This window comes from Algoriphagus sp. SE2, assembly GCF_039563885.1.
In the GTDB taxonomy this organism is placed as follows: domain Bacteria; phylum Bacteroidota; class Bacteroidia; order Cytophagales; family Cyclobacteriaceae; genus Algoriphagus.
Genome location: NZ_JBCLWJ010000015.1, coordinates 57,672 through 115,342 on the forward strand (window position 1 = coordinate 57,672; position 57,671 = coordinate 115,342).

Here is a 57,671-nt window from a genome sequence, read left to right on the forward strand (position 1 = left end):
CTTCCTCAAGGGCTAATCGAATGGCTTCATCAACACCTTCTGGATCAGTTTTGGTCAGGATTTCTCGGGCTTGTTGCTCATCATTTCTAATACCGATGAGCCATCTTGGACTTTCAGGAATTCTAAATATCAAAATTGAGTAAATCAAAGCCGGTAAGGCTTCTGCAGCTAACATCCATCTCCAGTCTTGTGCCAACTCAGCAGTTCCTATTAAATAATTGGAAACGTATGCCATCACTATTCCAAATACAATATTGAATTGGTAAAGGGCGACCAAAAGGCCTCTGTTTTTAGCGGGTGCTATTTCCGAAATATACATCGGTGCCACAACAGAGGATGCACCTACTCCAAGACCTCCCAAAAATCTAAATACTGTAAAGGATGTCACATCCCAAGCTAATCCTGAGCCTACAGCAGAGATCAAATAAAATAGTCCAATCCAAAGCAAACTTTTTTGTCTTCCAAATTTGTCAGCGGGAACACCACCAAATAATGCACCGATAACAGTTCCGTATAATGCTGAAGCAATTGCTAGCCCATGCATCCAGTCACTTAATTTCCAAACTTCTTGTATCGCTCTTTCCGCACCTGAAATAACGGCTGTATCAAATCCAAAAAGAAATCCGCCTAAAGCAGCGGTAATAGATACGAAGAATGCATAGTTTTTTGAAGACATCGAGATTTTGGGTTTAAACAATAGCTAAACTAAACAGAAGGACAATATATTAAAATAGATTAATCAGTTTCTATTTTGCTTTATCTGAATGGGTAGATATAACTACCAAACCTTTCTCTGATGGCCCGATCAAGATCCTCATGGTGATCTGGATGTGCTATTCTTTTCAACTCGTAGGCTCTTTGTCTCAGGTTTTTTCCAAAAAGGTAGGCAATTCCATATTCTGTAACTACATAGTGCATGTGAGCTCTAGTGGTCACAACTCCTGCACCTTCTTTTAAAAATGGGACAATTTTAGATGCTCCTTTTTTTGTTTGCGAGGGTAATGCCATAATAGGTTTTCCCCCAACAGACAAGGCTGCACCTCTCATAAAGTCCATTTGTCCGCCCACGCCTGAATAGTGGTAGCTTCCAATAGAATCGGCACAAACTTGACCTGTGAGATCTAACTCTAAACAGCTATTGATTGAAATAACCTTTGGATTTTTACGAATAATCGCTGTGTCATTTACATAGGCTGCCTCATGAAAGGAAAATTCAGGATTATCATTGATTGTATCATACAGTTCTTTAGTACCAACCGTAAAAGAGGACACGACTTTCCCGGGATGCTTTTTCTTATAAGCATTAGTTACTGCTCCTGATTTCATTAAATTCAAAATCCCATTTGAAAACATTTCCGTGTGAATCCCTAAATCTTTGTGATTTTCCAGTGAATTTAAAACAGCATCTGGAATAGCACCAATACCCATTTGTAGAGTAGAACGGTCTTCAATGAGTGAAGAAATATGATATCCTATTTGTTTTTCTATTTTAGAGATTTTTTCGGCATAGTTAATCTCAGGAAGAGGGTCATCTACGTGAATGGCAGCAGAAAATTTTGAAAAATGGATATGACCATCTCCATGAGTTCTAGGCATCCGCTTATTTACTTGTGCGACAATTATTTTTGCTGTTTCAACGGCTGGTTTTGCAACATCTACGGAAGTTCCGAGAGTACAAAAACCGTGTGCGTCTGGCTCGGAAACTTGGATTAGTGCCACATCAACTCCAAGAATATTGTTCCTAAACAATTGACCAATTTCACTCAAAAAAATTGGAACATATCCACCATGATCAGAATTCACAGCTTTTCTGATGTTAGCTGATACAAAAAGTGAATTCATGAAAAAAGATTTCTGACATTCCTCACTTACCAAAGGCATATCCCCTAGTGTAGTAATGGATACCAGCTCCACATTTTGAACCTCGTCTCTTCTTTCTGCTAAAGCATATAATAATCGAGTAGGAGTGGCAGCACTTCCATGGATAAATACTCTTTGATGACTCTTTATGAAAGAGACCGCTTTTTCAGGGCTTGTGTAAGAAATAGGCATTATTTATTGAATTAAGTAATTTAAAAATAAACCAATTGATCTAAATATATACTAATTAGAACCATCTCCTGCTTAGTACTTCTATTATTCACCAAATAATATTTTGTCTCTAATACTTATTTTCAAGGTCATCTCGGTCGTTTTTCTGTATATTCGCGTCTTGTAATAAGTGTTGATTTGATCTTATTAGAAGTAAAAATAATCAGGTTAAAAAAAGAAATAATCCAGATTTCATGACTTTACCAACAGAAATTTATAAACCCAAAAATCACATTCGAATAGTTACTGCCGCTTCTCTTTTTGACGGACATGACGCCGCAATAAATATCATGCGGAGAATTATCCAATCGACTGGTTGCGAAGTAATTCATTTAGGCCATAACCGTTCAGTTCAAGAAATAGTGGACTGTGCGATTCAAGAAGATGTTCAGGCAATTGCTATTACTTCATATCAAGGAGGACATGTAGAGTTTTTTAAGTATATGTATGATTTGCTGCATGAAAAAGGAGCGGGTCATATCAAGATATTTGGTGGAGGTGGTGGTACGATCCTCAAAGAAGAGATCGAAGAATTACATGAGTATGGGATTTCGAGGATTTATGCTCCTGACGATGGTAGAGAAATGGGTTTACAAGGCATGATTAATGATCTGGTTAAGCAAGCTGATTTTCCAATTGGAGATCAGCTGCAGGAGGGATTTAATCTCGATAAATCAAATAAAGCTTTTGTTGGGAGAGCAATATCAGCTTTTGAAAACTTTCCGGAAAAGAATCAGGAATTATTAAGTAAAGTAAGAAAGGCTAGCAAAGAAGCTGTTACTCCAGTTTTAGGAATAACGGGTACTGGTGGAGCTGGTAAATCATCCCTCGTGGATGAATTGGTACGAAGATTTTTAATGGATTTTGAGGATAAAACACTTGCTATTATTTCGGTTGATCCCTCAAAACGAAAAACAGGTGGAGCACTCTTGGGGGATAGAATAAGAATGAATGCTATTCATCATCCAAGAGTATTCATGCGTTCTTTGGCAACTAGACAGTCTAATCTGGCGCTTTCAAAATATGTTCAGGATGCTGTGGATACAGTAAAAGCTGCCGGTTATGATTTGGTAATACTAGAAACTTCAGGAATTGGACAATCGGATACGGAGATTATTGAGCACTCTGATCTTTCTTTATATGTCATGACTCCGGAATATGGAGCAGCATCGCAATTGGAAAAAATTGATATGTTGGATTTTGCAGATGTGATTGCGCTGAACAAATTCGATAAAAGGGGTGCATTGGATGCAATTCGGGATGTAAAAAAGCAGTACAAAAGAAATCATAATTTATGGGAGATAAATGATGAAGATATTCCTGTTTTTGGAACTATTGCTTCTCAATTTAATGACCCTGGAATGAATCAGTTGTACAAGGCTTTGATTTCAAGGATAAACAAAGAACATCCTGGCTTGGAAAGTACCTTTGAACTTACTGCCGGTACCTCTGAAAAGATTTATATTATCCCACCGGCCAGAACCAGGTACCTTTCAGAGATAGCAGAAACGAATAGGAATTATGATGTCTGGGTGGAGGAGCAAAAAGAAATTGCCCAGAAATTATTCAGTATAAAAAAATCTATGGAAACCATCCAATCTCTAAAGGTTGAAGATTCTGATAGGTTGCTGAAAGAATTGGAAGAAGTTTATGCAAAGGTTGAATTGGAGTTTGACCCAAAGAATAAAAAGTGGATTGAGGATTGGCCAAATGAAGCAAGTAGATACTCGGAAGACTATTATGTTTTTAAGGTTAGGGATAAAGAAATAAAAGTAAAAACCTATTACAAATCTCTTTCTGATACAAAGATCCCCAAGATTTCTTTGCCGAAATATGAAGCTTGGGGAGATTTATTAAAGTGGGGACTTCGGGAGAATGTACCAGGAAAATTCCCCTTTACTGCAGGTGTTTTCCCTTTCAAAAGAGAAGGTGAGGATCCAACAAGAATGTTTGCTGGAGAAGGTAGTCCAGAAAGAACAAACAAAAGATTTCATTATGTTTCCAAGGATATGCCTGCAAAAAGGCTATCCACAGCTTTTGATTCAGTAACTCTTTACGGAGAAGATCCAGATAACAGACCAGATATTTATGGGAAAATAGGTAACTCCGGTGTAAACATTTGCTGTTTGGATGATGCAAAGAAACTCTATTCGGGTTTTAATCTGGTGGACCCAATGACCTCTGTTTCTATGACAATTAATGGTCCGGCTGCGACCATGACTGCTTTTTTCATGAATGCGGCAATAGATCAGCAATGTGAGGTTTATATAAAAGAGAATGGGCTTGAAGAAGAGGTTGAAAATAAAATCAAAGCGATTTACCAGAAAAATGGACTGGTAAGACCAAGTTACGCAGGAAAAATCCCGGAAGGGAATAATGGACTTGGTTTGATGCTTTTGGGGGTGACAGGAGATCAGGTTTTACCAAAAGAAGTGTATGAGAAAATAAAAGCTGACACAGTTGCCAGAGTTAGAGGCACGGTTCAAGCAGATATTTTGAAAGAAGATCAGGCTCAAAACACCTGTATTTTCTCTACTGAGTTCTCCCTACGATTGATGGGGGATGTGCAGCAATACTTTATAGATAATGGTATCCGTAATTTTTATTCTGTTTCTATTTCAGGTTACCATATTGCAGAGGCTGGTGCTAATCCTATTACGCAGCTTGCTTTGACTTTATCAAATGGATTTACTTATGTGGAGTATTATGTGAGTAGGGGAATGGATATTAACAAGTTTGCACCCAATCTTTCGTTTTTCTTTTCAAATGGAATCGATCCGGAATATGCTGTAATTGGAAGAGTTGCCAGAAGAATTTGGGCAAAAGCAATGAAACTAAAATATGGTGCCAACGAGAGATCTCAAATGCTCAAGTATCATATTCAAACTTCGGGAAGATCACTTCATGCACAAGAAATTGATTTCAATGATATCCGAACTACGTTGCAGGCATTGTATGCTATTTATGATAACTGTAACTCATTGCACACGAATGCATATGATGAGGCAATAACAACTCCAACAGAGGCCTCTGTAAGAAGAGCAATGGCAATCCAGTTGATTATTAACAAAGAATTGGGATTGGCAAAAAATGAAAATCCTTTACAAGGCGCTTTCATTATTGAGGAATTAACTGATTTAGTAGAGGAAGCGATTTATCTAGAATTCGATCGGATAACCGAAAGGGGTGGGGTTTTAGGTGCGATGGAAACCATGTATCAACGAGGTAAAATCCAAGAAGAAAGTTTGCATTATGAAATGCTAAAACATACGGGAGAGTATCCTATTATTGGGGTTAATACCTTTTTGTCAGCGGATGGATCGCCTACTGTCACACCAGGAGAAGTGATCCGAGCAACCAAGGAAGAAAAAGAGGCGCAGATTAATACATTAAATAATTTGAATCAATCTCAACCTGAACTCGTAGATCAACATCTACAAGCATTGAAGATTGCGGCAGTTAAAAATGAAAACATTTTTACTGAATTAATGGAAGCTGCAAAATATTGTTCTTTGGGTCAAATCACACGTGCCTTATACGAGGTAGGCGGTCAGTATAGAAGAAATATGTAAATAGAATTTAGAAGTGGAATTAAAAAATGGCTTTGCCGGTTTTGGCAGAGCAAAAGTTTAACTGAGATCCCCATGTCAAAAAGAAATGTAACTGTCCGTATGAAAGCGGACTATGAATATGAAGCTGTCAATCCTCAGAGGAACCTAGTTCATATCGATATGTATGATGCACCTGAGAAACAAGCCCAATCTCCAATGGAACTGCTACTTTCAGCATTAGGGAGTTGTGCATCAGTCGACGCGGTTTTAATGATGAAGAAAAAGAGGAGAACAATAGAATCTTTTACAGTTGATGTAGAAGGAATCAGAAATGATGGCATTCCTTCTTTTTACACTGACATTCATTTATCATTCACTTTAGTTTCTCCTGACGCAAATGAGGTTGAATTTGGTAAGGTTGTAGCCCTGTCAGTAGATAAATATTGTTCAGTTGCATCCTCCCTTAAATCGAAAATCACCTATTCCTATTTAGTAAAAAAGCCCTAATGAGAGTAGTTAAAGAGTTTAACCAGGAGGAAATACGAGTAAGTATTTTTTCCTGGAATAATAAGTATATAATTAAGTTTGAATTTGGCCCTTTGGAGCAAACTTTCAAAGTCAGTGAATTGGATGTCTTAGAAGAGAGTGACTTGGAAATGTTTTGGAAGGGGGATTTTTTCGAAAAAGTGAAGCAAAGATTTCAAGAAATGGGTAAAACTTTTCGTGCTCACATGGAAAATTTTTAATTTCCATACATAGCAATGGCTTCATTATGAAAAAAACTACATTTTTATTTTTCATTTTATTATCAATTTTTTCTTGTAATAGAAACTTGACTTTGGATGACCTTCCCGAAAATGATCATCTTCAAGAAATGGTGGATGACATGGAAGCAGAATTTCTCGTTTTAGAAGATGAGATAGTTCAGTTAGAAGGTTTCTATCAACAAATCTTAAAAAATAAAGACTCACTTTTATCTGCAGCTGACAGATCCAAGTATAAAATAGTAGGTTCATTTTCTGATAATAGTATTAAAGAAAATGGAGACCTCAGTAAATTGATACTTTCTACCAAATCGCCAGATCCCCAGAAATCTCTTGAGGAGATCTACTTTACTAACAATCTAGATTCGGCTTTTAAGGCGATTTGTCAAAAACATAATATTATAGCTCAGGTTTATTCTAATTCTGCGATGCAGGTATCAAGGGTATATCCCCCTTATGATGCTGTAAATTTAATGGACCCAAATATTGATTTATATAATTTCAATTTTTATTATGAAGCAGATAAAGAACATAATCCAAATAAAGGTTTAGTTTGGATTCCTGAAGTCTATGTTGATCCAGCCGGAAAAGGTTGGATACTATCCTTAATCCAACCAGTTTATGAAGGAGATAATTTGTTTGCTGTTTTAGGAATTGATATTACCGTCGACGAAATTTTAAACAGGTTTCTCCAATCGGAAGATGGTAATTTTTTAATTGTGAATGGGAAAGGCGATATTGTATCTGGTAAATCTTCTGCTATTGAAGCGTTAAGTTTGCCCCCTTTAAAAAACCATATTTACAGAGAGACGATTCAATCTGATAATTTTCGGATTTCAGACTTTAACCTTTTTAATAGCAAAAGTCTTCAAGTAAGACAAATGGCACAGTCATTTTTACTGAAAAAGGATGTCAAATTTTTGTTTGAAAATGAAATTAATTTAAGTGCTGCCATTGCAACTCCATTCCATTTTACGGATTGGTATTTAATAGAAATAAATCCTCCTGAAAATGGGAACTAAAAAAGAAAACAATCTAAGCTTTTTACTGACAACAGCGCTTGGGGTTTTCCTGGTTTTCCTTGTGATAGCGCTAGGAGTAAGTTTTTATTTTGCTATTTCTGGTGCCCAACTGGATTCCAGAAAAGTATTTTTGAACAAACAAACCGAGCTTGCAGGAAGGGAATTAGAAGTAGAAATTGAGCGATTCGAAGAAGATGTTGAAAGCTTAATGGGTTTTTTGGAAGATGAGGATTTGGATGAAGAGGATTACAGAAAGGACCTTACTACTGTTGCTCGCAAAGTAGTCAATAATTATCCAGGATTGATTGATACAATATGGGTCAGTTTTCCTGACTCTTCGATATTTTTTACGATGACAGATCGAAACGATTTCCTGAGGCAGCCCTTTTACGGTGATGTCAAAAGTAAATATTTGGAAAATGCAGGAGTTTATGAGAAGAATTCACATGGGATGGAAGTTGTTTTTGGGTTAAATCTTGGAGGATTCACAAAACAATTTGTTGAAAATTATTACTTGAATTCAGAAGGGGGAAAGTTTCTTTTAATTGGAAATCAACTTACCAATTTGACTCCGTCTATTTCAAACGAGGAAATTAGATTTGATGAAAGTACTCTAAGTGCCATAAAAAATGATGTTGCTTTAGGTCTTAAAGGAATGTATGAATTAAACTGGACTACTGAAAGTGGTTTAGTAGATGGAGTCTTGGTTCAATACCCTTTTGATTTTGGGGAGATTTTAGAAAATGCCTCCCTTCTTTTTTTTATTGAGACTGAGCAACTTTCATCGGGAGTTTATAATACTTATTTATGGCTGTTTTTTGTGCTCACATTATTGCTATTAGGGACAATAGTATTTTTTATCTTTTCGTTAAGGAATAATTTAAATGCCCAGAAACAATTAGAAAGAAATTCAAAAGAAATTTCAGAATTATTTGATCAGCAAAACCTTCTATTAAAGGAACTTAAGGGATTTGTTTATTTTCATAATCATAAAGGCGAAATCACAAGAGTAAGTGATGAAGTGGTTGATATTTTAGGTTCGCCAAAAGATGTTTTTCTTAAAGCTTTCTCTCCAGATAGTACCCATAAAGATGTAATAAATCTAAAGAAAAGAGTCTATCAAGCTTTGAGCACCAAAACTTCTTTTTTGGATTTTGAATATGATTATGTCAGGCCAGATGGAAAAAAAATAAGGGTAAAAATATTCGAAAAATTAGTCTTTGATGAATTGGGAAGATTCAATGGAGGATTAGGGATTTGTACAGATATCACGGTTCAGTTTCAAGCCAGTCAGCAATTAATTGTCAGCGAGAACAGATTGAGAACTGTACTGGAAAATATTCCAGATGTAATATTTATTTATGATAACCTAGGGAATGTAATAGGCTTTCATGTCAAAGAGAAAATACCAGGTTGGGACGAATCTTCTTTAGGGAAGAATATTTCTATTTTATTACCTCCAGATCAAAAAGAGGAAACCATTCAGGCATTTGATTTAGCAAGAAAGACTGGGAAAATACAAACGGTTAATAGAAAGCTCGACCTGCCAACTGGTACAAGATATTTTGAAATCAGGTATTTTCCATTAGATGAAAATCGCATGATGTCTTTGGCGAAAGATATCACCAGTCAGAAAATATGGGAAAAAGGTTTGATGGAAGCAATGGATGCTGCTGATGAGGCTAGTCGAGCCAAATCTGAGTTTTTGGCTAACATGAGTCATGAGATCCGAACTCCAATGAACGGATTGTTAGGTATTATAGACCTATTGGAATTGACAGATCTTGATCCAGATCAAAAACAATATTTAGAAATAATCAAGAACTCTGGAAATTCTCTTTTGGGAATTATAAAAGACATTCTTGACTATTCTAAAATTGAGGCTGGTAAAATGGAAATAAATAATGCCTCTGGTAAACCTGCTGAGGAGTTAGAAAAACAAATTCAGTTATTTTATGGATTAGCTCAAAAGAAGCATCTAAAAATAAACACAGAAATAGATCCTCAAGCATTTGAGGTTTTCGAGACTGATTTTGATAAGATTAATCAAGTGATTTTGAATCTTGTAGGCAATGCAGTCAAGTTCACCCCAATGGGAGGAACTGTTGATATTTCAATGGAAGTTGAAAAGATAGAAGATGACTTATACTATTTAAAAACCAGCGTTAAGGATAGTGGAATAGGAATCCCTGAAGAATTGATTCCATCATTGACAGATCCATTTTTTCAGGTAGAAAGTTCAAGTACTCGAAGTTTTCAAGGTACTGGATTAGGTTTAGCTATTGCAAAAAGGATCGTTGAATTAATGGGTGGAGAATTGGTGATTTCCAGTGTTTTAGGGGAAGGGTCAATGTTTTCATTTTCAGTTTTATTAAAGAAAGTAAAAGTAGATGCACTTTCAGGAGTTTTGAAATCAGCTGATGAACGAGTTAACTGGTTTGGTATGGCCAAAGAATATCCACTTAAATTACTCTTGGCTGAAGACAATGACTTGAACCTTCAATTGATGAAGTTAATGCTGGATCAGTTAGGTTATTCTTTCGATGAGGCAAGAAATGGTCTTGAGGCTTTGGAAATGGTAATTAAGAATGACTATGATCTGGTTTTAATGGATGTTCAAATGCCTGTTATGAACGGATTAGAAGCAACCAAAAAAATCAGGGAAAAGCCGAGTAAAAAGAAATTATTCATTATCGGTTTGTCCGCAAATGTTTTTGATGAAGATCAGAAAAAGGCCCTAGAAAGTGGGATGGATGACTATCTGACCAAACCTATTCGCTTAATTTCTTTGGCTAAAAAAATAGAGCTTTTCTACCACAGAAAGCATCAAAACCAGTATAGTGAAAAACCAAGCTGAAAGCTTGGTTTTTGATTATAAGGATGTATTTAGATCGAAAGACTCTAAATAATCGGCAACCCTTTTAACAAACATTCCTCCGAGTGAGCCATCTACTACCCGGTGATCATAAGAGTGGGAGAGGAACATTTTATGTCTAATTGCTATAACATCCCCGGTAGGAGTTTCTACTACAGCAGGTTTCTTAACAATAGCACCAACAGCCATAATTGCCACTTGAGGTTGCATGATAATAGGCGTTCCAAGTACATTTCCAAAAGAACCAACATTGGATACAGTATATGTACCACCGCTAAGATCATCTGCAGAAAGCTTATTATTTCTGGCTCTACTAGCAAGGTCATTAACTTGTTTTGAAATCCCCACCAAGTTTAATTGATCTGCTTTTTTGATCACAGGGACGATTAAATTCCCACTTGGCAATGCCACTGCCATCCCAATGTTTATGTCTTTTTTCTTGATTATTTTATCCCCATCAATGGTGATGTTGATCATTGGAAAATCTCGGATTGCCTTTGAAATAGCCTCAATAAAGAAGGGGGTATAAGTAATAGATTCCCCAAACTTTGATTTATAGGCAGCCTTATTTTTTTCTCTCCAAAGTACAATATTTGTCATGTCGGCCTCCACGAAAGAGGTAACATGAGCCGATATCCTTTTGGACTCAACCATTCTCTGTGCAATCATTTTCCGCATTCGATCCATCTCAATAATTTCATCAGAAGCAGAAATGCTTACTTGAACCTTTGGCTCAGAGATGGACTTTACAGATTTAATATGATTATTTCCAGCTGTTCGGTTTTCTAAATAGCTTAACATGTCGTTTTTCGTGACACGTCCATCTTTACCTGTCCCTGGGATTTTAGAAAGCTCAATTTTCGAAATCCCTTCTTCTTTAGCTATGCTTTGTACCAAAGGGGAATAAAAACGATCATCAGAAACTTCTTCTTTAGGAGAGGAGATAGGAGAAATTAATGAGGCTGTTTTTTCTGGTGCAGCTGCTAACAATTCTTCTTTAGGATTCGATTCCTTTACATCAATTGAAGTTGGTAAAGAATCTATTTCTCCTTCAGTTTCAATAATTGCAACTGGTGCACCTACTGCTACCACTTCCCCTTCCTTGACCAATATTTTTTTTAGTACTCCGGCATGCGTGGAGGGAACCTCAGTGTCGACTTTATCAGTAGCCACTTCCAAAACCGATTCATCTTGTTCGATGGATTCTCCTTCTTTCTTTAACCAATTCAGAATTGTTCCCTCTATGATACTTTCGCCCATTTTGGGCATTAGCATTTCTACACTTGCCATAATCTTCTAAATAATTAAATTGGGTATATTTTCAACTTTTAAAATTAAATTTTATTAGGGATCATCCCAAACCTTTTTGTAAAATTTAATTTGCTATTTTTTAGAAAAACAAATTCTAAGCAAATTCAAAACAGCTACCGCTGTCAATTGAATGTTTAGCATTCTATCCTGGGTTAGTTGCAATTTTTTTGTTTCGACAAAATCATTTCCAGCACAAGCTATCCAAACTGTTCCAACTGGTTTACTTTCCGTTCCCCCATCTGGACCTGCAATTCCGCTACTTGCTAAACCAAAGTCAGCGTTGAAAAGCTTTCTAACACCTGAAGACATTTCTTTAACGGTTTGCTTACTGACAGCTCCAAATTCCTCTAGAGTTTCATTTTTTACTCCTAATATCTCATGTTTAAATTGGTTATGATAAGGAATAATGGCCCCCTGAAAGTAAGCACTGCTGCCAGCTACACTGGTAATTAAATGAGAAACATATCCCCCAGAGCAGCTTTCAGCCAAAGCTAGGGTTTTATTACTTTTCTTCAAAAGCTTGCCTATTGCAGATTCGAGCGTTTCTTCATTATAACCATAGATATATTCTTCTATTTGAGGAAAAACAAGATCGATTTGTTCTTGAATCTCTTTTTCTAATGTTGCCTTATCTTCACCAAAAGCAGTTAATCTAAGCTTTACATGCCCTAAAGAAGGTAGATAAGCAAGTCTAATATGATCAGGTAAAGCATTTTCCCAATCTCTAATAAGATCAGAAAGCCAACTTTCTCCAATCCCTACAGTTTTGATTACTTGATGAACAATGACGGGCAGATCAAATAATTCAAAAAGTTTAGGAATTACAAAATCTTTCATGAGCTTCTTCATTTCATGAGGAACCCCGGGCATGGACATCCAATAGGTGTTGTTTTGTTCAAACCACATTCCGGGTGCCGTTCCAACCTCATTTGGGACATAGGTACAGCAAGAGGGTAAATGACCCTGTAAGATATTTAGGGGTGTGATTTCCCGTCCTCTTCGCTTAAAAAAACTTGTAACTGCCTCCACAGCCTCAGGAAATTCAACAATAGGGCAATTAAAATATTCTGCCATGAGAGGCTTTGTTAAATCATCTTGAGTAGGGCCTAGACCACCCGTAATTAAAACGATATCGGCTCTATTTTCTGCTTTTGAAAATGCTTCAAGAATATCTTCTCTATTATCTCCCACGGTGGTTCTTCTAACAACCCGTACACCGATTAAATCAAGCTCTTGACTAATCCAATGGCTATTAGTATCTATGATTTGTCCATAGAGTAATTCGTCCCCAATGGCAATAATTTCTGCTTTTACAGTTTTCATGAAGGTTATTAACTAGGTGTTATCTGACTTTAGCTTTCAATAGGATTTTAGAAAAGATTCCTGGGACAAATCGCTTTAAATATATTGCCATTACTTCTTTGCCTCCGATATAAATTTCCTCCTTTTTCTTTTTTAGTCCCTTAAAGATTTGATTTGCACATTCTTCAGCACTCATTCCATTGGCTTGAGCATCATCCATTTGGTTGAGGGGTTTCCCATCTGCAGTCATTGCATTCACAGAGACATTAGTTTTTATAAAACCGGGACAAATCATCGTCACTGAAATATTATCAACAAAATGCTCAGCTCTTAAAGAATCGAAATACCCGTGAAGCGCATGTTTAGAAGCAGAATAGGAAGAGCGGTAGGGGGAACCAATTATTCCCACAAGAGAACTTGTCACTCCAAACTGTCCTGATTTTTTAGCTTTGAAGTGTGGTATAATTGCTTTGGTTAATGCAATAGTTCCAAAGAAATTAATCTCCATGATTTTTCTATCCACTTCTAGTTTCGTTTCTAAAGCAAGCGAGCGTTGGCTAATCCCACCATTGTGAAACATAATGTCAACCTGTCCAAATATCTTAATCGCCTCACTAGCTTTGTCTTGTAACTCATCTGTTTTTGCAAGGTCTAAGGGTAAAACCGCACAATCCTCAGGAAATTCACAGGATTCCATCACTTTATGTAGGTCTTCCTGCTTGCGGGAGGATAGGATTACCGAATAGCCCTCTTTTGAGAATTTTCTAGCTGCCGCAGCTCCAATCCCGGATGATGCCCCAGTAATCCAAATAACAGGTTTAGCCATAATTATTGTTTTATTCTTTCGTAATCAACAAAGGAAAAAGGAAATTGATTTTTTTCATCTGCGGGATGATCCTCTCTACTTACTACTTTCCAAATGGAGGGATCTATTCTTGGAAAAAAAGTATCTCCCTCCGGCTCGGCATCCACTTCTGTTATAACAAGTTCATCGGCCAATGAAATTGTTTGTTTATAAATTTCCCCGCCTCCGATAACATAGAGTTTTTCAATCCCTAGTTTTTTACAAAAGATGAAAGCATCTTCTACACTTTCAAAAACATGATGTCCTTCAGGTACCTGATAATTTGGATTTCTTGTGATTACCAAATGCGTTCGATTGGGCAAAGGTTTTCCTAAAGATTCAAAGGTTTTCCTTCCCATTAAAATGTAATGATTGGAGGTTAAGGCTTTGAACCGTTTAAAATCAGTTGGGATTTTCCAAACTAAATCATTTTCCTTCCCTATTACCCCATTTTTGGCTACAGCCGCAATCAATAATATTCTCATAATTTTAATACTTCAATACCTTGAAGATACTAGGGTTTGAGAAGGTAAAAAATTAAATTATTGATTGACTTAATTTTTTGCCATTTGAGTCATCATGCTAGGATAATCTTCCAAAACAAATGATTTTGATTCTGAGTCATTTACCTCAATAATCTTTAATTTGATATTGGTTCCATCATCTGAGGATGTAAAATCCATTTCCATAAAATTACCCTGTGGAAAATCTTTGAAATGCTCTGCATATTTACTCTGATTCTCATCCGTTGCGAATGGACTATTAGTTCCCCAAAAGGATGAATATCCACCAATGGGCTCTTCGGTAATCCAATAAGTGCCTTCTCCATCTTTGCTTTTGACATGATATTCATCACATGAATAGCCTAAGATCTCTTTTGTATTCCCTGTTTTTTCAATAAACAATTCAGGGTCTTCCATAGGATTGGGATTTTCTTCTTGAGCATCAGCCACTACCTCATTGATATCCAGTTTATATGCAAAACTCATTTTTTCTCCTTCATTATCCATAAGAAGGATGGAAGCAGAATTTGGAATATCATAAACCATAACCATTACTGATTCAGGTTTTTTGGGATCTATTATCTCCATTCCCGTGTAATCAGTGGTTTTTGACAGGTAGGATTTTAATAAAGTTGGTTCTTGTTCTTTCCCTTTCTTATCGGTGGCAGTCATTTCCATTACGACATTTCCAAAGAAATCATATTGATCTGCGGTTTCAACTTCCTCACCCATTCCAGCCAAGATTTTATTCATGTCCAAAGTCACAGGACCATTAGACTCACCATCTTCACCAAACAAGCCTTCAAACTGTTTTTCCAGCTGTCTTTGAACCATTTTGGTGGTTTCTTCCTCTACTTTCTTTTCAATTGCCCGTTCGGCACCTCTACTTGCCGCTTTTTTTATTTTTTTAATGAACTGCGCATCAGAACTAGTTGAAATGAAAAATAGAAGGATTAAAAGGATTAAGTTTTTAATTAGATTTTTCATAATTGATAATTTAAAAATTGTAATTCATTTCAATATCTTTGAATTTCCTAAAAATCAGACAGATGTAAAAGTTTTTAAGGATAAAATCCTTTAAATCTTATTGCCTCTCAAGAAGTCTTCTGTCTTCATCCTTTTCTTTCCCTCCAATTGTAATTCTAATATTTCTAAGACACCATCTCCTGTTTGGAATTTTAAAAATGACTTGCCATCAGTAATAAACTCCCCCGGTTTTAGTGAAGGATTGGTTTCATTTATAAACCTAGTTTTGAATATTTTACAATTCTTGCCATCAATTTCAGTCCATGCCGCAGGGTAAGGTGAAAGCCCCCGGACCAAGTTATGAATTGATTCAGCTGGTCGATCCCAATTTATTTGGCAGGTTTCTTTGAAGATTTTAGGTGCATGATGAAGCGCTTTGGATTCATCCTGTATTTTAGGGTGTACCTCATCTTTTGAAATGGCTTTAACCGTTTTTAAAACCAACCTTGAACCTTCATGCATAAGTTTTTCATAAACAGTGCCTAAATCATCCTCCTCTAGAATAGGAACTTTTTCCTGGAAAATAATACTTCCTGTATCAATTTCATGTTTTAAAAAGAAGGTAGTAACTCCTGTTTCCTTTTCGCCATTTATAATAGCCCAATTTATTGGAGCGGCACCTCTATAATCAGGTAATAGTGAAGCATGGAGGTTGAATGTTCCGATAGGAGGCATATTCCAAACGGATTCTGGGAGCATTCTAAAAGCAACAACTATTTGGAGATCAGCCTTTAAGTCTTTCAACTCCTGTTGAAAAGCTGGATCCTTTAAGTTTGTAGGCTGAAGAACTGGAATATTTAGTTTTACCGCAGCTTCTTTAACAGGAGAGGGGATCAGTTTTTGACCTCTTCCTTTTGGTTTATCGGGTGCTGTGATTACTGCAATCACATTCCATCCATTGGCCACTAATAATTCTAAAGAAGGAACAGCGAACTCTGGCGTTCCCATATATATGATTCTTAGATCTTTATTCATTTTATTTTTTACCTTCTTGGTTGAAAGTTCTGAGTATTTTCTTCCTAATCTTCGTAAATCAAATACTTGGTTCGCTTCTTTTTGTAAGCCTCCAGATCTGCTGACCAACTTCTTTTTATCTCCGCTTCTGATTTACCTTCTAATAATTGCTTTTTTAATTCATCAGTTCCTGCTAGGGTGTTGAAATACCCCTTAAAAAACGCCTCTCCTTTTCCCGACTTCTTTAAAGCATCAATTACATAGGAAAGTGTAAACCGATGAGTTAATGGCTCATTTCTTAAATCTACCCCATAGCAGAGCTGACCTTTTAATGGTGGATTTGTGGACATTCCCGGTATACTTACAGGTGTAAAAGTAAATTCCCCAAAGTTTTTGTCCGGGTATCCATAAACTTGAAATGGAAATAGCGTTCCCCTTCCTAAAGAGATGATACTTCCTTCGAAAAAGCAGGTGCTTGGATACAATCGAATAGCAATATCATTTGGTAAATTTGGAGAAGGCTTTACTGGTAAATTATAGGTTGTCTTATGAGTCCAGTTAGCAATAGGGATAACTTCCAGGCTGCAAGTAAGACCTCCTTTCAACCACTTTTCGCCATTGATCATTTTTGCAAGTTCACCAACTGTAAGACCATGAACTACTGGAATTGGATGCATACCCACAAAGCTTTCAAATCCTCTTTTTAAAACAGGACCATCTATATAATCTCCATTTGGATTGGGTCGATCAAAAATTATTACCTTTTTATTGTTCTCTGCGGCTGCCTCCATAACATAATGCATGGTACTGATATAGGTGTAAAATCGAACTCCTACATCTTGAAGATCAAAAATTATGATATCCAAATCAGCAATTTGAGCAGCAGAAGGCTTTTTGTTATTACCGTAAAGTGAAACTATTGGCAGCCCGGTTTTAGAGTCAATAGAACTGTCCACTTTTTTACCTGCATCCACATCACCTCTAAACCCATGCTCGGGTACAAAAACTTTTTTAAGATTTATGCCTTGTTCCAGAAGAAAATCTACAACGTGTTTATTTTGACTATGAGTCAAGATACTTGTTTGATTTGCTACTATCCCAACAGCTTTTCCTTTTAACATGTCGAGATAAAGTTCTGGCCTTTCTGATCCGGGAGTGACTTCAATTTGTCGTGCCGTTAGATTTGCGATTCCAAAGAAAAAAAGGATCATTATCCTCAAAATATTGCCAAAGGATAAGAGATTCGTTTGCTTCATGCTATTTTGCGTTCTTTGTAGAACAAATTATCTAATAGAACAAATTAAAGAAGTCCATTGAACCTTTCCTATTTCATTGCTAAAAGAATCAGCTTTAAAAAAGCGGGAGGATTTTCCGCCACTATTCATAAAATCGCTGTAGGTAGTTTGGCTATTGGTTTGGCAATATCTATTCTTTCTTTCATGGTTTTGGGAGGGTTTCAGCAAACTGTTTCAGATAAGGTGTATGGGTTTACCGGACATTATCAGGTTCAGCGATTCACTATGAGCAATGCATTCGAGGAGGCTCCTTTTTCTCTCAATAGTGAATTTGCTGTGGAATACAAACAATTACCTTTTATAGATAGAATTCAATCATTTGCTCATAAAGCAGCACTAATAAAAGGTGAAAATGAGGTGGAAGGGATTCTTGTTAAGGGAATCGGTAATGACTTTGATACGCTGAATTTTAAAAAATACCTGAAAGAAGGTAGAATGCTTCGAATTCCAGAGGAAGGAACAAGTAATGAGATTTTATTAAGTAAAGTCATTGCAAATAAACTTTTCCTTGAGGTCGGAGATCGAGTGATCATGTATTTTGTACAAGATCCACCTCGATATAGAAGGGTAGAAGTAGTAGGAATATTTGAAACCTATCTGGAAAATTTCGATGAAAAAATTGTCATTGGAGAGTTGCAGACAATTCGTAACCTCAATGGCTGGACTGAGGATCAGGTAGGTGGATTAGAAGTTTTCGTAGAGAACCCAAAGAAAGTTGATACCTATGCTCCAGAACTGGAGAATATCATGGATTTTGATTTGAAGTTGATCGCAAGTAAAGATAAGTTTTTGGAGATTTTTGACTGGCTCAAATTGCTTGATACAAATGTTTACGTATTTGTTGGTTTAATTGCTTTTGTAGCGATCTTTAATATGGGCGCTATTCTTTTTATTCTGATCATGGAAAGGACCCAAATGATTGGTTTACTGAAAGCGATGGGAGCTGCGAATAAGCAAATTCGAAGGATTTTCTTCTGGAACGGAGTGAATATTCTATTTAGGGGACTTTTAATCGGTAACGCAATTGGTTTAGGGTTTGGGATCTTACAAGATCAGTTTAAAATTATCCCTTTAGATCCAGCGAGTTATTATATGGCTTATGTTCCTATAGAATGGAACTTGCCAGTATTTTTCCTGATTAATTTAGGGATTACTTTACTTACGGCTTTAGTACTTTTCATCCCTGTGATGGTAATATCAAGAGTTGACCCGATTAAGTCAATCCGCTTTGATTAAGTTTGTATGGAGAAAAAATACTTTTGATTTTCATCCAAATCACTCCTAATACAGCTTCTTTAAATATCCCGGAACTCATCTTTGAAATTCCTTTTGTTCGGTCGGTAAAAATAATGGGAACTTCGGTAAGCTTAAAACCTAATTTCCATGCTGTGAATTTCATTTCAATTTGGAATGCATATCCGATGAATCTCACCTCTTTCAAATTTATTCCTTCAAGTACACTTTTATGGTAACACTTGAATCCTGCAGTAGCATCCTTGATAGGAAGGCCGGTAATAAATTTTACATAAACACTGGCAAAATAAGACATCAGAACTCTTCCTATTGGCCAATTCACTACATTCACACCGGTAATATACCGGGAGCCAATTGCCATATCAAACTCACGGCTTTCACAGGCTTGATATAGTCGTATTAAATCTTTGGGATCATGAGAAAAATCACAATCCATCTCAAAGATAAAATCATATTTATTTTTTAAAGCCCATTTAAATCCTGTCAAATAAGCTGTACCAAGCCCTAATTTGCCTTTTCTTTCAATTAGATGAAGCCTATCTGGAAATTCGGTTATATTATCAATTACAACTTTAGCAGTACCATCAGGAGAGCCATCATCAATCACCAGTAATTCAAAATCTCCTTCAAGACCCATAATTGAATGGATCATTTCCTGGATATTTTCAATCTCATTATATGTGGGAATTATGACTAGTTTGCGGTATCTCATGGGGCAATAAAGCCCAAAAGTAAGGCTTCGGGTTGATTTTAGAAGAATCGAACTTAATAATTTTAAGAAAAGCTTAATTTCGCAGCAAAATTAAAAATATGATCGCTATAGTTAGTTATGTTTCAATTGGCTCTTATGATGCCCAAACGGTAAATGAAGATGAAATTCTATCTTCGATTTTAACTGAATTAGAATTAGATCATGAAATAGTACCTTGGTCGGATACAACTATAAATTGGAATAAATACAAGACTCTTTTGATAAAATCCACCTGGGATTATTTTGATTATTATCCAGAGTTTTTGCAATGGATGGGAAAAATCAAAAGCTTAAATATTCAAGTCTTAAATGGATTGGATACACTTTTTTGGAATTCTTCTAAAAGTTACCTTTCAGAAATAAAAGAAAAGGGGTATCCCGTAATATCAGGCAAGAAATTGAATAAGGGTACTAAAGTTGAATTCGATTTGATTAAAGATGCCGTCAAATCTGAAACCTGGGTTATTAAGCCTCTGATAAGTGGCGGAGCAAAGAATACCTTAAAAATCGAAAGCGAAAAGTGGTTAGATTTCTCTGATACTATTCAAGATCTCGTGAACCATGAAGACTTCCTCGTTCAGCCATTTATTAAGGAAGTTCAGGAGATAGGAGAGTACTCATTAATATTTTTTAATGCAGAATTTTCACATGCCGTTCTTAAAACTCCTGCTAAAGGAGATTTTAGGGTTCAACACTATTTTGGCGGAGAAATAAAAGTGATCGAACCAAATTCCAAAATGATGAATGCTGCAGAATCGATTGTTAAAGATTTTGCTTCAGATAGTCTTTATACAAGAGTAGACGGAGTGGAAATTGAAGGAGAATTCCATTTGATGGAATTAGAACTCATTGAACCATATCTGTTTTTATCTTCTCACCAACAAGCCATTTCAAATTATAAGAATGCTTTAAAGAAGAGATTGAATTAAACACATATTTCTCGCTGATTTTGAGCGTATTCACTGCCTTTATTGGCTGCTTCTTGTAATATCATACAACCTTGGGGATCACCTAATTTAGCTAGCAATATCCTTTTTTTGCCATGGCTTCCACATGATTTGGGTTAGCTTGAAGTATTGCTTCAAAATCTTCTAATGCATAGGAAACATATCCTGCTCTCATTAATGCAAACCCCCTATTATATCTTCCTACAAGTTGGTCTGGCTCAAACTGTACATACTTGTTGAATGATACTGCGCAGCCTAAAACATCTCCACGCATAGCTTTTGCCATGCCTTCATAAAAATGAACTTTTGCAAATTCTGGATTTAATTCCCTTGCTTTGACCAAGAAATTCTCTGATGAGGAATACTTTTTTGTCATCAATTGGGTTCTTCCCAGGAGATATAAAATATCAAAATCAGCAGGCTCTAAAGAAGCGGCTCTTAATAAGTAAGATTCTGCTTTGTTATAATTCTTTTCTTCAAATAAGAGTTTTCCCAATCCTGCATAGGCTTGTGCATATTCATCATCTAAGGCAATAATCCGTTCGTAATCTTTTTTAGCATTTAATGTATCCCCTAATTCCTCATGACTTCTTGCCCTCATATGCAAAGCTTTCAGATCTGTGACATGAAAAAACAAATAACTATCGAGTTCTTCCAATGCAGCTTGATAGTCCTGATCATTGTAAAGTCTTTCTATTCTTTGGAAATCATTGGAACAAGAAACAAGAATAAATACTACTAAGTATATAGGTAAAATATGTAAGAATCGTTTCATAACTAAATGAAACAAAAAAAAAGGATTGGGAAAAATAATCTTTGTGAATTTTTCCTAATCCTTTAATAATTTATTATTAGTTAAGAGATTGATCCTTAAAGAACTCCTTTGGTGCTCGGTAATTGATTGATATTTCTTGGATCTCTCATAACAGCCATTTTTATAGCTCTTGCTAAAGCCTTAAATATCGCTTCAATTTTATGATGCTCATTTGTTCCCTCTGCCTTGATATTTAAGTTACACTTGGAGGTATCTGAAAAGGATTTAAAGAAGTGATAAACCATTTCGGTTGGCATATCTCCAACTTTTTCCCTTTTGAATTCAACATCCCATACAATCCAAGGTCTTCCTCCAAAATCAATCGCAACTTGGGCTAGTACATCATCCATTGGAAGAAGAAATCCATACCTGAAAATCCCTTTCTTATCACCTAGAGCTTTTAAATAGGCCTCACCCAAGGCCAGTGCTGTATCTTCAATTGTATGATGCTCATCAATATGTAGATCACCTTTAACTTTGATTTCTAAATCTGTACTTCCATGCTTTCCTAACTGTTCCAGCATATGATCGAAAAAATGTAAACCAGTTGAAATGTCGCATATACCGGACCCATCCAGGTTTAGCTTGATAAAAATATCAGTTTCCGAGGTTTTTCTTTTTATTTCAGCTGCTCTTGGAGGCAGTTTCAAAAATTCATAAATCTCATCCCAATCTTTCGTACTGAATTCTGCCTTTGCATTTTCATCACCAAAGTAAATTGATTTTGCACCTATATTCTCAGCTAATTGAACATCCGTAATTCGATCTCCGATTACGAAACTGTTAGATAAATCGTATTCTTCCGAAAAATAAGCTGTCAAAAGGCCTGTTCTTGGTTTTCTTGTTGGGGCATTTTCATGTTCGAAGGTCTTGTCTACAAGAATTTCTTTGAATAAAATATTCTCTTGTTCTAAGGTCTTAAGCATCTTGTACTGAGCAGGCCAGAAAGTATTTTCAGGGAAAGAAGGTGTGCCCAACCCATCTTGGTTCGTTACCATTACCAACTCATAATCCAGCTCCTCCGCAATTTTTCTAAGGTTTGAAATTGCTTTTGGTACAAACTCCAACTTTTCCAAGCTATCTACCTGAAAATCTGTTGGAGGCTCTTTAATGATCGTACCATCACGGTCTATGAATAATACTTTCTTTCTCATAAATCTAATAAATAGGTTTAAACTTTTTTAGGGGCAATTTTCACCAAAGCTTTCAGGAATTCTTCATTTTCTTTTCTTGTACCAACTGAAATCCTAAGGCAATCTTCACATAACAATACTTTTGATCTGTTTCTCACAATTACTTTCTGCTCAATCAATTCATTGTAAACCTCTGTAGCATGGGGAATTTTGATTAAAAGAAAGTTTGCCTGTGAGGGAAAAATATTTTGAACGAAAGTCAATTTCTCAAGATTTTCTTGCATAAAACTCCTTTCTTTCAATATACCTTCAATCATCTTTTTAACCTTCTTATTGTTCCGAATAGCTGCAAGCACAGTCTCTTGCGTTAATCCTGAAATATTATATGGAGGTTTGATCTTATTAAGAATTCCAATTATTTCTTCAGACCCAAAAGCCATTCCTAGTCTCAATGAAGCCAATCCCCATGCTTTTGAGAAAGTTTGAATTACCAGAAGGTTTGGGAAATTATCTAATTCTGTCGTAAAGCTAGGTTCATCATTGAAATCAATATAGGCCTCATCAATAACGACAATACCTTTAAATTTCCGTAAAAGAAGTTCTATATCATCTCTTTTAAGCTTGTTTCCACTAGGGTTGTTGGGAGTACAAACGAAAATAATTTTGGTATTATCATCGACGGCATCCAATACTTTATTTGGCTGAAGTTGAAAGTCTGAAGTCAAAGCAACCCTCCTTATTTCCACATCATTGATGGAAGCACTGACTTCATACATACCATAGGTAGGAGGAAGTAAAATGACATTATCTTTGCCTGGATTGCAAAACGCTCGGAACAATAAATCGATTGCTTCATCCGAGCCATTTCCTAAAAAGATTTGTGAGGGTTTTACTTGTTTGATTAGTGAAATCTCCTCTTTCAATTCACTCTGGTAGGGATCAGGATATCGATTATAATCTTGATCAGTTACCGAACCATATGGATTTTCATTGGCATCTAAAAAGACTCCAATCTTTCCGGTATACTCATCTCTAGCAGAAGTGTAAGGCTGCAATTTTGCAATATGAGGTCTTAAAAGTGAGTTTAATTTAAACTGCATATCTATTTCAATTTCAGATAATTAAGACGAATAGTTACAGCGTTTTTATGTGCCTCCAGCAATTCATTTGCAGCCATTACTTCTATGGTAGGACCTAGATTCTTTAAACCTTCTTCTGTAATTTTTTGATAGGTCATCTTCTTTAAAAAACTATCCAAAGAAACGCCACTGTAATTTCTGGCATAGCCATAAGTAGGCAATGTATGGTTAGTACCGGAAGCGTAATCTCCTGCAGATTCTGGAGTGAAATTACCGATGAAAATTGATCCTGCATTGAATATTGAATCGACTACCTCATCTTCATTTTCAACTGCTATAATCAAGTGTTCTGGAGCATATTCATTGATCAGATTTAAAGCCTCCGACTGATCGTCCATTACAACAGCTCTAGAATTTTTTAAAGATTTGATGGCAATGTCTTTCCTAGGCAAATCTTCAAGTTGGGCATCAATTTCTTTGATAACTTTCTTGGCGAATTTTTCTGAATTTGTTACCAAAACAACCTGACTATCTACCCCATGTTCGGCCTGCGATAGGAGATCTGAAGCTACAAAGGCTGGAATGGCTGTTTTGTCTGCATATACCAAAACTTCGGAAGGGCCTGCTGGCATATCAATTGCGACTCCATATTTTGTGGCCATTTGCTTGGCCGCAGTTACATACTGATTTCCTGGGCCAAAGATTTTATCCACTTTTGGTACTATCTGAGTTCCAAATGTCATGGCAGCAACTGCCTGAGCACCTCCGACTTTTACGATTTTAGTAATACCAATTAGATCAGCGGTATATATAATCGCAGGATGGATTTCGCCATGTCTATCGGGTGGCGTACAGAGTACAATTTCCTTGCATCCTGCAATCATTGCTGGAACTCCAAGCATTAAAACCGTACTAAATAAGGGAGCTGTTCCTCCTGGGATATACAAACCGACTCTTTGGATTGGCATGCTTTTTCTTTTGCAAACTACCCCTGGCATTACCTCTTCGACAAGTTCGTCACTTATTTGAGCTTTGTGGAATCGTTCAATATTGGTCTTTGCAACTTGTATTGCCTCCTTCAATTCAGCCGAAAGCTTTTCAGAAGATGTATTTATTTCATTTTCAGAAACGAGCAAACTTTCGAGTTGGACATGATCATATTCCAAAGCAAATTTGAATAAAGCCTTATCTCCATTTTGCTTGACCTTTCTGAGAATAGGCTTGACAATTTTGTTGATTTGTTTCGTTTTCTGAACTGGCCGAGCCAATTCCTTTTTCCAAGTATCCTGTTCAGGATTTTTAAGAATTTTCATGGATATGATTTTCTTTTACTAGGCTGTTTAAAGAATCATTTTTTCAATTGGAACTACAAGTATTCCTTCAGCTCCGGCTGTTCTTAGCTCTTCAATGTGCTCCCAAAATTGGTCTTCATTTAAAACTGAATGAACAGAAGACCAACCCTCTTGAGCTAAAGGTAAGATTGTCGGACTACGCATACCTGGAATCAATTTAATGATTTTGTTGATTGAGGCATTAGGTACATTCATAAGGACATATTTGCTACTTTTTCCTTTTTGAACTGCATTGATTCTGAATAATAACTTTTCTACTATTTCAGTTTTCCAATCCGACAAGTTTTTATTTGCTATTAAAACTGCCTCTGATTTAAAGATCTCCTCAACTTCCTTCAGTCCATTCATCATTAGGGTAGACCCAGAACTGACAATATCACATATTCCTTCAGCTAAGCCAATACTTGGTGCTATTTCAACGGAACCGCTGATTTCATGTATCTCTGCCTGAATATTTTTTGAACTTAGAAAATCCCCAAGAATTTTAGGATAAGATGTAGCTATATTCTTCCCTTCGAAAAATGATAAGTCCTTGTATTCTTGTCCTTTAGGTATTGCTAGTGAAAGTCTACATTTAGAAAAACCCAGCTTTTTTAAAGTTAAGACATCTTCGTCTTTTTCAACCAATTCATTTTCTCCTACTATACCTAAATCTGCAACCCCGTCAGCTACATATCCAGGGATGTCATCATCTCTGAGAAAAAGGAATTCAATTGGGAAATTGGTTGAAGTGGATTTAAGTTTCCCTGTCCCATTATAAAATTTAATACCACACTCTTTGATAAGTGCTAAAGAGTCATCTGATAATCTGCCGCTTTTTTGAACGGCAATACGGATAATTTTTTCCATGTTGGCAAGTTACGCTAAGAAATATAAGGTTATGAAAATTTTTTGGTGAAAAGCGGAATCCCTATCATCGGCTTCACCGGGCATGTTGAAAAATTCCTCAGGAGGAATGATGGAAATGGTGCAGCAAATGCGATTGCTGTATTGGTAAAAAATCAATATTTCTATTGTTGTGATTCATTTCTGCTGACAAATATAGGGATGCTTGATAAACCAGCAAAAAAGGTAAGATGTTTTTGAATAGTTTGAAAAAAATTAAGTGAAGTAAGGATTAGGAGGTTTTTGATAACTATCTAGTTTTAGAATAAAAGCTTAATATCTTTCATAAAATAAAAAGTGCCTTGGGCAGCCTTGTAAAACCCATTTTATCTATGGAATGGAAACGTACACCTGTATTTCTTGGGACTATAATATCCTGGATTTTATTTGCCGTTATTGGCTTTGGGATGTGGGGATGTCCAACCTATAACGTTTGGCAACAGGAAATGAGTGGTAGAGCAGAATTCGCTAAAGCCGAACAAAACAGAAGAATTTTAATTGAAGAAGCTGCTGCGAATTTAGAAGCTGAAAAACTGAATGCACAAGCAGAAATTGAGAGAGCTAAAGGAGCGGCAGAAGCTATTAAAATTGAAAATGGTTCGATTTCAGAAAAGTAGATTCAATATCTGTGGGTGAGACAGCAAAAGAATTTAGGAGATAAGACAGTTATTTATATTCCAACTGAAGCAAATCTGCCAATTTTGGAAGCAGGTAGAATCCCAAGAATCCAAGATTATTCTAAGGATGGAAACTAAAAAAAGAGCTCTGACTAATCAGAGCTCTTTTTTGATTTAATGAATAGTATTAGAATTAACCTCCTGATTTTTTGGCTTTATATCCAGCAGCTTGAAGAATTTGAAGTACTTTTTCTCGATGATCTCCTTGAATAAGGATTTCTCCATCTTTCGCAGAACCACCTACACCACACTTGTTTTTAAGCATTTTTCCCAACTCTTTTAAATCATCTTCAGATCCTACAAAACCATCAATTAATGTTACTTTTTTTCCTGCACGAGCTTTTTTGTCGAGCATGATTTTTAGATTTTGTTGAGCAGGGGGGAGTGTATCAGTTGATTCATCTGAGCTATCCTCAAATTCAAAATCATCTGAAGTAGAGTAGACAATTCCTTCTCTTTTTTTCCAATCGTTAGTTTTCTTTGCCATAAATAAATGAAAAAAACCTGCCCTGAAGGACAGGTTAGATTAAAATTGGCGGTTTAAATAACTTTTAGCGTCCAAACTGGGCGCTTGGCATGATTAACAACGTCTTCCGCAATGCTTCCTGTGATCAAATGTAAGAACCCAGTTCTGCCATGTGTGGCCATTGCGATAAGATCCGCATCTATATCCTCAGCAAATTCAATAATTCCTGACTCCTCAGAAAGAGAATTGTATATCTCTGCTTTCACCCCTTCAAAACCATATTTTTTCACAAACATGCCAATTCTTTTTATTGAATCACGAGTAGTTTCAAAATTTGCAGGAGTATTAACCACTACAAAATAGAGATCTGCATCAAACAAGTATTGAAGGTTTTTCATTCTACGAGCAATTTCATCTTCGTCTTCTTTGAAATTACTTGCAAAAACTATTTTTTTAAATTTAGATGGATCTGTAGCTGATTTGACTGTAATTACTGGACAGGTAGCAGTTCTTACAATTTTCTCTGTATTACTTCCTATAAGTACTTCTTCAATTCCGGATGAACCTTTGGATCCCATGACAACGACGTCGGGGTTTTCTTCCAAGATTGACTCTGTAATGCTCTTAAAGGCATTTCCCAGTTTTAATTTTACATTAAATTTGAATTTTTTATCCTTATACTTTTCTTTTAAATCGGCAACTTGCTCTTTCCTTTTTTCCATTAATTGTATGAAGAACACCTGATTTTCCATTTCAGGCATTATTTCGCCTCCTCCCATTGTTCCTATACTTGAAACATATGGAACCTCCAACACATTAACAACTTCTATATGGACACCTTCTATCTTCTCTGCAAGTTCAGTTGTAAAATTCAGGGCATTTAGAGCTTGCTCTGAGAAATCGTAGGGAACGAGTACTTTTATCATAGTTAAATGGAATTATGTTTATACCAAATTAACTAAAAAACAGAAGGAGGGAAGAGAATTTTTGGATTTTCACAAAAAAAGTAGTCCTATTCCAAAGAGTACTACCCAAAGTAGGGTGCTTAGCGCCATTTTTTTTAGATTTGGGTCTATTTCATCGGAACTTTTACCTTTTTGGACATTCATTCCAATTTTAATCATTAGAGGGAAAACCATAAACCCTAAGGCAGCGCCCCAATTCTGACTAAAAAAACAAAAGCCTAATAAGCTCACATAACCAGCAAGAATTAAAAACCAGTTGTACCGTATTGCTGCTTCTTTTCCTATTCTTACTGGGATTGACTTTTTCCCTGCTGTTTTGTCGGACTCTATATCTCGAATATTATTGATGTTTAGTACTGTAGTACTAAAAAAGCCAAGGGATAAACCAACCCAAATCACTGAAGGGTTAAAATCTGTGCTGTGGAGAAAAAAGGTTCCTATCACACCAATTATTCCAAAAAATAAGAAAACTGAAATATCACCTAGTCCTAAATAACCATATGGATTACTCCCTGAAGTGTAGGAAATCGCTGCCCAAATAGATGCAATTCCTAATCCAAAGAAAATGAAGAACAAGGTCCAGTCTTGTACAGCCAAATACAAAAGCAACAATCCTGAAATCAATGATAGGACTCCAAAAAGATACATCCCGTTTTTCATTTCAGAAAGGGATATTAAACCTGATTGAACAGCTCTCACTGGTCCTTGACGTTCATGATGATCAGCTCCATTCACTGTATCTCCATAATCATTTGCAAGGTTGGAGAGAATTTGAAGAAAGATTGTTGTCAGGGATGCAAACAACAAAATCTCCCATCGAAACACCTGAAGAGAATAGGCCAAAAATGAACCAGCAAAAATACTGGCCAAGGATAATGGTAAAGTCCGAAGCCTGACCGCATGCAGCCAGGCTTCCTTTTTTGATTGGATTTCTCTTTTCACTAAATCATTCTCTATTTATGCGCCTATAGAAGATAGGATTTCTTCATCCAATGGAGTTACCGAAGAGGGAAAGAATTTTAATAACTCTCCTTTTTCATCAATTAAATATTTGCAAAAATTCCAAGTAGGTTCCTGATTATTCCATCCATTCAACTTAGCATCACTTAGCCAACGATAGAGTGGATGTTTGTCAAAACCTTTCACAGAAATTTTTTCAAAAACAGGGAAAGTTACTCCGTAATTTTCAGTACAAAATGTTTTTATTTCTTCGTTTGATCCAGGTTCTTGTCCTCCGAAATTATTTGCCGGAAAACCTAAAATTTGAATTTTATCACCATAATTCTCATTGAGTTCCTGAAGTGCTGCGTACTGAGGAGTGTAACCACATTTTGAAGCTACATTGACAATTAAGAGTTTTTTGCCTTTGAATTGTTCAAAGTCAACCTCCTTGCCATCGATATCTTTTAGTTTGAAATCGTAAAATGTGTTTTCCATTGTTGTGCTGTTAGATACTAAAAAACCTGCTTGCAAAACTTCTGGTCTCTCCAATGTTCTTTGACAAGAGAATAATGTTGCTAAGGCTAAAATAAATAGTAGTTTTTTCATAATTACATTCTTTCGGGTACTTGAATACCTAGTAAACTCATTCCTCTTTTGATTGTTGCTGCAGTCAATGCAGAAAGTGCAACTCTAAATGCCAAAATTGACGGATTGTTTTCATGGAATATAGGAAGGTCGGCATAAAATCGATTATACTCTTTAGCTAAATCAAATAAATATTGTGCTATAACAGAGGGTGCATATTCTTCTGCTGCCATCTTAATTTTCTTAGTGAAACCTCCTAAAAGAAAAATAAGCCCTGCTTCAGATTCTTCAATATTAGAAATTGCAGATAAATCTGGATTTTGAAAATCTACACCGATCTGTTCTGCCTTTCTCAAAATGGATTTGATTCTTGCATGGGAATATTGAATGAATGGCCCTGTGTTTCCTTGAAATTCAATGGATTCTTGTGGATTAAAAAGCATTCGCTTTTTAGGATCAACTTTGAGTAAGAAGTATTTTAAAGCTCCTAAGCCTAAGGTTTCATAAAGTTCAGAAGCCTGGTCTTCATTGAATCCATCTATTTTGCCAAGCTCTTTGGTATGATGCGCTGCTGTATCTACCATCTCTTGCATTAAATCATCTGCATCTACTACCGTCCCTTCCCGAGATTTCATTTTGCCAGAAGGTAAATCCACCATTCCATAAGATAAATGATATAAGCCATCTCCATAAGGACGGCCAAGTTTTCTCATAATCTTAAACAAGACATCAAAGTGATAATCTTGTTCATTTCCCACAACATACACTGATTTATTTATTTTAAAATCATTGTATTTTAAATCAGCAGTTCCCATATCCTGGGTGATATAAACAGAAGTACCATCTCCTCTGAGTACTAATTTTTCATCTAATCCTTCATCGGTTAAATCGACCCAAACAGAACCATTTTCTTTCTTATAGAAAACCCCTTTTTGTAGACCTTCTTCTACGATGTCTTTCCCAAGAAGATAGGTGTCTGACTCATAATAAAACTTGTCAAAATTAACCCCCATTTTTTCATAGGTCTTTGCAAAACCAGCATAAACCCAGGAATTCATTTGTTTCCAGAGATTTACAACCTCCTCGTCGTTTGCTTCCCACTTTCTCAGCATCTCTTGAGCTTCCAAAAGTAGGGGAGCATTCTTTTTTGCTTCCTCTTCTGTCTGGCCTTCAGATTTGAGAGTTTCAATCTGCTTTTTGTATTCTTTATCAAAAATCACATAATACTTTCCAGCCAAATGATCTCCTTTCAGATTAGCAGATTCCGGGGTTTCTCCATTGCCATAATGCTGATACGCTACCATGGATTTACAGATATGAATTCCCCGGTCATTTACCAAATTAGCCTTTGTGACTTCGTAACCATTTGCCTTAAGAATTTCAGCAACGGAATATCCCAAAAAGTTATTTCTGAGGTGACCCAGATGAAGTGGTTTATTCGTATTCGGGGAAGAATATTCCACCATGACTTTTTGACCATTTGGAGGTAACTGTCCTAGATTTTCATCAGCATAAAGTTGCTTAAAGACATCGAGCCAGATCAGGTCATTCAATTCGAGGTTCAAAAACCCCTTCACAACATTATAGCCTGAAACTTCTTCCAAATTCGCCTTTAAATATTCACCTATTTGATTTGCAGTAGCTTCAGGTGTCGTCTGGCTAACTTTTAAGTATGGAAAAACCACAAAGGTGTAGGTGCCCATAAATTCCTTCCTTGTCGGTGCCAGACTCAATTTATCTAGAGCAACGTCATGATTGTATATATTCTGAAATGCCAGCTGAATGCCGCTAAGTATTGATTCTTGTATATTCATGTTTTTACCACAGAGGTCACAAAGAGTTACACAGAGTACTCAATGAATTCAATTGTGTCCTTATTTAGTATTTAATATTCTTTTAATTCCATAATTGAGTTTGACAACATCGAAATTAATCAAGAGTCTCAATTTAAATTTAGCTAAGCTGAGATAATTTAAAGTTTGTGCAAAATTGATTTCTGTTATTGATTCTACAGATTTTAATTCAAGTTCCAGTTTCCCCTCATAAATCAATTTTATAACCCAAGTCAATTGAAATGTAATCATTTGCTACACCAAGAAGGATGTTTGATAATTTATCCTCACTTAAATCGTCTTTTAACTCCACCTATGCTTTACTTAGTTTTCTTTGCGGTTAAATTCTAAAAATTATCGACGAGAGATTTTGTCGTGATTTCCAGGACTTCGAAAGCATTTTCAGCCATTCTATTTTCAGAATCCAGTGTAGGATTAACTTCAACGATTTCCCAGCAACAAACTCTTTTATCTTTGATTAATTCTGCATTAAGTTGGATGGCTTCTTCCACAGTCAGTCCGTCAGCAACCGGAGTCCCTGTCCCCACAGAAATGGAACTATCCAAGCTGTCCACATCAAATGAAATATAAATTTGATCGCAATCTTTCAATACCTCCAGTGCTTGCTTGGCAATGGTAGCTACTCCAGATTCTCTTACCTCCTTGGTTTTGAAGTTTCTGATCCCGTGCTTTTTTATCAAATAGTCCTCTGGGCCTTCTGTATCTCTCACAGTGATGAATACGATGTCCTTAAGATCAATCTTCGGATACTCGCCGCCGATGTTTTTTATTTTATCCCAATAGATTAAAGTTTCTTCAGATGGGTTATTTACTTTACAATCAAGATTATCTATACGTGCTGTCATGGCTAAAGGCATCCCGTGCATATTCCCTGATGGTGTCGTAAAAGGAGTATGCAGATCAGCATGGGCATCAATCCAAATTACTCCTAGCTTTTTTTTAGGATCGGCTGCTTTAATTCCCATAATAGTTCCGGCAGCTGTGCTGTGATCTCCAGCAAGTACAATAGGAAACTTTTTTTCCATCCGGAGAGATTCAATGGTGCCATATACATTTTTTAAAACCTGATATACCCCGTCTATATATTTGGCATCTTTAAACTTATTTCCTCTCCAAAGGTAATTATTTGCGTCAGGGACATTAATTGGATCGAACTGGGTAAAGAAATTCGATTTTTTATCCAAACTAGCAATTTTTAATGCGTCTATTCCAAGACTTGCGCCTCTAGTACCTGCTGCAATCTCCGACCTTACTTCAACTAATTTGATATCTCGCATTTAATTTTTTATTTCTAGTTAATTGGGTTTATTAAAGTGTGCAAAACTAAGGAAAATTGGGAATATTGCCTGATAGAATATAGAATTGAGCCTTCAATTTCCAATCAAAAATTATCTGAGAATCTACAAATTCTCTGAATCCAAGGATATCTAAGAATTAAGATTTAATTCATAAATAGTCAAGAAGTCATGAACATACATTCCAAACTTCCAGATATTGGAACAACCATTTTTACAATAATGTCTAAACTTGCTACAGATCATGGGGCAATTAATTTATCCCAAGGCTTTCCGGGATTTAATTGTGATCCACATTTATTGGATTTGGTTTACAAATACATGAAAGAAGGCAAGAATCAATATGCGCCAATGAGTGGAGTGCCCATTCTAAAAGAAAGACTGGCTGAAAAAACAAAAAAGGTTTATGGAATTGATTACAATTCGGAAACAGAAGTGACGATTGTTTCAGGTGCTACGGATGCTATTTATTCAGCGATTACAGCTATTGTAAAATCTGGAGATGAAGTGATTCTATTAGAACCTGCGTATGACTCTTATGCACCGGGGATAATTTTAAGCGGAGGAATACCAGTTTATGTTCCTTTGGAATTGCCAGATTTTTCTGTCAACTGGCAGAAAGTTGAAGAAGCTATCACAGAGAAAACCCGATTGATCATGGTGAATACACCGCATAATCCTTCTGGATATATGTGGACAAAGGACGATTTAAATAAATTGGCCCAACTGATTAAAGACAAAAATATCCATGTAATCAGTGATGAAGTCTATGAGCATATCACCTTTGATGGGAGGCAGCATTTATCTTTAATGGTGCACCCGATTCTTAAGGAGAGAACTTTTGTTTGCGGTTCCTTTGGAAAAACTTTTCATGTGACTGGATGGAAAATAGGGTATTGTTTGGCTCCAGCTGATTTGACCTTAGAGTTTAGGAAAGTCCATCAATTTGTCACTTTCAGTTCAGCAACGCCCCTGCAATATGCTCTTGCAGCATACTTAGAAGATGAAAGGCATTACCTGGAATTACCAGAATTTTATCAAAAGAAAAGAGATTTATTTTGTGCGGGATTAGCGGAAACGGGTTTTATTTTTACTCCCGCGCAGGGAAGTTTTTTTCAGCAAGTATCTTATGCACATCTTAGTGATGAACCAGACTTTGATCTTGCAGTGAGGTTAACCAAGGAAATTGGTGTGGCGAGCATTCCAATTTCAGTTTTTTTTAAAAATAAAGATGATCATAAAATTCTCAGGTTTTGCTTTGCAAAAACTGACCAAGAGCTTTTTAAAGCGATAGAAATTATTCAAAATTCAAAATTTTTTTGATTTAAGGTTCTTATCTTCAAATAGTTGTAAAATATTTTACTTAAAACCCTATAAAAAGAATAGGGAATATAGGATATTAGGAATTTTGCTCTTACATTTGAAGCGTTAGAAAAATAATCTGAAAAAAATGAGCGCATTATCCTACCAATCTCCCACATCAACAAGTCTTTTCAATGGGGCTTTAGGGAGCAATTCCCGGTTTTCACAAATTTCTGTAAGCCAAAAGGAAATGATTAAAGTTTTTAGTCAACAATCAGGAGGAATAATGCAAGGGGTATGCCGCCTTGAAAAAAGCTTTGATTCCTTATTTCCATTATTTCGAGGCTTAACAAGTTTAGGAAAGCCACAATCTCTTACTTTGACTTTTTCTCGGGAGAGCAAATCAATTTTCTATACTTTCAGTTCAGATGCACTACCAGAGGTTGAGTATTTTTTTGGTCGAGTTCTGACTTTGCTACAAAAAGAAGTAAAATTCAAGCAAGTGTTAAAAGAAGTAATTGAGAATAGAAATCGATTTAAGTCAGAGCAAAGTCTACTACGGACTGCTCTCCTGGCAGATTAAAGAGTAAATTGAGTTGTAAAAAATAAATGTAAAGGACATTTCCGATTGGATTTGTCCTTTTTCATTTGAAATCCCCTTAGAAAAAACAATTTTTGTACTCTACTACCACTTTATAAAAACCAATTCTAGGATGAACAGATACATTGATCTTATTCAACAAACCTTTGATTTTCCAACCAAAGAGTTTCATGTTGAAAACAATGAATTATTTTTTAATGGAGTAAACATGATGGATATTATAGAAACCTACGGTACTCCTCTCAAACTCACTTATTTGCCCAAAATTTCAGAAAACATTCAAAGGGCAAAAACCTATTTCAATACTGCCATTCAATCACACGATTACAATGGTAAATACACCTATTGTTACTGCACCAAATCTTCTCACTTCAGTTTTGTACTGGATGAGGCGCTGAAAAATGATATCCATATAGAGACTTCATCCACCTTTGATATTCCTTTGGTTAGAAGTTTATTCGCCAAGGGTAAGATTTCAAAGGATACATATATTATTTGCAATGGTTTCAAAAGGGAGCTTTATAAGCAGTATATCTCTGAATTGCTAAACGACGGATTTGTTAATTGTATCCCTATTTTAGACAATTTGAGTGAAATCGATTATTACCTAGAGCATGTGAAAGTTCCTTTTCAGGTAGGAATCAGAATCGCTGCTGATGAGGAACCAAAATTTGGATTTTACACCTCCCGATTAGGAGTTAGATACAATGATATTATCAAGCTGTATGAAGAGAAAATCAAAGACCATCCTTTGGTAAGTTTAAAAATGCTTCATTTCTTCATCAATTCTGGGATTCGGGATACTGCTTATTATTGGTCGGAATTAACTCGTTTCATTCAAAAATATGTGGATCTAAAAAAAGTAGCTCCAACACTTGACACGATGGATATCGGTGGAGGATGGCCTATAAAAACCAACGTATTCTTTGATTACGATTATCAGTATATGGCTGACCAGATAATTAAGAACATTAAATGGATGTGTGCCAAAAACAATACGAAGGAACCGAATATTTTCACTGAATTTGGTTCTTACACGGTAGGTGAGAGTGGTGCAGTCTTATATTCTATTTTGGATGAAAAGCTTCAAAATGATAAAGAGCTGTGGTATATGATCGATGGTTCATTTATTACTCAATTGCCTGATAGTTGGGGTTTGAATCAAAAATATATTATGCTCGCAATCAACAATTGGGATGAGACCTATCATAACATCAATTTGGGTGGACTGACCTGTGACAGCATGGATTATTACAACTCTGAGGCCCACCAGTTTAATATATATCTTCCTAAGCCAGATAATGGAAAGAAGCAATACATTGGATTTTTTCATACAGGAGCTTATCAAGAATCTTTGGGTGGATATGGAGGAATACAACATTGCTTAATACCCGCACCAAAACATGTGTTGATTGACCGGGATGAAAATGGAAATGTGATTCACCGACTTTTCAGAGAAGATCAAACTGAAGAAAGTATGCTGAAGACTTTAGGATATTAAATTTGAAACCGCCTTAAAAGGGCGGTTTTTTTTTATGCTTTTAAAATAATTATGAATTGGTATATTGGATTCAACTAAAGCCCATAATGATTTATGTTTTTCAAGCCTTTACCGGTTTTAATTTTAATTTTTCAGGTCCTGTTATTCGTGCAGGTAAATGCTCAAACAATTCAAGGTAAAGTTATCAATTCGATAAGTAAAGAGCCACTTCAATTCGCCAATGTTTTTATCAATAATACCACTATTGGTACCACAACAAACGAGGATGGGAGTTTTACACTCAGCAGACCAGATTTGCCAGGTACTTTTCAATTAGTTGCCTCATTTGTTGGCTACTCTACAGGTACTATTGAAGTTTCCATAGGAGAGGGAGAAACAAAAAATGTGGATTTTGTTTTGAGCCCACTAGCATCAGTATTATCTGAAATTGAGCTTAAAAGTCGGAGAGATAAACCCTGGGAAAGAAATTTAAAGCGATTCCAAGATGTCTTTTTAGCCTTACCAGATGATCCAATTGCAGGGAAATTAGAAATAACAAATCCATGGGTTTTGGAATTTGAAAAAGTCAAACCTGGCAAAGGCCCAAATTACATAAAGGCAAGTGCTCAGGAACCCCTTATTTTGGAGAATGATGCCTTGGGATATAAGGTGACTTACTACTTGCAGGATTACAAGTTTTATAATTTTAAGTCAAGTTATTATGGTCTGGCATTTTTTGAAAACAAAATCCCAGAAGATAGTGCACAATCAGCTGAATATCTCCTGAATAAACAAACCAGCTATCAGGGATCACTTAAGCATTTGATGAGATCTATTTTGCTTCAACAAGTATCAGAACAAGGGTTTGATCTTTATGAAACTTTTCCTGAGCAAATGAATCGTCGGCGAACCAATACTTACACTATAGAATTAGGTGAATCTATAGTACCTATTTCCCAAGATTCCATTAGAAGAATTCCTCTTCGCAATGGGAACTTCAGAATCATTTGGCCGAAAAGAGTTGAGGTTCATTTTTTGAATAAGAATTATAGAAATGATTATTATCTGGATATTTATCATCCAGTTGGTTGGGTAGAAGCCCCATTGGGATATTTTGATATTGACAGGAATGGAGTCCCAATCCATCCCACACAGGTTGTTCTCTCAGGCTATATTGGTCGTCCTAGAATGGGCAGGTCTTTACCTCATGATTATTTTCCACCTGAAACTTTTGAAAATCTTGCCGCAGAAGTGGATTTGCTGAAAGGCTTGATCAACAAATGGGAAAATCTAAGAGAGTCTCCCTATTTGATGACCAACAAACCCTATTATTATCCGGGAGAAACAGTTTGGCTTGGAGGCAAGATGCTTTATAAAAATCAGTTTTATCAGGACACCCTTAGTAGAGTTTTACATGTTGATCTCATCAGCGAAGAATCAGAAATGGTTTTATCAAATCAATATCCTATAGAAAATGGTAGGTTTTCAGGATCTATTTCTTTACCAGATTCCTTGCCACAAGGAGATTATTTCATTAGAGCTTATACTGAATGGATGAGGAATTACCCTGAGAGAGATTTTTATTTAAGGGCTTTTCCTGTATTAAGCAAAGGTCTCAATGTTGAAAATCAAGAAGTTGAGCAGTTTGATTTTCTGGGTGATTTGGAATTTCAAATAAAGGATTCCATCTATTTTGAGTCAAATCAAAAAGTTTTGGAGATGGAGCTTTCGATTAAAGATGCCCTTGATGAAATAGTAAATGCTGAAATGATGATTTCAGCAACCAATCCAGAACTTGTTTCAGATATAAAAGGACAATCTAATTTCATTGAAGCATATGAATGGCTGAACCAAGAAGAAAAGAGCCCGCTTTCAGTTATTCCAAAACTTGATATAGAGTATGGAATTTCAATTTCCGGGAATTTTGAAAAAGATAAAAAACGTCAACCGGATATTAACCCTATTACCATCGTAAGAGGTGATTTGGCAGATTATGGGATAGTTAAAACTGATTCTTCTGGTTTTTTTAGAGCAACTGGATTGTATTTTTTTGAAATGGATACTCTTTCTATCGCAGCTCTTGATGAAAGAGGTAAGCCCTATGGAAACATTTATTTAAGTGAAAAAAGTAAACCCTTTTTTCGAGGGTCCTTTCCAAAATTGAGATATACCAAATATCAGGTCGATGATCGTCAAATGTATTATGATTCTTACGAAGATTACATTCTTCTTGAAGAGTTTGTTGCTGAAGATGAGAAAATAGAATCCCTTGCAGAGCGATTCTATGGGTATGGAGAACCTGACCAGGTTTATTCACGGGAGGATTTAGATAATTGGCCTGGAAATACCCTTGATCAAGTAATTGGTATGCGGTTCGGAAATGGTGCTATGGGAAATTATAATTATGGACTGGAGGAAGGTGAACCACTTATTATTTTAGATGGTGCAAGATATGCTTACAATGAAGATGAAACCGTTAAAGACGTGCTTCAAAATATCCTAACAGATGAAGTAAAATCAATGGCAGTTTATACGATTAATGCCAATTCTTTTGGTTTGGCTGGATTTGCTGGGGTCATTATGATTGAAACAAAAAGAGGAGAAAGGTTTTCAGGGACAAGTGATAAAAAATTTAATGATACAGGCTTTCAGAAATTTCCAATACGCGGTTTTGCCGAAGTTAATCCATTTTTGAATGAACCTTCACTAAATCGGTCTGTAGAACCTAAACCATCTTTGTATTGGAACCCTAATTTTAAGCTTGAAGGTAATAGTTCAAGTTTTAAAATATATGTTCCAAAGGGTGTCAGTAAAATTAATATAAGAATTGAAGGTGTAACAGATGAAGGTATACCATTTTGGAAAACCTTTCCTCTGAACTTAAATTGATTACATTCTTTCAATGGTCAATCCACCATCCACATTGATTATTTGTCCTGTGGAATAGGGAAGGTCTCCCTTAACTATTGTGGCAACTACCTGACCGATGTCCTCAGGTTTTCCGATTCTAGGTTCTAAAGTTGCTCCCGTTTTAACGAGCTCCAGATAAGTGGCTCTTACCTTTTCAATCATATCTGTATCCACAAATCCCGGTCTGATTTCAAAAACAGAAATACCATGCGGAGCCATTCTTACTGCCATTGTTTTTGAAAACATGGATAAACTTGCTTTTGACATGCAATAGGCGGCCCTTGTTGGAGAAGCTAATTCAGCTGATACAGAGGTTATGTTAATGATGAAGCCTTTCATTTCAGGATTGGAGGCCTTCAAATCCAGCATCCATTTTGCAATTTCCTGAGTCAAAAAGAATGTTCCTTTCTCATTGATATTCATCAGGTGATCGTAATCATCTTCCGTCACTTCCAGAACATCACATCTATTTCTAGGAGCCACACCTGCATTGTTTACCAAAACATCGATTTTCCCGAATTGCTCCTTTAAGCCTTTCACAATAGATTCCCGGTCTGCTTTTTCTGCAATATTGCCTCGGAGGTAAATGACTCTGGAACCTAAAGCTCTCAATTCATCAAGATTTGCTTTTGCATCACTCTCAGGTCTAACACCATTAATGGCTAAGTCATAGCCGTTTTCTGCCAGTTTCTCGGCAATCCCAAAACCGATCCCTCTCGATCCTCCGGTAACTAATGCGACTTTTTTCATTTGTTTTTTGCGAGTTTAAGCTGCTCGTGCTCTTCCATTTTCTTGTAAAAAGGATCCAATGGAAAACATCCCGAGATAATTCCGTTCCTTGGTGCCGTGGTGCAATCTGAAAATGTTCGACAGATCTTGGGTCGTTTCATGTCATTTCCTGCCAAAATATCTGCAGGCAATTCAGGGTAACTTAAAACCATTCTCCCTAAACCAATTGAATCAGCTTTTCCTGATTTTAAAACATGCTGTCCCACATTTGGAAGCCATTCCTGAAGATAAGAGTATGCGGAACCTACCACATAAAATCCCGGAAATGCCTTTTTTACTTCTCCCGTAGCATTAATTTGTCGAGCCACACCAATAAGAGGATCTTCCGGTGGATTGTAGCCATCCGAAGGAGGAAAGATTGCAGGCCTCTGAATATGGGGATTATAATAAGGGCTTCCGGCAGTAGTACAAAGCAATTCGATATCCAAATCCCTCATTTCATTCAAAAATTTGAAGGATTCAGATAGATTCTCATGAATCCCTGAAGAATCCCCTCCGAAAGCATATTTATAACCATCGGTCATCGAAGGTATTCCTTTTCCATCTGGCCCTTCCTGAAAGGGAGACCAGTCGAAAATGCTCATTCTGACACCTATTTCCAATCCCGGGGCTTCCGCTCTGATACCGGCCACAATTTCCCGAAGGAATCGAGTCCGGTTCTCAAGTGACTTGCCGTACTTTCCTTCTCTATCATAGGCACTGAGAAATTCATGTCCCAAGTAGCCATGGCAATGTTTGATATCCACGAACTTGAAACCTGCTTTCTGTGCTCTGACCGAAGCAGACACATAGTCCTCAATTAATTCTGAAATCTCAGAATCGGTCATGAGGGGATAATCATCAGGAAGTCCAAATTTTTTGTTAAGGATAGGGTGGGAATAAAGAATTTTGGGCTCCATTTTAGTCTTGCTATTGGGTTTGCAAAACCGACCACTATGGGTCAATTGAAGTCCGGTAAAAAGATCACTTGTGTTACCAAATGCGTCTTGATGCTCTTTCTCAATCATTTGATAAAGCCCTTCAAATTCTGAAAGGTTCTCTTCGTTCATCAATAATTGATTCGGATTGGCTCTTCCTTCATGCCTTACTGCCACTGCTTCACATCCCCAAAGCAATTTTGCTCCACTTATTGCAAAGTTTTTCCAACGTCTTTTGGTCAGATCTGATGGTTTTCCATCTGTTGTTCCATCCCAACCTTCCATGGGTAGGATGCATAGGGAATTACCTATTTCGTTACCGGCTCGTGTGGTGTGAGATTTCGCAAAAGGTGAATTGATTCCAGATTCCACTTCTGCATCAAAGTCCAGATGAATGCCTTCTTTTTGTAAATGTTCCCTAAAGATATCTACAGTTTTCAGCTGTGCCACTCGGGGATATTCCGGTTTGTATTTTCCGCTACTCATGATATGGGATGGATGCAGTTGAAGTAACTATAATAAGGCTCATCATTTAGTATTCTTTGAAGAACTACGGCTAATTCCCTGGCATGGTAATCTCCCCACATAGATGACTCTCCATAAGGAGCTTTATCTGGATCTGGTTTGTAATCCCACCCATTTGGTTGATGATAAATGCTGTGTAAAATCAAACCTTGATGTGATTTTTCAGTCGATAAATATGGTTCGCTAAATAAGGATTTGGCAACCAGAAGACCTGCACTTATATATTTCTTTGAAACTTCGGGTTCACTGGACTTCAGGAAATTTCCGATTCTGATTAGGCCTTGAGCAGTTATGCAGGCAGCGGAACTGTCTATTGGTTCGAATTCATTATATGGATCGGAAGTTTGATTCAAATAATCTCCCATTTTCGATAAACCAGGAGCACCTGTATCCCAATAAGGAATTCCATCTGTTGGTGTATTGGCTATATAAAAATCAGCAGTAGCTTTAGCTGCTGTCACCAATTCTTCGATCAAAGCCTTTTTTGAAATTAGAATGGCATAATCTCTCTCATCAATCTGGTCTAAAACCTCTAAAGTTTCACCTAATCCGCAAACCGCCCATGCCAGTCCTCGGGTCCAAGTGCTGAATCCTGTATATCCTTGTTGAGAATTCGGACAGCGATAATTGCCATCATTTGTATTGAAAATTGCTTCATGAGCTGTTCTACCCGGAATATCATAAGAGTCTCTTCCTTTACCATAGAAGATATTATATCGGATCGTACTCAGTATATGTTGGATTGCCCGTTGAATCAGGGAGATTCGTTTATCGTTTTCACCTTGTAAAACATGTCCCAATGCATGAGAAACTACCAATGCTCGACAAGAGCGAATGGTATCTACAAACAGAGAATGTGGGCCATTGAAAGAATAAATATATCCACCGCCCGGGATGCTGGTCCAGCGCATGGCTTGTATGGCGCCACTAACCTTTAATGAAATCTCATAAAAATTCTTTTCCCATTCATTATTGGTGATTTTCCCCTCCTTCATTAGCCGTAGGAGGTTTCCATAGGTACTCACATTATTAAACCCATGATCATGAACACCAGTATGCGTCAAATGGGGAGCCATTTTATGCAGTGTATTTTCTCTCCCTATTTTCAAGAATTTTTCATCTCCGGTAGCATCAAACTGCAAAAGTGCAGAACCGTATTGAAAACCCTGCGTCCATTCTGTCCAGCCTCTAGTCACATAAACACCTTTTTCGGTAAAGACCGGTGCTCCTTTTGAAGGATCAAAGGATTTTTCAATCAATTCAATTTTTTGACCTGAAAGCTTCCAGAACTGCTCAAGCGGACTCTTTAATTCATTTATAGTTATTTCAGAATTAAGCTTCATTTTCTTGTTTTTGGGTTTTTGAATGAGCGATCATAATGACGCTGGTGAAAACAAAAAGGATAAGGTACATCACAAAATCCAGTGGAAGATCGAAATATCTATCTGGGACGACCCCAACGATAGAAAGGATAAAGAAGACTAATGCAACTGCCGAAATCCCGATCAAAGCTTTTGGAGGTTTGCTAAAAATCACTGCTCCCAATACAAGCGGAGCTATCATCGACGTACCAGCAAAACTTACTCTAGCTAATAATACTAACTCATCGCTCATGTAAGTGGAAAATACCAGAACGATCATTGAAAATACGAGAATAGAAATTTTCGTTACCGTCATGTTGGATTTGTCGGATCCACCCAGTAAGCTTCTCAGTTCAGTTCCCAAAGCAAAAATTTGCGCATTGGTGGTTGATAAACAGGCCGCAAATAAGCCCACTACTGCCAAGGCAGCTACCGGAACAGCCTGATCGAATAACAAAGCCTGGCTTAGGAAATCTGCCGTGCTGGCATCTGGGTATTGGATGGCTCCATACAAACCAATGAAGGCTGTAGGCAGAATCACCAAAATCGCGAATATCCCTACAGAATAAGCCATTCGATGAACAGATTTTAAGCTTTTCATGACCACCAGTCGCGTGGTGAATTGGGGTTGACTGACGGGAATCAGGATAATTGCAATGGCAGAGGCAATTAAGAAAGGACTGCTGAAAAGCCCTTTTGGCCCAGGAAGTGAAAGTAATTCCTTGTTTGAAGCTGCCACTTGTGCGATTCCCTCTTCCAGTCCCCCAGCCATTTTTAGGCATGTAAGACCAATTATCCAAATTACAGCCAGCATGATGACTCCTTGAATTGCGTCACTATAAACAATAGCTTTTAGTCCTCCGATTTCAGAATAGATCAACATGATAAAAACCAACAAGGCTGACCAAGACCAATAAGGAAGCATATCCGGAAATGCGGCATCTAAGAAAATAGAAATTCCTCTGATTTGAATGGCAACGTAAGGAATCAAGAACAGAAAGGCGCTGGCAAAAACAAGATATCCTGCAAAGGAATTTTCGTAACAGGATTTTACTAATCCGGCGATGCCTTTGTATCCTTTGATGGTCGCTCTTTTTCGAAGAGCATATCCAAACCAAATAAGAAAAAAGACCATTAAAGCATCAGAAAGAGCCAAAAAGATCCAAGCACCAACTCCATGCGTTCTGAAGAAATCAGGCATTCCCATAAAGGTAAAAGCACTGAAAAGTGCCGCAGAGAATGTCAGGAAACCTAAAATGGTCCCGATATTTGATCCTGCGAAAATAAATTCATCTGAGGTTCTGTCCTTTCTGTAAGAGCGATAGGAAGCATATCCCAGCATAGCCAGGAATATCCCAAAAAAGAATATCAACCATCCTATCATGGCTTCTTAGGGTCTTCGAATGGAAATAGCTTTGATCCTAGAAAAGTTGCAAAAACCAAAACCACAGTTACTATAAATCCTGTCCAAAAAATGAAGGGAACCGACCCCAAACTAGGATCAATTTTTTCCTCATTAAAGAGAAAAAGATAGGATACGATTGTCAAAATGATCACTAGCAGAACCAGTAAGTTCCAGGATTTGTATTTCATGGTTTTGGGTTTAATTTATATTGTCATTTTCTTAATGATCCTAAGGATTGATCAAGAAAGGCTTAAAATAGCAATTATAGTTTTAATAGCTAGCCTGAACAACCAGACATTCTTCTGAAGACAAATGATAATTCACGGAATCGATTTCTGAAGGTAAAGGAGAGGGGACACCTCCTTATAATCACTGGCTGGAGAATTTTAAAATTCTCTACTTAAACTGGATAAAATTTAGGATCTATTTTGCTATTCCTTTTATTCGCGGTTTTTTAGGTTAGCTTCAAATTTGGGAGATTTAATAAGCGAAGGAATTGCCAGATAAGAAATTATGAGTATTAGCTAAAAATTATTATTGTTAGTTATCATTATTGCAAATACAATATGTCTCCATTGCCTCATGGTATGCAATCCACATTTTATATAAAGTTGCCAATAATGCGAGAACGTCAACGGCAGTACCAATAGCTCCGAATAAACCTAAGCCTGTCAATATTTTCTTCAAGGCAGAACGAGCAGCGGCTTTACCGGCAGCTCCAGCTGCTGCGGCCGTCAGGGCTCCCTTGAAGACGTCAGCCGCACCACTTAAACCCAATTCGGAAAGCCCTTTTAGAAATACCTGCCAGCAACAATTCCTGCATTTTAAGATGGCTGCACTAGGTGTCTCACAATCAGCAAGGCTGGGTTGGCAGTGATTATAATCCGCTAATGACTCACCCGTAACGTGGCGAGTAGCGAGGTCAATTGCTCCTCCAAAAGGAATCCAAGTTGAAATGTCTCTCCAGCCCATAATATTTTTATTTATTAGTGCTAAATATGTATCAGAAATCGATTTTCATGTTGCCGCGAAAACTGATTAATATAATTTACAACATCCTTAGAGGAAAGTCAAATAAAAGACTGAATGTCAGGTTAATATAAATTGGCGAGGATTAATGGTTTTTAATTCTTGTAAGTTGAAACCAATAAATTCTACAGCTGGCATGAATCCATTCTAGCTTCTTCAATACCCAAGAGCAGTAGAGAGCAGAACAACTTTATAGGTTAAAAAAGCTTAATTGATCTTCAAGACAAATTGGAGGATCCCTTTTTGAGGAAAATGTCAAAATCCTTATTTTGATTTCTTAACATCCAAATTCCTTGCGGAAAATACAGATAAACCCAATTGACAAGTATAACATGGGGCCAGACAAATGTTTACAAAAATTAAAAGGTGGATAAAAGAAAGATATTTTTTTATAGTACCCTGATTTTGACTTTTAGTGTAATTATACTTTTGGTTACGGGTTCTTCCTTACTCACATTGGCGTTAGGTAGTGATGAAACGATTCCATTTGGAACGCTAATCACTTGGACTGGAATGATTTCACTACCCTTGTCTATTTATTGGGGAGTAAAAGAGTTGAGAAAGCCATCAACCAAACTAAACAAAGTCCTTTCTAGATTCCTGAAAATCATTATTACTTTGGGAATTCTTTGGGTTCCAATATCATATTTGCTTGCTGGTAATCTATCATTTTCATTTACCGAAAAAGAATCCTTCCAGGGTGGGCAGGATGCAATGAGATGGTTTTGGAGATTTAGCTATGGAATTGCAATTGGAGCAGTATTGATAATTTCTAGCTTTTGGATTTCACTATTATTCAAAAAAGGTAAAAAGCCTTCTAACAATTTATAATTTCAAATAGACGGATTTGGTTACTCAGGAATCAGATCGGAGTTAGTAAAACTTGTTCTAAACCGTATATTTTGGATTATTAAACCCTAACTAATGGATTTACAAAACTTTTTTCATAAATCAACTAGGTATGGTAAAGACTAAAAAACCAAAAAGAAGTAACCTTTATACAAAAATTTATTTTTTTGTTTCAAGCATCATTATTCCTTTAAAGGACCTGTAGCTTTTTAGAATATCAATTTATTCGATATTCACCAAGAGAGTAATAGTAACCCATATTATGTCATTCATGGATTGATAATGTTCTCATGGTATACTCTAATAGTAATTCAAACTAATCATATCCGAAGATTAAATGTAAAAGCTCATAAAAGATTAGAAATCATTGGGTTCTTATTTCTTTTTTTGTCATTGTAAGTATAGCTTATTTGAACTTCATTGATGTTCCTTACTCCGAATTGCCATTTTTTGGTAAAGCCAATCGAAAATTCTTTCCTGTATTTGTTTTGTTAATTGGCTTTTCCAATATAAAATGGTTTCAGCCTGAATTGCATAAACATGCTTTTTTTGTGGCAATACTCTTGATGAGGGAACCTTTGTTAAGCTAAGTAGGGATGAATACTGGAACAGCAGTAGTTCCACCTGTCTATCGCTTATTTTGTGTGCCTCTATTTTCTTCTAAGAAAAGGTAGAAAGTTATTAATAACCTTATATTTCATACTTGTCTGGTATGGACAATTAGAAAAAACGAATGTTAAATCAAACTTAGTTGAATGAACATTGACCATATTTTCATATTTACTGACGATCAAGGGAAAGTTGCGGACGAATTAATTGGTTTTGGTTTATTGGAAGGTAGTAGTCGAGTTCACGTAGGACAAGGCACAACTAATCGAAAATTTTATTTTTTGAATTTCTTTTTAGAAATCCTTTGGGTTTATGATGAGAATGAGATCAAAAGCAAACAGACAAAACAGGCAGGACTTTGGCAACGTGCGGATTATAAAACAAATAGCTTTTCACCATTTGGTCTTTGCTTAGTCAATTCTAAAGAAACAGAAAAACTTTTTGAAAAAGCATTAAAATACCATTCTGATTATTTTCCAAAAGGAATGGCTATTGACATTATAAAAAATGACAAGAACCCTGATTTACCTTGGACATTTCAGTTGCCGGTTAAAGGCCAAAAAAATATTGATGATGAACCAAGAAATCATCCAAATGGAATTGAGATTTTATCAAAGGCAGTTTATGAATATCGGAATTCATTGGACGATAAATACCTTGAAAACTTCAAAGAAGTAGAGCAAATTGAATTTATTAAATCTTCAAGAAATTGGCTGAGATTGATTTTTGATAATGGTAAGCAAGATAAAGCAAAGGACTTTCAAAGGTTAAATATGACAATTGAATACTAAAATTAAGTTAAATTTTTATTCAGGTAGGAGAGAGCAGTTGTTTGCGGAGTTGGTTAGGAATTCGATTGGTTTTCCCCAAACTATTGAACTATTTAATATTGCTATTAGATAGATGTATCACCTAAATTTAACTCTCCACTTCCACGTCAAAAGCACCATTTAATATTCTTCCATTGCGCTTCATCTGTACATAAATCCGGTATTTCCCGGCAGTTGGGAAGGTGTAAGGAAAACGAACGACAGAATGATCCGGATGATCCGGGTCATCCAAGCTGGGATGTTCCATCCCCACTAACAAAAGGCTATCACGTTCCGCAGCTGGTAAAGCATTAAGCTCAGCTATGGCGCGATCCACGCTGTCTCGGAAATCGTTGGGTTTCAACAATGCATCCCAATCGACACGTCCACTACCGCTTGTTAATCGAGCTTCCATGGTTTCCTGTGAGGCCATTGAGTAAGATCCTACTGGATGGAGGTGAATGTAAACACTGCCATCTTCTTTAAATACAACTGCATGTCCCATCATGCCTAGGTAAGGATCGAGAGTTGCAGGGCTTCCATCTTTATCTTGAACTGCTAGTGTTAGATGATACAAGCTTTCCGTGGTAAACTTTCCCTCATCCGGAATTTCCAATGTGACATAGGAGCTATCTGGCAGCATGGTTCTTTTTCCAGGGCTTCCGCAAACGACAATATCCCCTCCAGGCATAATCACCTGCTTTTCACTACTTATAATGGGGTCGGTGATATAGTAGGTATCATCTGTATCTAAGAGAAGAGAATCTTTCCAGTTTTGAGCCACTATCGGATCAGCCTCTGGGATAATCACTGTATCAGCAATCGTTTCAGAAAAACCACTGAGTCTTGAGACGTCCGTAAAAACGTGGTATTCACCGGCAGGTAGTGGTGGAATAATAGTTTCAAAATGAGCGGAATCTAATCTTTGCGGATGCAAATGGGCAAAAACATCCAATTGTCCTGCTCTTACCAAAAACATATGCATTATTTTCCCATGGTCAGGGATTAAATAATTTAAACTGCGTGTCAGATAGAGCGATTCCAACTTGGTAGAGTCGACCATAAACTTCAACCTTTGTTTTTGGTCTTTTTCGTAAACAGTAGAGGTAGCGGTAAAAGGTTTATACATGAAGCGTTGGTAATCATTTTTCCAGGTATTCCACCATAAGCTTCCTCCCCAAAGAACGAGTGCCATCAATACAAAGCCCAAAGTAGCTCCCACCCAACGTTTACGTTTTATTTTTCCGGAAATTTTATCCCCAGGTTTCACGAGTGTATCGCCACTGCTTAAACCTATGATGGTAATCATAAGAATCACAAGAAATATGCCTAGCCCAGCTAGAGACCATCCTAAGGCAGGGTCCATTGACTTTTGAGCTGTGGAAACTGCCATGACCGGAATTAGAATTTTACCTTCACCCTTTTCTCCGTTTACTTCTATTTCTAAGCTAGCACTGCCTGGTGTCATCAACCATATTTCTCCTTTGAAATGCCCGGTTTCCCCCGGTACAGGTAAGGCTTGATCCGCACGAGGCGTACCTTCTGAACCTGCAAACCAATACACAGGTTTAACCATCACTTCTTTAACGGCATTATCTGCCACATAAATATCCACCTTAGCTGTGCCTGGTATCACATCAGGCGAATTGACCACAACAGTCAAACTATAAGGGCCGGCTTCCCCTTCTAGAGTAATACCGGGGCTTCCAATATGACCTTGGAGGATAAAAGCAAGGCAAATGATCGTGAAGTAAAAAAGTGTCTTTTTCATGTTGGTCTTATTTTAATTGACAACCCCAAAGCAATTCTTAAAGAAGTACAGAGAAGGTGTTTTTGCTACTGTAGGCAGGTAACGAAATTTGAAATGTAAATTCATAGCATGATTCTCAATTATCGTTTGATGCTTTGCATCCATTTCCCCCATCGGATAGAAAGTCGGGATATTAAAAAACCCATTACTAAAGCCATAGCGAGGCCTTTAACTAATGTCCAGCCGCTGCTAACCATCCAATCGGCATAAGCATAGCGAAACTCTGCATTAGGATCACTTCCAAAATACCAGCTTTCAGTTCCAAAGAACCAGTTTCTCGCGGCTTCAGACATTAGAAAATCCCCAAACGGCCATTGTACTATTAGAAGGAGAAAGAGGAAAACTGCGGCATATAAGAACGAAAGAAGCCATTTATTTTTATCTCCCATTCTCTGAGTGATGAGATCGATGCCAATAGCAGGAACAATGATCAATAAAGGAAATTCAAAAGCTTGAAAATTGGTGATTGGATTTAGTACAGGACCCAATAGCGGCTCAGCCTTAAAAAGTGGAAGAATCCACACCATCAGCATCAAGAATACAGTGTACACTAAAGCTGCGGACGTGGCTCCCCATTGATTTGGAGCAGAACGGGATACAGCCACTAATACTAAAGGAAAAATTAAACTTGCCACAATGTAAAAAAGAGTGTTGTGCATATCATGCACACTCAGATATTCTGAAGCAATTGTAAATAGCATAGTAATCACAAAGCCGGATGCTAGAGCAAAAAGAATAGATAACTTCTTCTTTAAGCTATCGTCTTGAATATCTTTTGTTATCATCCTGTTCTTTACCGACAATACCGTAATCATGGCTCCAAATTGAATGAAAATCATCCCCAAGAGTAAAACGGTATGTGGAGGAGACAAAATGGTGACATCCAATCCATAGGTGTTGTGCCACCAATCATCAAAAGGGGCGGAAGTGAGCATGGCAAAAGCACCCCAGATACAGAACAAGGCACCTAATGATCCATAGAAAAACCCCCAGAATTTATTGCTTTCTTCCTTTTCCTGTTTTGTTCCTGCAAAAGTGATTTTTAATACTTTAAATCCTGAAAATACTCCTGCCAATACACCTCCAAAATAGATGGCTAAATGAGGAGCGGAGAGAAGTCCATCTCTACCAATGCTGATATGCCAGCTGATATCCCATACAAGACCAACCATGATACTTATCGAGGCGAGCACTGTTGCATATAAGTAAGTAGGAATTTTTACTGCCGTTTTTTCCACAGCTAAATCCTGAGCGTATTCTTGTTGTAGATTGATTGTTTCCATAGGTTCGTAAAAAATTTTAATGCTAAGAAGATACCAATTTTATTTAATTTTTACATTGATGTATAGAACCTGCTACAAAAGTTTAGGGATCTATTTATCAAGAGATAACACCCTAATTATTATGGGAGTAACATGATTTGTTAAAAATGAGATATAATTCCACCGAATTGATTGATGATATTTAGAAAATAGATAGTTTAAATTTTCAACCCGATTTCCTTCAATTATCTTTTCTGAATTATTCGGTATTGCAAACTAAGATTCTTTCTATGGAACTTTAAGAAGATTAAGCAGCGCTTGACAAAGCGATATGCAGGTTGATTGCATACCCACAATAAAGTATTAATTCGTGGATATCGACAGACTCATTTGATTGTAAAATCTCGATTTGATAGTCTGTTGTTAGCTTGCGCCAATTGCTTTTAGCGATAAAATTAAGAATGGGATTTCCATTTTCGTCAAGGATAGAGAAATCAGATTTCCAAACTCCGGTTCGTTTGAGGCTAAAGCTAATTTTTTCTCCTGGTAGATTCTCAAACTGAATTTTCATTTTGCCTTTCTAGGACATGGATATTTCTCCTATTTTTCTACCAAACTTTCTGATTTCGGCATTGCTATTAAATAAACCTTTGGGGGTGATCTCGATTTTTTGATTGTCTAGAAAGCTTTCGGCTTTGCCAAGAAACCAGTTGGTGTACTTAAGTTTCACAACTTCTTTATGTTCATCTGTCAACTTAAAACTGCCGTTTCCAGAGATTGAAATAAGATTCATAATCTTTTGTGGTTAAAAAAGAAATAGAATTCGCTCTTCTTAAAATACGGAGTTTTCACGAAGTAGTTATTCCACCAATCATATTTGGAGGGGTTTTTAGCCCAAAAAATAGTATCATCGCAGCTGGAAAATATTTAACTCAAATTATAACATGAAGAACAAGTTCTTCCTCGGAATGGCAGTTGCATTAGTATCAACCATTTCGATTTCTCAAGCACAGGACAAATTAAAGAGCATGCCTGGATATGAACAATATCAGAAAATTGCTCCTCAGATTCGTAGTTCAGTTAGTTCAGGAGCAATAGCTGCCGATTGGAATGAGGATGGAGATAGCTTTGAATATGTACACTCTGGCAAGCTTTTTAAATACGATGTAAAAAAGAAAAGTACAATTGAATTGGGTGATGCCCCAAGGGTAGAAAGGCAAAGAAATAATCGCCCTGCCAGAGGGCGTCAGTATGATTCAGCAGTTTCTCCTGACGGAAAGATTAAAGCTTTCACGAGGGATAGAAATATGTACATCAGTAACCCAGATGGTTCGGGAGTCTTGGCAATCACGAGCGATGGCAACGAAGAGAATCAGGTAAAATACGGTATTGCTACTTGGGTATATGGAGAGGAATTGAGTCAAAATACAGCTATGTGGTGGTCACCAGATAGTAAGAAAATAGCTTTCTATAGATTTGTAGAGAAAGATGTCAAGAAATACTACGTATTACTAGATCAACTTGCATTATATGATTCTTTGGAAATCGAGGCATATCCTAAAGTAGGGGAACCAAATCTTCCAGTAGATTTAATGGTCTATGATTTGGAAACTAAAGAATTAAAGGAGTTGGATATCCGGGATGGAAAACCGTTCGATGATGGAGAACTTGGAACCTATATCTATGATATTTCATGGACTCCAGACGGTGAGGAATTGCTTTTCCATAGTACCAACAGGCGTCAAAATATTATGGAACTTCGGGCTGCAAATCCTGAAACCGGAAAGAGTAGAACAGTAATCAGAGAAGAATGGCTTCCTAGTTTTGTGGTGAATTCGCCAGAAATGCAAGTTTTGAAAGATGGGAATCACTTCATTTGGGCATCTGAAAGATCTGGGTTCAATAATTATTACTTATATAATTTTGATGGAACTTTGGTCAATGCCATTACTTCTCATCCTTTTGAGGTTTCCAATATTGTGAAGGTTGACGAAGAAAAAGAGCATTTGTACTACATGGCTAGATCTGGAGAAAACCATATGTTGATGCAATTGCATCGGGTAAAATTGGATGGGACTAAAGATACTCGGCTTACTGATCCAGCTTTAAATCATTCTGTTTCAATTTCTCCCGGTGGAAAATATTTCGTGGATGTTGCTCAAAAACACGATGTTGCACCTTTTACAAATTTGCTTGATTCTAAAGGAAAGGTGGTTGCTGAAGTAATGAAAAGTGACATGAGCAAGTTTGAGGAGTTGGGATTGAAAAAAGTGGAGGTATTTACATTCACTTCTAAAGATGGTGTTACAGAGCTCCATGGAATGATTCATTTCCCATCAGACTTTGATCCGTCAAAAAAATATCCCGTGATTCTAAGCAATTATGGAGGACCGGCTACCAATGCATTTAGAGAGACCTTTGTTTATCCTGATCCATTGACTGAATATGGTTTCTTGGTGCTGAATATTGATGGTAGAAATGTCAGAGGTAGAGGAAAGAAACTGTTGGATCAGTTGTATGGTAATCTTGGATTAGTTGAAATGGATGATTTTGCCGAAGGGATAAAATCACTTCATAGCAGACCCTATTTTGATAAAAATCGGGTAGGGGTTTATGGAACTTCCTATGGAGGAACTACTGCAGCGTCCATGCTTTTAAGATTCCCAGAGCTCGTTCATGCAGCAGTAGCTAACTCTTCTGTAACAGATTGGAGGTTATATGACAATATCTATACCGAGCGCTTTATGAGTACCTTGGATAATAATCTGGAAGGTTATGAACGATTTAGCTTGATGAATAAAGCCGATCAATTGAAAGGAGAACTATTGGTCTTCTTTGGTACTGCAGATAATAATGTGCATCCATCCAATTCACTTCAATTGATAAAAGCATTCCAGGATGCAGGAAAAAGTATCGAGGTTCAGATAGCTCCTGACGGAGGTCATACAGCTTTGAATCGTGATCGAATGATGGAATTTTTTATTGAGCACTTAGTGACGGATTATAAGGAAGTCGTTAGATAAATAGAGAATGCTTATTAATTTTCAGAGGATATCAGTCGATAATTAACTGTTGTTTAGCACAGATTGAATTTTCTACTGGGTTTAATAAAAAAAGCGAAGTTTAAAACTTCGCTTTTTTTATTTTTCACATTTTGATTTAAAAATCAGTCCACTGTCTTAAAGACTGATTCTATGAACCGCTCAGGATTAATAAAGCCTGTTCCAAACGATGCATCCCATTCTTTAGAAAGATTCATTTTCTGAACTTCCTCCAAACTTTTTCCTTGGGATTTGGCAGTTTTCACACGATCACGAACGGTATCTATCATGTCTCGATAGGATTTGAGAGTAGCTCGGTCCGCAACCTTTCCATGGCCTGGGATAATTTTAGTTTGGTCATTGACCAAAAATAGAGCCCTGTTCAAGTTAGTAATCAAACCTTCAATGTCTCCGTTGGAATTGATGTCAATAAATGGATATCCACCATTCGGGAAATTATCTGCAAGATGGATCACATTGCTTTCGGGGAAATAAATAAATGAATCTCCGTCCGTGTGGGCATTTTCCATGTGGAAGATCATCATCGTGTTATATGGGTCCAGATGGATGGTCATTTCATCTGTAAATGTAATTTCAGGAAGCGCATCAAAAGGTGTTGAGGAAACTGTTTCCCCTGTTCTAGGTTGGCTCATTCTTTTTCTTACGGCATCATTTGCCACGATAGTAGCCCCTGCATTAGCCATATTTTCATTTCCTCCAACATGATCTCCATGCCAATGCGTATTGACAACATACTTGAGGGGTTTATCTGTGATTTCTCTTACAGCAGCCAGAATTTTTTCTGAGAGTTGTCCAAATTGATCATCAATCATATAGGCATAATCTTCGCCTATGGCTAAACCAATGTTTCCACCTGATCCAAAAAGCACATAAATATTAGGAGCTAATTGTTCTGAGGTGATGGTGACATTTTCCATTCCTGATTGAGCCTTTGAAATACCTGCAAATAGCAAGCAGGATAAAATTATAAAGATTAACTTTTTCATCGGTTGGTTTTTTTTATCAACATGTTATTTGAATTCCTGACTGATACTTGAGCAGACTTGAATTCTTTGAAAGTACTAAATAAAACTCATTAGAAACTCGGAATTCAATTTTATGACAACTCCTGAAATTGAAAGATGTTATTGAATATGATTTCAGTCCTTAAATCAGAATACGATCCATTTTACATTGATCCATAAAAAAAGCGAAGTCTAGAACTTCGCTTTTTACCATTTCTTTATTTGAATAGCATTGGAGCAAAAATACTCAAGTAATCCCTCCAATTGGCCCAGGTATGACCACCTTCACTTTCATAGTATTCGTGCTCAAAATCAACTTTGTCAAGAATGGAAAGTAAGCGTTTGTTGGAATCCATTACAAAATCATCTACACCACAACCGACCCAATACTTTTTAACATTACTTGATTTCAAGGCAGCAAATTTCATTTCTAACTCAGCCATGTTTGCATTGGCATCAAAAATACCACTGCTAAATACGCCGATATATCCAAAAGTACCTGGATATTCAATACTAGCAGTAATTGTATGTGCACCCCCCATTGATAAACCTGCAAGAGCTCTACCATCCTTATTTTTAATGACTCTATAGTTTTTTTCAATGTAAGGAACCACGTCTTCTACCAAGCTTTTCTCGAATTTACCTTGAAATTGTCCATAGGTTTCGCGGGTAATCGGGCCAATTCCAGGCTTAGTTCTCAATGTACTTGTTTGCCAGGCATTGCCATTGGTCATGACAATAAGCATAGGAGAGGCCTTGCCCTCAGCAATCAGATTATCCAAAATATTATTGGCTCTACCTAAGGCAGTCCATGCATCTTCGTCTCCACCAGCTCCATGCAACAAGTACAAAACTGGATATTCTTTTGTGTTGGATTCGTATCCTGGAGGTGTATATACATACATTCTTCTGTAACTATCCAAGCTGGGTGATTGATACCAAACCTTGGAGACATTGCCGTGAGGCGTCTCATTGAGTTCAAAAACTTCAGCACCATCACCAGGCACCATCAGTAAACTTGCATATCGCGTCCCATCTCTTAATGCTTGAGGGTTAGTAGGATCAATTGCTGATACACCATCTATGAAGAAGTTATAATGATACATGGATGACTCTAATGGATCGATGCTCACAGACCAAACCCCGTTCTCACCTTTTTCCAAAGGCAATCTGTCCCTGAAACCCATCCAACTTCCGTTGACTTCAACTTTGTTGGCATCAGGCGAAAAGACGCGAAAGGTAACAGAATTATCTGCCCCGAGTTCCGGAGAGACAACCTGTGGTGCTTGCATGGCAGAGATTTCCTGCGCATTGGAAACATAAGAACTACCAATCAGTAAAAAGGTAGCAAGTAAAAGTTTAATAGATTTGAGATTCATAGTTTTGGGTTGTTTATAGGTTGATTTTTGTTGTGAAATTTAAGGAATCAAGCCAACTGATGGATCAAGTAAGTCTTCCTTATATTTCACCTATTTCATAATTTATTGCATTTTAATGGAGAATACTATTCTTGTGAAACATCTCTGAAGACATTGGTGATATGTGGTAAAGCGATATATAATGCAGAATTCCAATATTCCCAAGTATGGCCTCCATCTCTGATTCGCAGTTGATAGGGGATTTTTTTTGCTCTTAGTGCAGATACAAATTCAATGTTAGCATTATAGGTGAAATCATCATCTCCACAATCGATGAACCAGTCAACAGTTTTCAATTGATTTACTTTTTCCGGAGAAGCACTTTGCAAAAGTTTTACTGCATTGTTCCTTTCTACAATCTGCTGTCGTTTTTCAGTCTCTGGATCGTTAGGGTCTAAGAAAGACAAATTCATTCTATATAAATAACCACTCATAGCGTAAGCTGCTGCAAACATTTCAGGGTGATGCTGAGCGTAAACTAAGGTTCCCCCGCCTCCCATGGAAAGCCCTGCAACTGCGCGGTGATTTTTGTCAGGGATTGCTCTGTAATTAGATTCTATATATGGAATCAGTTCTTCAAAGAAATAATCTTCATATCTCCATTCGGTATCATTGAAATAATTCATATTGATTTTACCTGCCTCTGGGCAGACGATGATCATTTCTTCCGCAGCTTTTGAATTGATAACTTGATTGGCAGCATCCAGTAATCTTCCCTTTTCTGGCCAGGCAGTGTGAGTGTCGCCGCCACCATGAAGCAGGTAGAGGACAGGGTATTTTTTGGTGCGATAAGTATCGTAGCTTTTAGGTAAATAAACCGCAAACTCCCTTTCCACTCCCAAGATTTCACTTGGCATCGAAGAGTATTCAATTCTTCCTGATGCTGGCATCTGTGCAAAAACCTGAATGGCCAACATGCCCAAAATGAGGAAGATTGTAAATTTTTTCATAGGATTATGGGGTTCTCCCAAGTCTTTGAAGAAATGACTTAGATAAAAAAGCCCTGCATAAATTGAGTGATTTATACAGGGCAAAAGAATTTATTGAAATAATCGGGGAGCAAATTGGGTGAGATAAACCCTCCAGTTTCTCCAGATATGTCCTCCTTCAGATTCTACATATTGATAAGGCATTCCAATAGAATCAAGTTTGGCTCTATATTCTTTATTGGCATCGTATAAGAAGTCTGTTTTGCCTATTCCTATCCAATACAACTTGTAGCCATTGTCCATTTGGGTTTTGAGAGTTCCGTCGATATCGCTATATACTTTGCCTGTGGCATCTTCTCTGGGCATAATTGCCGCAGAGAACAGACCGATGTAATCAAACATATTCGGATAATATCTGGAAATATGCATGGTATGATAGCCTCCCATAGAAAGACCAGCAATCGCTCGATGCGCTTTATCTGCTTTGACTTGATAATTGCTTTCTACAAATTTTACGATATCCATAAAATTTGCCTCATAGGTACCATCCATCGTTTTGGGAACCATAAACTGAGGTTTGTACATGCCATCATTTCCTTCTCCTGGAGCTGCATCCTGGATCACATTTCCATTTGGCATCACAACAATCATGGGTTTTGCTTTGCCCAGAGCAATCAAATTATCCATGATTTGAGCTGTTCTACCTAAAGCAATCCATGCTTCTTCGTCACCACCAGCCCCATGTAATAAATAAAGGACAGGAAATTGTTCATTTGATTTTTCATACCCTGGAGGAGTGTAGATCGTTATTCTTCGGTCCATCCCCAAACCAGGCGAATCATACCATCTTCTGGCAACAGTGCCATGGGGAACATCTTTTACTCGGTATAATGCTGCCTGGTCTTCACCTACTAAAAAAACGTTGGTGACTGAAGCCACGTCTCGTATTAGAAATGGATTGTTAGGGTCTGTAGTCTTTAATCCGTCCACAATAAATGAATAGCTGTACAACTCAGGGGAGAGGGGTTCGGACGTAAAGGACCAAATGCCTTTATCACCTTTGA

Annotated in this window: 53 protein-coding genes (2 of these 53 cut by a window edge); 17 read left to right on the plus strand and 36 right to left on the minus strand. The window is 36.9% G+C overall.

Features of this window, described 5'->3' with window-relative positions:
- A protein-coding gene (locus tag AAGF08_RS16210; protein ID WP_343512356.1) for a sugar porter family MFS transporter crosses the window boundary here: on the minus strand, window positions 1–676 show its 5' portion. Its footprint begins 656 nt before the window's first position; 676 of the gene's 1,332 nt are visible here — the first part of the coding sequence; the start codon lies at window positions 674–676; the stop codon falls past the left edge of the window.
- An 80-nt stretch (window positions 677–756) separates the two neighbouring features.
- Entirely contained in the window at window positions 757–2,052 is a 1,296-nt protein-coding gene (locus AAGF08_RS16215) for an acetyl-CoA hydrolase/transferase C-terminal domain-containing protein (protein ID WP_343512357.1), read from the minus strand.
- 233 nt (window positions 2,053–2,285) lie between these two features.
- On the opposite strand from AAGF08_RS16215, the gene AAGF08_RS16220 reads away from it, so the two are divergent.
- From AAGF08_RS16220 to AAGF08_RS16240, 5 genes are all read left to right on the plus strand, one after another.
- Complete coding sequence (locus AAGF08_RS16220; protein WP_343512358.1) at window positions 2,286–5,663, plus strand: methylmalonyl-CoA mutase family protein; 3,378 nt, start codon at window positions 2,286–2,288, stop codon at window positions 5,661–5,663.
- 72 nt (window positions 5,664–5,735) lie between these two features.
- Entirely contained in the window at window positions 5,736–6,149 is a 414-nt protein-coding gene (locus AAGF08_RS16225) for an OsmC family protein (protein ID WP_343512359.1), read from the plus strand.
- On the plus strand, window positions 6,149–6,388 hold the full coding sequence (locus AAGF08_RS16230) for a hypothetical protein (RefSeq protein ID WP_343512360.1): 240 nt from the start codon (window positions 6,149–6,151) through the stop codon (window positions 6,386–6,388). The genes AAGF08_RS16225 and AAGF08_RS16230 overlap by 1 nt, the downstream gene beginning before the upstream one ends.
- A gap of 26 nt (window positions 6,389–6,414) precedes the next feature.
- A complete protein-coding gene (locus AAGF08_RS16235; RefSeq protein ID WP_343512361.1) occupies window positions 6,415–7,428 on the plus strand; it encodes a hypothetical protein in 1,014 nt (337 codons plus the stop codon).
- Window positions 7,418–10,285 carry a response regulator gene (locus AAGF08_RS16240; protein WP_343512362.1) on the plus strand — a complete coding sequence of 956 codons (2,868 nt, stop codon included), beginning with the start codon at window positions 7,418–7,420 and terminating at the stop codon, window positions 10,283–10,285. Before AAGF08_RS16235 ends, AAGF08_RS16240 begins: the two co-directional genes overlap by 11 nt.
- Before the next feature lie 15 nt (window positions 10,286–10,300).
- Here the strand turns inward: AAGF08_RS16240 and AAGF08_RS16245 are convergent, their stop codons facing one another.
- From AAGF08_RS16245 to AAGF08_RS16275, 7 genes are all read right to left on the minus strand, one after another.
- Window positions 10,301–11,593 (minus strand): dihydrolipoamide acetyltransferase family protein, encoded by a 1,293-nt coding sequence (locus AAGF08_RS16245; protein ID WP_343512363.1) that lies wholly within the window; start codon window positions 11,591–11,593, stop codon window positions 10,301–10,303.
- A gap of 93 nt (window positions 11,594–11,686) precedes the next feature.
- A complete protein-coding gene (locus AAGF08_RS16250; RefSeq protein WP_343512364.1) occupies window positions 11,687–12,937 on the minus strand; it encodes a competence/damage-inducible protein A in 1,251 nt (416 codons plus the stop codon).
- Window positions 12,938–12,956: 19 nt separating this feature from the next.
- Window positions 12,957–13,742, minus strand: a complete 786-nt coding sequence (locus AAGF08_RS16255; RefSeq protein WP_343512365.1) for an SDR family oxidoreductase — start codon at window positions 13,740–13,742, stop codon at window positions 12,957–12,959.
- A 2-nt stretch (window positions 13,743–13,744) separates the two neighbouring features.
- Entirely contained in the window at window positions 13,745–14,245 is a 501-nt protein-coding gene (locus AAGF08_RS16260) for a dihydrofolate reductase (protein ID WP_343512366.1), read from the minus strand.
- 69 nt (window positions 14,246–14,314) lie between these two features.
- Window positions 14,315–15,250 carry a DUF4412 domain-containing protein gene (locus tag AAGF08_RS16265; RefSeq protein ID WP_343512367.1) on the minus strand — a complete coding sequence of 312 codons (936 nt, stop codon included), beginning with the start codon at window positions 15,248–15,250 and terminating at the stop codon, window positions 14,315–14,317.
- Between the two features lie 90 nt (window positions 15,251–15,340).
- On the minus strand, window positions 15,341–16,264 hold the full coding sequence (gene fmt, locus AAGF08_RS16270; protein WP_343512368.1) for a methionyl-tRNA formyltransferase: 924 nt from the start codon (window positions 16,262–16,264) through the stop codon (window positions 15,341–15,343).
- A 44-nt stretch (window positions 16,265–16,308) separates the two neighbouring features.
- A complete protein-coding gene (locus AAGF08_RS16275; protein ID WP_343512434.1) occupies window positions 16,309–17,454 on the minus strand; it encodes a DUF1343 domain-containing protein in 1,146 nt (381 codons plus the stop codon).
- 102 nt (window positions 17,455–17,556) lie between these two features.
- Between AAGF08_RS16275 and AAGF08_RS16280 the strand changes: the two genes are divergently transcribed.
- Window positions 17,557–18,774, plus strand: a complete 1,218-nt coding sequence (locus tag AAGF08_RS16280) for an FtsX-like permease family protein (protein ID WP_343512369.1) — start codon at window positions 17,557–17,559, stop codon at window positions 18,772–18,774.
- Here AAGF08_RS16280 and AAGF08_RS16285 read toward each other — a convergent pair.
- Window positions 18,752–19,504: a polyprenol monophosphomannose synthase gene (locus AAGF08_RS16285; protein ID WP_343512370.1), complete on the minus strand. Its 753-nt coding sequence runs from the start codon at window positions 19,502–19,504 to the stop codon at window positions 18,752–18,754. The genes AAGF08_RS16280 and AAGF08_RS16285 overlap by 23 nt on opposite strands.
- Before the next feature lie 98 nt (window positions 19,505–19,602).
- On the opposite strand from AAGF08_RS16285, the gene AAGF08_RS16290 reads away from it, so the two are divergent.
- Entirely contained in the window at window positions 19,603–20,472 is an 870-nt protein-coding gene (locus AAGF08_RS16290) for a glutathione synthetase (RefSeq protein ID WP_343512372.1), read from the plus strand.
- Window positions 20,473–20,563: 91 nt separating this feature from the next.
- On the opposite strand, the gene AAGF08_RS16295 is transcribed toward AAGF08_RS16290, so the two are convergent.
- The 5 genes from AAGF08_RS16295 to hisG all read right to left on the minus strand — a co-directional run bounded on the left by AAGF08_RS16295 (window position 20,564) and on the right by hisG (window position 25,717).
- A complete protein-coding gene (locus tag AAGF08_RS16295) occupies window positions 20,564–21,265 on the minus strand; it encodes a tetratricopeptide repeat protein (RefSeq protein ID WP_343512374.1) in 702 nt (233 codons plus the stop codon).
- Between the two features lie 95 nt (window positions 21,266–21,360).
- A complete protein-coding gene (hisB, locus tag AAGF08_RS16300; RefSeq protein ID WP_343512375.1) occupies window positions 21,361–22,458 on the minus strand; it encodes a bifunctional histidinol-phosphatase/imidazoleglycerol-phosphate dehydratase HisB in 1,098 nt (365 codons plus the stop codon).
- 17 nt (window positions 22,459–22,475) lie between these two features.
- A complete protein-coding gene (gene hisC / locus AAGF08_RS16305; protein ID WP_343512376.1) occupies window positions 22,476–23,537 on the minus strand; it encodes a histidinol-phosphate transaminase in 1,062 nt (353 codons plus the stop codon).
- Between the two features lie 2 nt (window positions 23,538–23,539).
- Window positions 23,540–24,829 (minus strand): histidinol dehydrogenase, encoded by a 1,290-nt coding sequence (gene hisD, locus AAGF08_RS16310; protein WP_343512377.1) that lies wholly within the window; start codon window positions 24,827–24,829, stop codon window positions 23,540–23,542.
- Between the two features lie 27 nt (window positions 24,830–24,856).
- A complete protein-coding gene (gene hisG, locus AAGF08_RS16315; RefSeq protein ID WP_343512378.1) occupies window positions 24,857–25,717 on the minus strand; it encodes an ATP phosphoribosyltransferase in 861 nt (286 codons plus the stop codon).
- Window positions 25,718–25,762: 45 nt separating this feature from the next.
- Between hisG and AAGF08_RS16320 the strand changes: the two genes are divergently transcribed.
- The 3 genes from AAGF08_RS16320 (at window position 25,763) to AAGF08_RS16330 (ending at window position 26,508) form a co-directional block, all read left to right on the plus strand.
- Window positions 25,763–25,954, plus strand: coding sequence for a hypothetical protein (locus AAGF08_RS16320; protein ID WP_343512379.1), 192 nt, complete (start codon window positions 25,763–25,765; stop codon window positions 25,952–25,954).
- A gap of 131 nt (window positions 25,955–26,085) precedes the next feature.
- Entirely contained in the window at window positions 26,086–26,370 is a 285-nt protein-coding gene (locus tag AAGF08_RS16325) for a hypothetical protein (RefSeq protein WP_343512380.1), read from the plus strand.
- 15 nt (window positions 26,371–26,385) lie between these two features.
- Window positions 26,386–26,508, plus strand: a complete 123-nt coding sequence (locus AAGF08_RS16330; protein ID WP_343512381.1) for a hypothetical protein — start codon at window positions 26,386–26,388, stop codon at window positions 26,506–26,508.
- 55 nt (window positions 26,509–26,563) lie between these two features.
- Here AAGF08_RS16330 and AAGF08_RS16335 read toward each other — a convergent pair whose 3' ends face one another.
- The 7 genes from AAGF08_RS16335 to AAGF08_RS16360 form a co-directional block, all read right to left on the minus strand.
- On the minus strand, window positions 26,564–26,917 hold the full coding sequence (locus AAGF08_RS16335) for a translation initiation factor (protein WP_343512382.1): 354 nt from the start codon (window positions 26,915–26,917) through the stop codon (window positions 26,564–26,566).
- Between the two features lie 53 nt (window positions 26,918–26,970).
- The gene (locus AAGF08_RS16340; protein ID WP_343512383.1) at window positions 26,971–27,822 is read right to left on the minus strand and encodes a universal stress protein; all 852 of its coding nucleotides are present in this window, start codon (window positions 27,820–27,822) and stop codon (window positions 26,971–26,973) included.
- A 69-nt stretch (window positions 27,823–27,891) separates the two neighbouring features.
- Window positions 27,892–28,803, minus strand: coding sequence for a 1,4-dihydroxy-2-naphthoate polyprenyltransferase (locus AAGF08_RS16345; RefSeq protein ID WP_343512384.1), 912 nt, complete (start codon window positions 28,801–28,803; stop codon window positions 27,892–27,894).
- A 15-nt stretch (window positions 28,804–28,818) separates the two neighbouring features.
- On the minus strand, window positions 28,819–29,409 hold the full coding sequence (locus AAGF08_RS16350; RefSeq protein ID WP_343512385.1) for a glutathione peroxidase: 591 nt from the start codon (window positions 29,407–29,409) through the stop codon (window positions 28,819–28,821).
- A 2-nt stretch (window positions 29,410–29,411) separates the two neighbouring features.
- A complete protein-coding gene (gene argS, locus AAGF08_RS16355; RefSeq protein ID WP_343512386.1) occupies window positions 29,412–31,202 on the minus strand; it encodes an arginine--tRNA ligase in 1,791 nt (596 codons plus the stop codon).
- A gap of 60 nt (window positions 31,203–31,262) precedes the next feature.
- Window positions 31,263–31,472 carry a GxxExxY protein gene (locus AAGF08_RS20565; protein ID WP_353527538.1) on the minus strand — a complete coding sequence of 70 codons (210 nt, stop codon included), beginning with the start codon at window positions 31,470–31,472 and terminating at the stop codon, window positions 31,263–31,265.
- Window positions 31,473–31,567: 95 nt separating this feature from the next.
- Window positions 31,568–32,518 carry an arginase gene (locus tag AAGF08_RS16360; protein WP_343512387.1) on the minus strand — a complete coding sequence of 317 codons (951 nt, stop codon included), beginning with the start codon at window positions 32,516–32,518 and terminating at the stop codon, window positions 31,568–31,570.
- 189 nt (window positions 32,519–32,707) lie between these two features.
- Between AAGF08_RS16360 and AAGF08_RS16365 the strand changes: the two genes are divergently transcribed.
- From AAGF08_RS16365 to AAGF08_RS16380, 4 genes are all read left to right on the plus strand, one after another.
- On the plus strand, window positions 32,708–33,859 hold the full coding sequence (locus AAGF08_RS16365) for a methionine aminotransferase (protein ID WP_343512388.1): 1,152 nt from the start codon (window positions 32,708–32,710) through the stop codon (window positions 33,857–33,859).
- A 127-nt stretch (window positions 33,860–33,986) separates the two neighbouring features.
- Window positions 33,987–34,421, plus strand: coding sequence for a hypothetical protein (locus tag AAGF08_RS16370; RefSeq protein ID WP_343512390.1), 435 nt, complete (start codon window positions 33,987–33,989; stop codon window positions 34,419–34,421).
- 130 nt (window positions 34,422–34,551) lie between these two features.
- Window positions 34,552–35,940 carry an arginine decarboxylase gene (locus AAGF08_RS16375; RefSeq protein WP_343512391.1) on the plus strand — a complete coding sequence of 463 codons (1,389 nt, stop codon included), beginning with the start codon at window positions 34,552–34,554 and terminating at the stop codon, window positions 35,938–35,940.
- Between the two features lie 93 nt (window positions 35,941–36,033).
- Entirely contained in the window at window positions 36,034–38,808 is a 2,775-nt protein-coding gene (locus AAGF08_RS16380; protein ID WP_343512393.1) for a carboxypeptidase-like regulatory domain-containing protein, read from the plus strand.
- Here AAGF08_RS16380 and AAGF08_RS16385 read toward each other — a convergent pair whose 3' ends face one another.
- The 6 genes from AAGF08_RS16385 to AAGF08_RS16410 form a co-directional block, all read right to left on the minus strand.
- Window positions 38,809–39,579, minus strand: a complete 771-nt coding sequence (locus AAGF08_RS16385; RefSeq protein ID WP_343512394.1) for a 3-ketoacyl-ACP reductase — start codon at window positions 39,577–39,579, stop codon at window positions 38,809–38,811.
- Window positions 39,576–41,021, minus strand: coding sequence for an NADH:flavin oxidoreductase (locus AAGF08_RS16390; RefSeq protein WP_343512396.1), 1,446 nt, complete (start codon window positions 41,019–41,021; stop codon window positions 39,576–39,578). Before AAGF08_RS16390 ends, AAGF08_RS16385 begins: the two co-directional genes overlap by 4 nt.
- A complete protein-coding gene (locus AAGF08_RS16395) occupies window positions 41,018–42,403 on the minus strand; it encodes a glycosyl hydrolase (RefSeq protein WP_343512397.1) in 1,386 nt (461 codons plus the stop codon). Before AAGF08_RS16395 ends, AAGF08_RS16390 begins: the two co-directional genes overlap by 4 nt.
- Window positions 42,393–43,805 carry a sodium:solute symporter family protein gene (locus tag AAGF08_RS16400; RefSeq protein ID WP_343512398.1) on the minus strand — a complete coding sequence of 471 codons (1,413 nt, stop codon included), beginning with the start codon at window positions 43,803–43,805 and terminating at the stop codon, window positions 42,393–42,395. Before AAGF08_RS16400 ends, AAGF08_RS16395 begins: the two co-directional genes overlap by 11 nt.
- The gene (locus AAGF08_RS16405; protein ID WP_343512399.1) at window positions 43,802–44,014 is read right to left on the minus strand and encodes a hypothetical protein; all 213 of its coding nucleotides are present in this window, start codon (window positions 44,012–44,014) and stop codon (window positions 43,802–43,804) included. The genes AAGF08_RS16400 and AAGF08_RS16405 overlap by 4 nt, the downstream gene beginning before the upstream one ends.
- A 352-nt stretch (window positions 44,015–44,366) precedes the next feature.
- The gene (locus tag AAGF08_RS16410; protein WP_343512400.1) at window positions 44,367–44,798 is read right to left on the minus strand and encodes a hypothetical protein; all 432 of its coding nucleotides are present in this window, start codon (window positions 44,796–44,798) and stop codon (window positions 44,367–44,369) included.
- 423 nt (window positions 44,799–45,221) lie between these two features.
- Here AAGF08_RS16410 and AAGF08_RS16415 point away from each other — a divergent pair, with 423 nt between their 5' ends.
- Window positions 45,222–45,686: a hypothetical protein gene (locus AAGF08_RS16415; RefSeq protein WP_343512401.1), complete on the plus strand. Its 465-nt coding sequence runs from the start codon at window positions 45,222–45,224 to the stop codon at window positions 45,684–45,686.
- Between the two features lie 773 nt (window positions 45,687–46,459).
- Window positions 46,460–47,104 carry a hypothetical protein gene (locus AAGF08_RS16420; protein ID WP_343512402.1) on the plus strand — a complete coding sequence of 215 codons (645 nt, stop codon included), beginning with the start codon at window positions 46,460–46,462 and terminating at the stop codon, window positions 47,102–47,104.
- 127 nt (window positions 47,105–47,231) lie between these two features.
- On the opposite strand, the gene AAGF08_RS16425 is transcribed toward AAGF08_RS16420, so the two are convergent.
- The 4 genes from AAGF08_RS16425 to AAGF08_RS16440 all read right to left on the minus strand — a co-directional run bounded on the left by AAGF08_RS16425 (window position 47,232) and on the right by AAGF08_RS16440 (window position 50,987).
- Window positions 47,232–48,893 carry a hypothetical protein gene (locus tag AAGF08_RS16425; RefSeq protein ID WP_343512403.1) on the minus strand — a complete coding sequence of 554 codons (1,662 nt, stop codon included), beginning with the start codon at window positions 48,891–48,893 and terminating at the stop codon, window positions 47,232–47,234.
- Between the two features lie 119 nt (window positions 48,894–49,012).
- Complete coding sequence (locus AAGF08_RS16430) at window positions 49,013–50,215, minus strand: hypothetical protein (RefSeq protein ID WP_343512404.1); 1,203 nt, start codon at window positions 50,213–50,215, stop codon at window positions 49,013–49,015.
- 286 nt (window positions 50,216–50,501) lie between these two features.
- On the minus strand, window positions 50,502–50,765 hold the full coding sequence (locus AAGF08_RS16435; protein WP_343512405.1) for a hypothetical protein: 264 nt from the start codon (window positions 50,763–50,765) through the stop codon (window positions 50,502–50,504).
- 9 nt (window positions 50,766–50,774) lie between these two features.
- On the minus strand, window positions 50,775–50,987 hold the full coding sequence (locus tag AAGF08_RS16440; protein WP_343512407.1) for a hypothetical protein: 213 nt from the start codon (window positions 50,985–50,987) through the stop codon (window positions 50,775–50,777).
- A 151-nt stretch (window positions 50,988–51,138) separates the two neighbouring features.
- Between AAGF08_RS16440 and AAGF08_RS16445 the strand changes: the two genes are divergently transcribed.
- Window positions 51,139–53,217 (plus strand): DPP IV N-terminal domain-containing protein, encoded by a 2,079-nt coding sequence (locus AAGF08_RS16445; protein ID WP_343512408.1) that lies wholly within the window; start codon window positions 51,139–51,141, stop codon window positions 53,215–53,217.
- Between the two features lie 143 nt (window positions 53,218–53,360).
- Here the strand turns inward: AAGF08_RS16445 and AAGF08_RS16450 are convergent, their stop codons facing one another.
- The 4 genes from AAGF08_RS16450 to AAGF08_RS16465 form a co-directional block, all read right to left on the minus strand.
- Window positions 53,361–54,242, minus strand: coding sequence for an MBL fold metallo-hydrolase (locus AAGF08_RS16450; protein WP_343512410.1), 882 nt, complete (start codon window positions 54,240–54,242; stop codon window positions 53,361–53,363).
- Between the two features lie 236 nt (window positions 54,243–54,478).
- Window positions 54,479–55,639: an alpha/beta hydrolase-fold protein gene (locus tag AAGF08_RS16455; RefSeq protein WP_343512412.1), complete on the minus strand. Its 1,161-nt coding sequence runs from the start codon at window positions 55,637–55,639 to the stop codon at window positions 54,479–54,481.
- Between the two features lie 125 nt (window positions 55,640–55,764).
- On the minus strand, window positions 55,765–56,628 hold the full coding sequence (locus AAGF08_RS16460) for an alpha/beta hydrolase family protein (protein WP_343512413.1): 864 nt from the start codon (window positions 56,626–56,628) through the stop codon (window positions 55,765–55,767).
- A 90-nt stretch (window positions 56,629–56,718) separates the two neighbouring features.
- Window positions 56,719–57,671 carry the 3' portion of an alpha/beta hydrolase-fold protein gene (locus AAGF08_RS16465; protein WP_343512414.1) on the minus strand. It continues 244 nt past the right edge of the window, so only the last 953 of its 1,197 coding nucleotides appear in the window; its start codon lies off the right edge, out of view; its stop codon occupies window positions 56,719–56,721.

Excerpts from the sequence above, each read along its gene's own strand:
- AAGF08_RS16235 (WP_343512361.1), top strand. The coding sequence starts at position 6,415 with ATGAAAAAAACTACATTTTTATTTTTCATTTTATTATCAATTTTTTCT.
- AAGF08_RS16440 (WP_343512407.1), bottom strand. The coding sequence starts at position 50,987 with ATGAATCTTATTTCAATCTCTGGAAACGGCAGTTTTAAGTTGACAGAT.
- AAGF08_RS16455 (WP_343512412.1), bottom strand. The coding sequence starts at position 55,639 with ATGAATCTCAAATCTATTAAACTTTTACTTGCTACCTTTTTACTGATT.
- AAGF08_RS16375 (WP_343512391.1), top strand. The coding sequence starts at position 34,552 with ATGAACAGATACATTGATCTTATTCAACAAACCTTTGATTTTCCAACC.
- AAGF08_RS16340 (WP_343512383.1), bottom strand. The coding sequence starts at position 27,822 with ATGATAAAAGTACTCGTTCCCTACGATTTCTCAGAGCAAGCTCTAAAT.
- AAGF08_RS16430 (WP_343512404.1), bottom strand. The coding sequence starts at position 50,215 with ATGGAAACAATCAATCTACAACAAGAATACGCTCAGGATTTAGCTGTG.
- hisG (WP_343512378.1), bottom strand. The coding sequence starts at position 25,717 with ATGGAAAAAATTATCCGTATTGCCGTTCAAAAAAGCGGCAGATTATCA.
- AAGF08_RS16450 (WP_343512410.1), bottom strand. The coding sequence starts at position 54,242 with ATGAAAAAGTTAATCTTTATAATTTTATCCTGCTTGCTATTTGCAGGT.
- AAGF08_RS16435 (WP_343512405.1), bottom strand. The coding sequence starts at position 50,765 with ATGAAAATTCAGTTTGAGAATCTACCAGGAGAAAAAATTAGCTTTAGC.
- AAGF08_RS16365 (WP_343512388.1), top strand. The coding sequence starts at position 32,708 with ATGAACATACATTCCAAACTTCCAGATATTGGAACAACCATTTTTACA.
- AAGF08_RS16420 (WP_343512402.1), top strand. The coding sequence starts at position 46,460 with ATGAACATTGACCATATTTTCATATTTACTGACGATCAAGGGAAAGTT.
- AAGF08_RS16350 (WP_343512385.1), bottom strand. The coding sequence starts at position 29,409 with ATGAAAAAACTACTATTTATTTTAGCCTTAGCAACATTATTCTCTTGT.
- fmt (WP_343512368.1), bottom strand. The coding sequence starts at position 16,264 with ATGAATAAAGATCTAAGAATCATATATATGGGAACGCCAGAGTTCGCT.
- AAGF08_RS16425 (WP_343512403.1), bottom strand. The coding sequence starts at position 48,893 with ATGAAAAAGACACTTTTTTACTTCACGATCATTTGCCTTGCTTTTATC.
- AAGF08_RS16395 (WP_343512397.1), bottom strand. The coding sequence starts at position 42,403 with ATGAAGCTTAATTCTGAAATAACTATAAATGAATTAAAGAGTCCGCTT.
- AAGF08_RS20565 (WP_353527538.1), bottom strand. The coding sequence starts at position 31,472 with ATGATTACATTTCAATTGACTTGGGTTATAAAATTGATTTATGAGGGG.
- AAGF08_RS16265 (WP_343512367.1), bottom strand. The coding sequence starts at position 15,250 with ATGAAAAATCTAATTAAAAACTTAATCCTTTTAATCCTTCTATTTTTC.
- AAGF08_RS16410 (WP_343512400.1), bottom strand. The coding sequence starts at position 44,798 with ATGGGCTGGAGAGACATTTCAACTTGGATTCCTTTTGGAGGAGCAATT.
- AAGF08_RS16220 (WP_343512358.1), top strand. The coding sequence starts at position 2,286 with ATGACTTTACCAACAGAAATTTATAAACCCAAAAATCACATTCGAATA.
- AAGF08_RS16370 (WP_343512390.1), top strand. The coding sequence starts at position 33,987 with ATGAGCGCATTATCCTACCAATCTCCCACATCAACAAGTCTTTTCAAT.
- AAGF08_RS16295 (WP_343512374.1), bottom strand. The coding sequence starts at position 21,265 with ATGAAACGATTCTTACATATTTTACCTATATACTTAGTAGTATTTATT.
- argS (WP_343512386.1), bottom strand. The coding sequence starts at position 31,202 with ATGAATATACAAGAATCAATACTTAGCGGCATTCAGCTGGCATTTCAG.
- AAGF08_RS16445 (WP_343512408.1), top strand. The coding sequence starts at position 51,139 with ATGAAGAACAAGTTCTTCCTCGGAATGGCAGTTGCATTAGTATCAACC.
- AAGF08_RS16260 (WP_343512366.1), bottom strand. The coding sequence starts at position 14,245 with ATGAGAATATTATTGATTGCGGCTGTAGCCAAAAATGGGGTAATAGGG.
- AAGF08_RS16245 (WP_343512363.1), bottom strand. The coding sequence starts at position 11,593 with ATGGCAAGTGTAGAAATGCTAATGCCCAAAATGGGCGAAAGTATCATA.
- AAGF08_RS16225 (WP_343512359.1), top strand. The coding sequence starts at position 5,736 with ATGTCAAAAAGAAATGTAACTGTCCGTATGAAAGCGGACTATGAATAT.
- AAGF08_RS16275 (WP_343512434.1), bottom strand. The coding sequence starts at position 17,454 with ATGATCCTTTTTTTCTTTGGAATCGCAAATCTAACGGCACGACAAATT.
- AAGF08_RS16460 (WP_343512413.1), bottom strand. The coding sequence starts at position 56,628 with ATGAAAAAATTTACAATCTTCCTCATTTTGGGCATGTTGGCCATTCAG.
- AAGF08_RS16335 (WP_343512382.1), bottom strand. The coding sequence starts at position 26,917 with ATGGCAAAGAAAACTAACGATTGGAAAAAAAGAGAAGGAATTGTCTAC.
- AAGF08_RS16285 (WP_343512370.1), bottom strand. The coding sequence starts at position 19,504 with ATGAGATACCGCAAACTAGTCATAATTCCCACATATAATGAGATTGAA.
- hisD (WP_343512377.1), bottom strand. The coding sequence starts at position 24,829 with ATGAAAATTCTTAAAAATCCTGAACAGGATACTTGGAAAAAGGAATTG.
- AAGF08_RS16250 (WP_343512364.1), bottom strand. The coding sequence starts at position 12,937 with ATGAAAACTGTAAAAGCAGAAATTATTGCCATTGGGGACGAATTACTC.
- AAGF08_RS16390 (WP_343512396.1), bottom strand. The coding sequence starts at position 41,021 with ATGAGTAGCGGAAAATACAAACCGGAATATCCCCGAGTGGCACAGCTG.
- AAGF08_RS16255 (WP_343512365.1), bottom strand. The coding sequence starts at position 13,742 with ATGGCTAAACCTGTTATTTGGATTACTGGGGCATCATCCGGGATTGGA.
- AAGF08_RS16385 (WP_343512394.1), bottom strand. The coding sequence starts at position 39,579 with ATGAAAAAAGTCGCATTAGTTACCGGAGGATCGAGAGGGATCGGTTTT.
- AAGF08_RS16405 (WP_343512399.1), bottom strand. The coding sequence starts at position 44,014 with ATGAAATACAAATCCTGGAACTTACTGGTTCTGCTAGTGATCATTTTG.
- AAGF08_RS16290 (WP_343512372.1), top strand. The coding sequence starts at position 19,603 with ATGATCGCTATAGTTAGTTATGTTTCAATTGGCTCTTATGATGCCCAA.
- hisC (WP_343512376.1), bottom strand. The coding sequence starts at position 23,537 with ATGCAGTTTAAATTAAACTCACTTTTAAGACCTCATATTGCAAAATTG.
- AAGF08_RS16380 (WP_343512393.1), top strand. The coding sequence starts at position 36,034 with ATGTTTTTCAAGCCTTTACCGGTTTTAATTTTAATTTTTCAGGTCCTG.
- hisB (WP_343512375.1), bottom strand. The coding sequence starts at position 22,458 with ATGAGAAAGAAAGTATTATTCATAGACCGTGATGGTACGATCATTAAA.
- AAGF08_RS16400 (WP_343512398.1), bottom strand. The coding sequence starts at position 43,805 with ATGATAGGATGGTTGATATTCTTTTTTGGGATATTCCTGGCTATGCTG.
- AAGF08_RS16360 (WP_343512387.1), bottom strand. The coding sequence starts at position 32,518 with ATGCGAGATATCAAATTAGTTGAAGTAAGGTCGGAGATTGCAGCAGGT.
- AAGF08_RS16240 (WP_343512362.1), top strand. The coding sequence starts at position 7,418 with ATGGGAACTAAAAAAGAAAACAATCTAAGCTTTTTACTGACAACAGCG.
- AAGF08_RS16230 (WP_343512360.1), top strand. The coding sequence starts at position 6,149 with ATGAGAGTAGTTAAAGAGTTTAACCAGGAGGAAATACGAGTAAGTATT.
- AAGF08_RS16325 (WP_343512380.1), top strand. The coding sequence starts at position 26,086 with ATGGAATGGAAACGTACACCTGTATTTCTTGGGACTATAATATCCTGG.
- AAGF08_RS16215 (WP_343512357.1), bottom strand. The coding sequence starts at position 2,052 with ATGCCTATTTCTTACACAAGCCCTGAAAAAGCGGTCTCTTTCATAAAG.